Source organism: Nannocystis sp. RBIL2 (assembly GCF_026626745.1).
In the GTDB taxonomy this organism is placed as follows: Bacteria; Myxococcota_A; Polyangia; order Nannocystales; family Nannocystaceae; genus Nannocystis.
In genome coordinates this window covers 1,095,328-1,152,998 of sequence record NZ_JAPNJW010000001.1, presented here as the reverse complement: position 1 = coordinate 1,152,998, position 57,671 = coordinate 1,095,328, and the positions used below count along the sequence as shown (strand labels likewise).

General features: G+C 72.9%; 42 protein-coding genes (2 of these 42 only partly in view). 24 read left to right on the top strand and 18 right to left on the bottom strand.

Going from position 1 to position 57,671, the window contains the following annotated elements:
• From OV090_RS04595 to OV090_RS04580, 4 genes are all read right to left on the bottom strand, one after another.
• Positions 1 to 1,768 carry the 5' portion of a serine hydrolase domain-containing protein gene (locus tag OV090_RS04595; RefSeq protein WP_267702245.1) on the bottom strand. 254 nt of this gene lie to the left of the window's left edge, so only the first 1,768 of its 2,022 coding nucleotides appear in the window; the start codon lies at positions 1,766 to 1,768; the stop codon falls past the left edge of the window.
• Between the two features lie 584 nt (positions 1,769 to 2,352).
• Entirely contained in the window at positions 2,353 to 4,278 is a 1,926-nt protein-coding gene (locus tag OV090_RS04590) for a hypothetical protein (protein ID WP_267702244.1), read from the bottom strand.
• 490 nt (positions 4,279 to 4,768) lie between these two features.
• A complete protein-coding gene (locus tag OV090_RS04585) occupies positions 4,769 to 5,899 on the bottom strand; it encodes an epoxide hydrolase family protein (protein ID WP_267702243.1) in 1,131 nt (376 codons plus the stop codon).
• Positions 5,900 to 6,558: 659 nt separating this feature from the next.
• On the bottom strand, positions 6,559 to 7,332 hold the full coding sequence (locus tag OV090_RS04580) for an alpha/beta hydrolase-fold protein (RefSeq protein WP_267702242.1): 774 nt from the start codon (positions 7,330 to 7,332) through the stop codon (positions 6,559 to 6,561).
• A gap of 408 nt (positions 7,333 to 7,740) precedes the next feature.
• On the opposite strand from OV090_RS04580, the gene OV090_RS04575 reads away from it, so the two are divergent.
• A complete protein-coding gene (locus OV090_RS04575) occupies positions 7,741 to 8,457 on the top strand; it encodes a YafY family protein (RefSeq protein WP_267702241.1) in 717 nt (238 codons plus the stop codon).
• 161 nt (positions 8,458 to 8,618) lie between these two features.
• Here the strand turns inward: OV090_RS04575 and OV090_RS04570 are convergent, their stop codons facing one another.
• Positions 8,619 to 9,989, bottom strand: a complete 1,371-nt coding sequence (locus OV090_RS04570) for a hypothetical protein (RefSeq protein WP_267702240.1) — start codon at positions 9,987 to 9,989, stop codon at positions 8,619 to 8,621.
• 145 nt (positions 9,990 to 10,134) lie between these two features.
• Here OV090_RS04570 and mfd point away from each other — a divergent pair, with 145 nt between their 5' ends.
• The 9 genes from mfd (at position 10,135) to OV090_RS04525 (ending at position 23,776) form a co-directional block, all read left to right on the top strand.
• On the top strand, positions 10,135 to 13,848 hold the full coding sequence (mfd, locus tag OV090_RS04565) for a transcription-repair coupling factor (protein WP_267702239.1): 3,714 nt from the start codon (positions 10,135 to 10,137) through the stop codon (positions 13,846 to 13,848).
• Between the two features lie 467 nt (positions 13,849 to 14,315).
• Complete coding sequence (locus OV090_RS04560; RefSeq protein WP_267702238.1) at positions 14,316 to 17,384, top strand: serine/threonine-protein kinase; 3,069 nt, start codon at positions 14,316 to 14,318, stop codon at positions 17,382 to 17,384.
• Positions 17,385 to 17,400: 16 nt separating this feature from the next.
• Positions 17,401 to 17,781 (top strand): ribosomal protein L7/L12, encoded by a 381-nt coding sequence (locus tag OV090_RS04555; RefSeq protein ID WP_267702237.1) that lies wholly within the window; start codon positions 17,401 to 17,403, stop codon positions 17,779 to 17,781.
• 9 nt (positions 17,782 to 17,790) lie between these two features.
• Positions 17,791 to 18,147, top strand: a complete 357-nt coding sequence (locus tag OV090_RS04550; RefSeq protein WP_267702236.1) for a hypothetical protein — start codon at positions 17,791 to 17,793, stop codon at positions 18,145 to 18,147.
• A gap of 9 nt (positions 18,148 to 18,156) precedes the next feature.
• Positions 18,157 to 21,054, top strand: coding sequence for a serine/threonine-protein kinase (locus tag OV090_RS04545; RefSeq protein WP_267702235.1), 2,898 nt, complete (start codon positions 18,157 to 18,159; stop codon positions 21,052 to 21,054).
• A gap of 85 nt (positions 21,055 to 21,139) precedes the next feature.
• Positions 21,140 to 21,505 carry a hypothetical protein gene (locus OV090_RS04540; protein WP_267702234.1) on the top strand — a complete coding sequence of 122 codons (366 nt, stop codon included), beginning with the start codon at positions 21,140 to 21,142 and terminating at the stop codon, positions 21,503 to 21,505.
• 19 nt (positions 21,506 to 21,524) lie between these two features.
• The gene (locus tag OV090_RS04535; RefSeq protein ID WP_267702233.1) at positions 21,525 to 22,283 is read left to right on the top strand and encodes a pseudouridine synthase; all 759 of its coding nucleotides are present in this window, start codon (positions 21,525 to 21,527) and stop codon (positions 22,281 to 22,283) included.
• Between the two features lie 74 nt (positions 22,284 to 22,357).
• A complete protein-coding gene (locus tag OV090_RS04530; protein WP_267702232.1) occupies positions 22,358 to 22,705 on the top strand; it encodes a hypothetical protein in 348 nt (115 codons plus the stop codon).
• A gap of 66 nt (positions 22,706 to 22,771) precedes the next feature.
• A complete protein-coding gene (locus OV090_RS04525) occupies positions 22,772 to 23,776 on the top strand; it encodes an NADP-dependent oxidoreductase (RefSeq protein WP_346660382.1) in 1,005 nt (334 codons plus the stop codon).
• A gap of 83 nt (positions 23,777 to 23,859) precedes the next feature.
• Here OV090_RS04525 and OV090_RS04520 read toward each other — a convergent pair whose 3' ends face one another.
• Positions 23,860 to 24,669 carry a metallophosphoesterase gene (locus OV090_RS04520; RefSeq protein ID WP_267702230.1) on the bottom strand — a complete coding sequence of 270 codons (810 nt, stop codon included), beginning with the start codon at positions 24,667 to 24,669 and terminating at the stop codon, positions 23,860 to 23,862.
• A gap of 118 nt (positions 24,670 to 24,787) precedes the next feature.
• On the opposite strand from OV090_RS04520, the gene OV090_RS04515 reads away from it, so the two are divergent.
• The 3 genes from OV090_RS04515 to OV090_RS04505 all read left to right on the top strand — a co-directional run bounded on the left by OV090_RS04515 (position 24,788) and on the right by OV090_RS04505 (position 26,329).
• A complete protein-coding gene (locus OV090_RS04515; protein ID WP_267702229.1) occupies positions 24,788 to 24,910 on the top strand; it encodes a hypothetical protein in 123 nt (40 codons plus the stop codon).
• A 246-nt stretch (positions 24,911 to 25,156) separates the two neighbouring features.
• Entirely contained in the window at positions 25,157 to 25,807 is a 651-nt protein-coding gene (locus OV090_RS04510; protein WP_267702228.1) for a TetR/AcrR family transcriptional regulator, read from the top strand.
• A gap of 96 nt (positions 25,808 to 25,903) precedes the next feature.
• Positions 25,904 to 26,329: a VOC family protein gene (locus tag OV090_RS04505; protein WP_267702227.1), complete on the top strand. Its 426-nt coding sequence runs from the start codon at positions 25,904 to 25,906 to the stop codon at positions 26,327 to 26,329.
• Between the two features lie 87 nt (positions 26,330 to 26,416).
• Here OV090_RS04505 and OV090_RS04500 read toward each other — a convergent pair whose 3' ends face one another.
• The 7 genes from OV090_RS04500 to OV090_RS04470 all read right to left on the bottom strand — a co-directional run bounded on the left by OV090_RS04500 (position 26,417) and on the right by OV090_RS04470 (position 38,736).
• The gene (locus OV090_RS04500) at positions 26,417 to 29,845 is read right to left on the bottom strand and encodes a serine/threonine-protein kinase (protein ID WP_267702226.1); all 3,429 of its coding nucleotides are present in this window, start codon (positions 29,843 to 29,845) and stop codon (positions 26,417 to 26,419) included.
• Between the two features lie 43 nt (positions 29,846 to 29,888).
• On the bottom strand, positions 29,889 to 30,512 hold the full coding sequence (locus OV090_RS04495) for a sigma-70 family RNA polymerase sigma factor (RefSeq protein WP_267702225.1): 624 nt from the start codon (positions 30,510 to 30,512) through the stop codon (positions 29,889 to 29,891).
• A 114-nt stretch (positions 30,513 to 30,626) separates the two neighbouring features.
• The gene (locus OV090_RS04490; protein ID WP_267702224.1) at positions 30,627 to 31,172 is read right to left on the bottom strand and encodes a PadR family transcriptional regulator; all 546 of its coding nucleotides are present in this window, start codon (positions 31,170 to 31,172) and stop codon (positions 30,627 to 30,629) included.
• Positions 31,173 to 31,191: 19 nt separating this feature from the next.
• Positions 31,192 to 33,003 carry a CocE/NonD family hydrolase gene (locus OV090_RS04485; protein ID WP_267702223.1) on the bottom strand — a complete coding sequence of 604 codons (1,812 nt, stop codon included), beginning with the start codon at positions 33,001 to 33,003 and terminating at the stop codon, positions 31,192 to 31,194.
• A gap of 188 nt (positions 33,004 to 33,191) precedes the next feature.
• Positions 33,192 to 34,703: an ATP-binding protein gene (locus OV090_RS04480; protein ID WP_267702222.1), complete on the bottom strand. Its 1,512-nt coding sequence runs from the start codon at positions 34,701 to 34,703 to the stop codon at positions 33,192 to 33,194.
• 6 nt (positions 34,704 to 34,709) lie between these two features.
• Entirely contained in the window at positions 34,710 to 35,876 is a 1,167-nt protein-coding gene (locus tag OV090_RS04475; RefSeq protein ID WP_267702221.1) for an FIST N-terminal domain-containing protein, read from the bottom strand.
• Positions 35,877 to 35,970: 94 nt separating this feature from the next.
• Positions 35,971 to 38,736, bottom strand: coding sequence for a hypothetical protein (locus tag OV090_RS04470; RefSeq protein WP_267702220.1), 2,766 nt, complete (start codon positions 38,734 to 38,736; stop codon positions 35,971 to 35,973).
• Between the two features lie 58 nt (positions 38,737 to 38,794).
• On the opposite strand from OV090_RS04470, the gene OV090_RS04465 reads away from it, so the two are divergent.
• Positions 38,795 to 39,529, top strand: a complete 735-nt coding sequence (locus OV090_RS04465; RefSeq protein ID WP_267702219.1) for an SOS response-associated peptidase — start codon at positions 38,795 to 38,797, stop codon at positions 39,527 to 39,529.
• Positions 39,530 to 39,608: 79 nt separating this feature from the next.
• Here the strand turns inward: OV090_RS04465 and OV090_RS04460 are convergent, their stop codons facing one another.
• Positions 39,609 to 41,246 (bottom strand): hypothetical protein, encoded by a 1,638-nt coding sequence (locus tag OV090_RS04460; RefSeq protein ID WP_267702218.1) that lies wholly within the window; start codon positions 41,244 to 41,246, stop codon positions 39,609 to 39,611.
• 688 nt (positions 41,247 to 41,934) lie between these two features.
• Between OV090_RS04460 and OV090_RS04455 the strand changes: the two genes are divergently transcribed.
• The 3 genes from OV090_RS04455 to OV090_RS04445 all read left to right on the top strand — a co-directional run bounded on the left by OV090_RS04455 (position 41,935) and on the right by OV090_RS04445 (position 44,625).
• Positions 41,935 to 42,942 (top strand): hypothetical protein, encoded by a 1,008-nt coding sequence (locus OV090_RS04455; RefSeq protein WP_267702217.1) that lies wholly within the window; start codon positions 41,935 to 41,937, stop codon positions 42,940 to 42,942.
• A gap of 99 nt (positions 42,943 to 43,041) precedes the next feature.
• A complete protein-coding gene (locus OV090_RS04450) occupies positions 43,042 to 43,605 on the top strand; it encodes a hypothetical protein (RefSeq protein WP_267702216.1) in 564 nt (187 codons plus the stop codon).
• A gap of 45 nt (positions 43,606 to 43,650) precedes the next feature.
• Positions 43,651 to 44,625, top strand: coding sequence for a hypothetical protein (locus OV090_RS04445; RefSeq protein WP_267702215.1), 975 nt, complete (start codon positions 43,651 to 43,653; stop codon positions 44,623 to 44,625).
• A gap of 30 nt (positions 44,626 to 44,655) precedes the next feature.
• Here OV090_RS04445 and OV090_RS04440 read toward each other — a convergent pair whose 3' ends face one another.
• Positions 44,656 to 44,961 carry a hypothetical protein gene (locus OV090_RS04440; protein WP_267702214.1) on the bottom strand — a complete coding sequence of 102 codons (306 nt, stop codon included), beginning with the start codon at positions 44,959 to 44,961 and terminating at the stop codon, positions 44,656 to 44,658.
• Entirely contained in the window at positions 44,961 to 45,455 is a 495-nt protein-coding gene (locus OV090_RS04435; protein ID WP_267702213.1) for a helix-turn-helix domain-containing protein, read from the bottom strand. The genes OV090_RS04440 and OV090_RS04435 overlap by 1 nt, the downstream gene beginning before the upstream one ends.
• An 83-nt stretch (positions 45,456 to 45,538) precedes the next feature.
• On the opposite strand from OV090_RS04435, the gene OV090_RS04430 reads away from it, so the two are divergent.
• On the top strand, positions 45,539 to 46,513 hold the full coding sequence (locus tag OV090_RS04430) for a TerB family tellurite resistance protein (RefSeq protein ID WP_267702212.1): 975 nt from the start codon (positions 45,539 to 45,541) through the stop codon (positions 46,511 to 46,513).
• A 126-nt stretch (positions 46,514 to 46,639) separates the two neighbouring features.
• Here OV090_RS04430 and OV090_RS04425 read toward each other — a convergent pair whose 3' ends face one another.
• Both OV090_RS04425 and OV090_RS04420 read right to left on the bottom strand, forming a co-directional pair.
• A complete protein-coding gene (locus tag OV090_RS04425) occupies positions 46,640 to 47,731 on the bottom strand; it encodes an RNA ligase (ATP) (protein WP_267702211.1) in 1,092 nt (363 codons plus the stop codon).
• 514 nt (positions 47,732 to 48,245) lie between these two features.
• On the bottom strand, positions 48,246 to 49,526 hold the full coding sequence (locus OV090_RS04420; protein ID WP_267702210.1) for an erythromycin esterase family protein: 1,281 nt from the start codon (positions 49,524 to 49,526) through the stop codon (positions 48,246 to 48,248).
• A 288-nt stretch (positions 49,527 to 49,814) separates the two neighbouring features.
• On the opposite strand from OV090_RS04420, the gene OV090_RS04415 reads away from it, so the two are divergent.
• From OV090_RS04415 to OV090_RS04390, 6 genes are all read left to right on the top strand, one after another.
• Positions 49,815 to 50,801: a hypothetical protein gene (locus OV090_RS04415; RefSeq protein ID WP_267702209.1), complete on the top strand. Its 987-nt coding sequence runs from the start codon at positions 49,815 to 49,817 to the stop codon at positions 50,799 to 50,801.
• A gap of 390 nt (positions 50,802 to 51,191) precedes the next feature.
• The gene (locus OV090_RS04410; protein WP_267702208.1) at positions 51,192 to 51,935 is read left to right on the top strand and encodes a hypothetical protein; all 744 of its coding nucleotides are present in this window, start codon (positions 51,192 to 51,194) and stop codon (positions 51,933 to 51,935) included.
• Between the two features lie 14 nt (positions 51,936 to 51,949).
• On the top strand, positions 51,950 to 53,236 hold the full coding sequence (locus tag OV090_RS04405) for an endonuclease/exonuclease/phosphatase family protein (RefSeq protein ID WP_267702207.1): 1,287 nt from the start codon (positions 51,950 to 51,952) through the stop codon (positions 53,234 to 53,236).
• Positions 53,237 to 53,273: 37 nt separating this feature from the next.
• Positions 53,274 to 54,137 (top strand): rhomboid family intramembrane serine protease, encoded by an 864-nt coding sequence (locus OV090_RS04400; protein WP_267702206.1) that lies wholly within the window; start codon positions 53,274 to 53,276, stop codon positions 54,135 to 54,137.
• Between the two features lie 97 nt (positions 54,138 to 54,234).
• A complete protein-coding gene (locus OV090_RS04395; RefSeq protein WP_267702205.1) occupies positions 54,235 to 56,433 on the top strand; it encodes a bifunctional (p)ppGpp synthetase/guanosine-3',5'-bis(diphosphate) 3'-pyrophosphohydrolase in 2,199 nt (732 codons plus the stop codon).
• A gap of 273 nt (positions 56,434 to 56,706) precedes the next feature.
• Positions 56,707 to 57,671, top strand: the 5' portion of a protein-coding gene (locus OV090_RS04390) for an SMI1/KNR4 family protein (protein ID WP_267702204.1). The gene runs 841 nt beyond the window's last position; 965 of the gene's 1,806 nt are visible here — the first part of the coding sequence; the start codon lies at positions 56,707 to 56,709; its stop codon lies beyond the right edge, outside the window.

Sequence of the window (57,671 nt, the reverse complement as noted above, 5' to 3'; positions counted from 1 at the left end):
CGGCCGGATCTGCGGGCAGGGTGAGCGACTTGCGTTCGGCCGCCAGTTCTCCGAGGTACTGCTGCGTCTCCACCGCGAGCCCGGCCTCCGCCTCGGGGCGGCCGGCGAACAGCTGCTCGAGCAGCTTGCGCCGGAACGCGGACACGATCAGCCAGCCGGGTTCGCCGTTGGTCAGGATCACCGCGCCCACCTGGTGCTCGGGCAGCCACGTGACGTCGCTGTAGAAGCCGAACAGGCTGCCGCCGTGGTGCACGAGCTGGACGCCGTGGTCGTCGGCGGCGATCAGGCCCATGCCGTAGGACTGGTCGATGTCGACGCGGACCTGCGGCGCGCGGCGGGCCAGCAGCGCGCTCTTGTCGATGTACGTCGCGCCGCCCGGCAGCTTGCCCTCGGCGAGCTCCATCTTCACGAGCTTCAGCAGGTCGTTCACGGTGCTCCACGCGCCGCCGGTCGGGCGCAGCGGGATCACGGTGTGGTTGAGCTGGGGCAGCGCGAGCTGCTGCTCTCCGTCGAGGTCGCGCGCGTGCTCGCGGGCGAGCGGGCCGCGCTTCGCCTTCGCGGGGTCGAAGGTGGTCGCGCGCATGTCGAGTGGGTCGAACACCAGAGTCTGCATCGCGCGGTCGTAGGCGGCGCCGAGCTCCAGCTCGGGGAACTGGAAGTGGCCGCCGAGGAACCCGGCCGCGGCGGCCATCGGGTTCGAGTACTGGTACAGCTCGCCGAACTCGCTGGTCGGCTGCATCGTCGCCAGCGCTGCCACTGCGCGCTCCGGCGTCGCGGTCTCGAACAGCCACTCGAGGTCCTGGCGGGGCATCCCCGTGCAGGCGCAGATCAGGTGCTGGAGCTGCACCTTGCGCGTCGTCTCCGCGTCGCCGAGCGCGAACGTCGGCAGCAGCGCGGTCGCGGGCGTGTCCCAGCCGAGCTTGCCCGCGTCGACCAGCTTGGCCAGCATCAGCGTCGTCAGCTGCTTGGTGTTCGAGGCGATCATGAAGCGCGTGTCGGCGTCGACCGTCGCCGGCTTGCCGAGCTCGCGCACGCCGACGCCGCCGGCGAACACGACCTCGCCGCGCTCGATCAGGCCGAACGCGACGCCGGGCACGCCGGTGACCTCGCGGGCGCGCTCGACGAAGCCGCGCAGCTCGGCGATCGCCGCGGGATCGAGCGGGCGCGCCGGCTGGCCCGCGAACGACTCGCGCTCCTGGCCGCGCGGCAGCAGGCGGCCGACGAGCCGCCCGGTCTCCGACCGCCGCTTGTCGAGCACCTCCCACGCGAGGTCATGGACGATCACCGTCCAGCCCTGGCCGCCGCGGCGCGCCTCCGCGATCAGGTCGCGGCGGGTGTTCGGCGACGTCTGGTAGGTGAACACGTGGCGCTCGGTCCAGCCGTCGAGGTCGGGCGCGACGACGCGGGCCTTGAGCGGCAGGTGCAGCGCCGGGTCGTAGGCGGCCAGCGCGGCGGCGACTGCGATGTCGGCGTCGCCGGCCGCGACGTCGACCAGGGCGACGTGGCTGCCGTCCTCTGGGGCCGTGAGCACGGTCGCCGAGCCGCGCACGGACAGGGTCCAGCCTGCGGGCGCGATGAAGGTGTTGCCGGTGACCGTCGTGCGCGGCGCGTCAGCGGCCAGGCGTTCGGGCGCCGCCGCGGGGGTCGGCGCGGGTTCAGCGGCGGGCTTCGGCGTCGGGGTCCTCGCGGTGGCTGCCGGCGCCGGGGCCTCGGCGGTGGATGGGCCGCAGGCGGCGAGGAGGAGCGCGAGGGCGACGGTGGCACGCATGCCGCGAGGGTACCGCGCCCGCAGGCTCACCGGTACTGCCGCTCGAGCTCCGGCGGGTCGAGGTGGCGCCTGGAATGGGGATCGCGACACGATGGGGCGCACGACACCCCAAACGGCGAAGTGGGCGCGGGCTGTAGCGACCGGAGCGATGGTGCCGCGCTCGGGGAGCCATCCGTGTCGCCAGTGATTCGCATCGTCGGCCCGGCCCGTCGGGTTCGTACGGGCGAGGAAGGGCGAGTTCGGGGGTCGTGTCTCGATGATTCGCAAGAGCAGCCCGGCACGTCCCGGACCGTACGGGCCACGGACGGCGACTTCGGAGAGTCCGCCGCATCCCACGTCCGAGGCGCCCGACCGTCTGCAGCGCTTGTCTTCGTGGCATGTCCTGTCGAGCATGTCCGATGAGACATGTCTCGAACGACATGCCTGCGGGCCATGCCTATCCCTTGCGCGGCTGGATCATCTGGAAGTAGCGCTTGACGCGGCGGCGCTGCTCGGCCGGAGGTAGGGCGCAGAGGCGAAGCCTTCCTGGCTGTGGATGTCCGAGGCGACATGTCGCGCACGACATGTCCTCTGGGCCATGCCCATCACTTGCGCGGCTGGATCATCTGGAAGTAGCGCTTGACGCGGCGGCGCTGCTCGGCCGGCAGGGCCTCGCTGTCGAGCGTGCTCTGGGCGAACGACTTGTAGTCGCGGTACATGTCGCGGTAGGGCGCCGAGGCGAAGCCTTCCTGGCTGGCGGTCTTGATGATCTCCGCCTTGGTGGTGCCCTTGCCCTGCTTGGGGTCGACGCGGACGTCCTTCGGCTTGACCTTGAGGCCGGTGGGGTCGCCGAGCGCTTCCGCCGAGCCCTGGCCCATGCCGTCGCCCTGGGCCTGGCCGTCGCCGGCGGAGTCCTGGCCCTGGCTGTCCTGGCCGTCGCCGCCCGAGTCGCCGCTGTCTTGCGGGTCGCCGCCGTCGCCGCTGTCTTGCGGGTCGCCGCCCGAGTCACCCTCCATCTGCATCGACGGCTCGCCGTCGCCGAGGTCGCCCTCGACCAGCATGGTCGGGCCTTCCTTCTTGTCGCCGCGCTTGCCCTTGGCCGCCTTGGCGAACTTCTGCATCTGCTGCTTGCGCTTGTCGTCCTGCTCGCCGCCCTGGCCGGCGCGGCGCATGAAGCTCTTGGCCTCCTCGAGGTCGTCGCGGGCCTGGCCGAGGCGGCGCGACTGTGAGGCCTTGCGGGCGGCGTCGCCGGCCCCGCGGCGCAGCTGCTCGAGCGCGCGCTTCTTCTGCTGCGAGCCCTGCTGGCCCTTCTGAGCGTCGTTGGCCTGGCGGCGCAGCTCGTCGAGCTTGCGCTGGGCCGCCTTCTCGCGCTCGTGCTGGCGGCGCAGCTCCTCGACCTTCTGCTGCTGCTTCTTCAGCCGGCGCTCCTGCTCCTCGGGGTCGGCGGCGGGCTGCTCCTGCTGGCGCTTGAGCCGGCGCTCGGCCTCGGCCAGCTGCGACGCGGTGTCGGTGTTCTCGCCGGCCGCCTTGCCGAGCGCCTTCTCGGCCTGCTGCATCGCGCGCTGCAGCGAGCGCTCGGCCTCGTCGCTCGCCTCGGCCTCGGCCTCCGCGTCGGCCAGCGACTTCTCGGCCTGGTCGCCGTCGCCGCGCGCCAGCGCCTCGGCCGCGTCCTGCGTGATCTCTTCCTGCTTCAGCGCCTCCGACAGCTGGCGCACGCCCTCGGCCAGCACCGCCGGATCTTCTTCCATGCGCGCCTCGAGGTCGGCCTCGGCCTCGGCCAGCGACTTGTCGAGCTCCTCGAGCTGGGCGTACGCGGCCTCGCGGTCGAGCTCGCCGCGCCCGTAGGCGTCGAGGATCTGCAGCATCCGCTCGGCCAGCGCGGCGGCCCGGTCCTCGCCCTCCTTGAGCGCGCGCAGGTCCTCGCGCAGCGGCTCGGCCAGGACCCGATCGGCGGGCGGCTTCTTGGCCGCGGCCTGGGCTGTCTCGGGGGGCATGTCCGGAGGGACATCGTCCTCGAGCTCCGGCGGCGGCGGGCGCGGGACCAGGGTCGCCAGCGCGAGCAGGGCCACCGCGGCGAAGTCGTGCGCGCGCAGCCCGGGCGGGCGCAGCGGGACGACCGGGCGCGGGTCGATCGCGGGCGCGGCCGCCTCGGCGTCGGCGACGTGCAGGGCCATCAGGTCGGCGGCCTCGGGGTCGCGGGTCGCGGGGCTGCCCGCGAACTCGAGCGCGTTGCCGATCAGGTCGTGGAGGCCGTAGTGGGCGTCGATCCGTCGCGCGACCCGCCGCGGCCGGGTCCGGCGAACGGCCGCGTAGACGAGCACGACGACGGCCGGGGCGAGGCCGAGCCAGGCCAGCCAGGCGGGGGCGTCGAGGCGGCGGTTAGCGACGATGGCGACCGCCGCGATCGCGCAGCCGAGCGGCAAGGCGACGCGGGTGAGCAGGGCCGCGGCGTCGGCGATGCGCTCGCGGCGAGCGGCGGCCCGCACCAGGCGGGTGACCCTCGGCGCGGCAGTGGCTGCGCGTTCGGACATGTCGCGGGGGACCTGGCTCATCGGACACCTCGCGTCGGGGGCGCGCAGGGGGCGGGACGAGCCGCGGAGCGCGGGGTTCGTCGGGATGTCCGTACGGACATGTCGCAAGAGACCTGGCGCATCGGCCATTTCACGAAGGACGGGCGGCCCGTGAGCGGCCCGGTCGACGCTGATAGCGAGGCCAGCCACGAGCCCGGCGGGCGCCCCCCGCCGCGATCACGCGCGGGCGCGAGCGAGCGGAGCAGGGCGGTCCCGGGGGCGCGGCGAGCGGGCGACACGTCCGGCCGATTCTAGCCGCGGCCGCCGGGCCCGGCGAGGACGGAGGCGGAAAACGCCGCCGGGGCGCCCGCGGCGGCGCCTGCCGGGCGCGCTTGGGTCCGCGCCCGTGGCGAGTGTCGGCGCAGCGCGGCGAAGAAGGCGCGCGGGTCGGCGAGCCGCTCGGGGGTCGCGAGCGAGGCGGCACTTCGGTCCGCGGCCGCCGTGGCGAGCGTCAGCGCAGCGCGGCGAAGAAGGCGCGCAGGTCGGCGAGGAGCAGCTCGGGGACCTCGAGCGAGGCGAAGTGCCCGCCGCGGTCGTGCTCGGCCCAGAAGACGATGCGCTCGTGGTAGCGCTCGGCGAACCGGCGGACCGAGCGAAAGTCGTGGCGAAACACGGAGACGCCCATCGGCGCGGTGGTCCGGTCGGGCTTCTCCCACGCGCCGGACCGCCCGGCCTCGAAGTAGAGCGCGGCGGCGGAGCCGGCGGTCTGGGTCAGCCAGAAGATCGTGACGCCGGCGAGGATCTGGTCGGGCGTGAGCTGGTGCGGGCGATCGCCGAAGGTGAGCAGGAGGTCGAGGTTCCACGCCAAGAGGCCCGCGGGCGAGTCGTTCAGCGCGTAGGCCAGGGCCTGCGGGCGCTTGCCCATGATCTGGTTGTAACCGTCGCGCTCGCCGAACAGCGCGAGCTCGGCGAGCCGCTCGTGATCGTCGGGGGTGAGCGCGGCGAACTCCTCGGGGTCGCCGGAGGGGAAGGCGAAGAACTGGGTGACGTGGGCGCCGATGAGCCGCTCGGGCGCGAACAGGGCGATCTCGCGGCCGGCGATCGAGCCGAAGTCGTTGCCGTGGACGCCGAAACGCTCGTAGCCGAGCTCGACCATGAGCTGGACGAAGGCCCGGGCGACGCGCTCGGGGCTCCAGCCCTTGTCGCGGGTCGGGCCGGCGAAGCCGAAGCCGGGCACGGAGGGCAGGACGAGGTGGAAGGCGTCCTCGGGCCGCCCGCCGTGGGCGACCGGATCGGTGAGGGCGTCGATCAGGTGGACGTACTCGAGGACGGTGCCAGGCCAGCCGTGGATCAGGAGGAGCGGCCGGGCCTCGGGGTGCGGCGAGCGGACGTGGAGGAGGTGGATCGGCTGGCCGTCGATGTCGGCGATGTACTGCGGGTGACGGTTGAGGGCGGCCTCGACTGCGCGCCAGTCGAAGCCGTGCTGCCAGTAGCGGCACAGGTCGCGCACGACGGCAAGGGAGGGGCCGCGCTCCCAGCCGACTTCGGGGAGCTCGCTCGGGAAACGGGTCATGGCCAGGCGCTCGCGCAGGTCGACGAGCTGGGCCTCGGGCACGGAGAGGGTGAAGGGCGTGAGGGTCATGGTGGGCTCCTTGGCGGCGGGTTGCTCTTGCCTGCCTGCGAAGGTGCTCCACCCCTCCTGACAACCCGTGTCAGCAGTGACGCTGCGGGTCGCCTGGCTTGCTAGCGCGGGGGCACGACCGGGCGGGACGTGGGTGACGCGACGGCGATCGCACGCCGCGAGCGGGCCCCGGATCGATGCGCGGCGAGGGTCGCGGGGCCGGTGTCCGGGGCGCCCTGTCCCCTCGGACAGTCCTCGACCTTCGTGCGGGCCGGCGTCCTCCTCGACGAGAATTGCCTCGGTCTGCGGAACTCGGTGCCAGGGCGCCCCGGCCCCCGTCCTCCGGGAGCTCTCCTGAAGGCGGGGACGGGCGGCGGAGCCGAGATCCGGGGCCCGCTCGCGGCGGAACTCACGAACCTCCACGCGCGCGGCCAAACGGCGGCCTGTTCACGCGCGAAACGGGTCGCTACCGCGCGGAGAGGCGAGAATACAGGGCCCGCGGTCGAGAGCCGACGCTGCCGCTCGCAGATGCACGGCGAGGTCACGAGCGGGAGCGGAGGTCCGTTCGCTGAATGTCATGAGAGGACATGTCGAATCGGACATGTCCCTTCAAAAATGTTCGATGGGACATGCCGTGAAGGACATGTCCCGAGAGGTTGCGCGACCCAAGGTCGGTCGGCTCAGGCGGCGTCGCGGGCCTCGGCGTCGGCGCGCGCGGTGAACAGCCACTCGAGGGCCTCGGGGGCGCGCTTGCGCCAGTGGTGCTCGGAGTGGGCGCCGTAGGGATCGGGGCGCCACATGAGCTCGTCGTCGCCGTAGCCGGCGGAGCGGAGCTGGGCGACCAGGCGTTCGGCGTCGGACAGCATGTCGCCCTCGTGGGCGCCGGCGTCGACGTAGATCCGCGAGGGCGCGGGGCGCGAGAACTCGGACAGCTTGTCGTAGATCTGGCGCTCGGCGACCCACAGCGAGGGCGACATACACAGGGCGGCGCCGAACACGTCGGGGCGGCGGAAGTGGGCGTAAAGCGCGGCTAGCCCGCCCATCGACGAGCCGCCGATCGCGGTCCCGGGCGCGTCGCTGCGGACCGTGAATTCGCGCTGGATCCGCGGCGCCAGCTCGTCCGTCACCCAGTCGATCAGGTGGTCGGCCTCGCCGCGGCTGTCCTCCCACGCGAACGGCGACAATTCGTGGATCCGATCGGCCCCGCCGTGATCGATGCCGACGATCACGGGGGCTGGCTTGCCGATGGCGTGCAGGTCGTGGGCGGCGTGGTGCAGGTACCAACCTCCGCACATCGAAGGGTCGTCGTGGAAGATGTTCTGCCCGTCGAAGATGTAGAGCACCGGCAGCGGCGCGTCCGACCGCTCCGTGGGGAGATAGACGCGGACGTGACGCTCGCCGGCGAACTTGGGCAGGCTGAACGGGCCGAGTTTGTAGATGACGTGCGTGGCCATGACGCTCTCCTGAAGAGTGCATAGTCGGATGCCGCGGGTCGGCACGCGTCCGTCCGGCGTTTCTCCTCACATCGCGGAAAAGCGGCCGCAGACGCCCGTGGACGGGCATGTCGGCGATCGCGCGGCCCCGCGGCGCGGACGCGCCGACCGATCGCGCCATACCCCGCGAAAACCCTGGCTCATGGGCGAAGCTGCGGTCGCCATGCGACGGCGTCGGCACGGCGAAGCTGCGGTCGCTGACGCGACGGCGTCGCCGAGGACGAACCTGCGGCTCGCCAGTAGGCCGGCGCGGGCGAATCTCCGGCTCGCCGGCTGAGCCGTGTCGGCTCCGGGAGGCTGCGTTGGCCGTCAGTCCGCGGGCTGCGGCGCTCTCGACAGACTGGCGGCCTTTTTGCGATGGTCGCGGCGATGGACAGGACGCAGCGGCTCTTCGCGGTGATGGACGCGCTTCGCCGGCATCGCCACCCGGTCACTGCGGCGCAGCTGGCGGAGGAGCAGGGAGTCTCGGTGCGGACGCTCTACCGCGACGTGCAGACGCTGATCGGCCTCGGCGCGCCGATCGACGGCGAGGCCGGGGTCGGCTACGTGTTGCGCGCCGGCTTCTTCTTGCCGCCGCTGATGTTCACTGCCGAGGAGCTCGAGGCGCTGGTACTGGGCGCACGGTGGGTCGGGGGGCAGGCCGACGAAGGGCTCGCCGGGGCCGCCAGGAACGCCCTCGCCAAGATCGCCACTGCGTCGCCCGACGACCTGCGCGGGCGCATCGACGACCTCGGCCTGTGGCCCGTGGTCCTGCGCGGCGAGGCCGCGCCGGTGCCGGTGCTCGGGCTCGTGCGCCAGGCCATGCGGCAGGAGCGGGCGCTGGCGCTGCGCTACGCGGACGAGGGCGGCCGCACCAGCGAGCGCGACATCTGGCCGGTGCAGATCGCCTACTACGAGGGCAAGCAGATCGTCGCCGCCTGGTGCTGCCTCCGCGCCGCGTTCCGCCACTTCCGCACCGACCGGATCGCCGGCCTCGCCCTCACCGACCGGCCCTACGGGAGGCCGCGGCGGACGCTCGGCAAGGAGTGGTACTTGGCCTGGGAGCGCGAGCGGAAGCTGCGCCACGGCGACGAGGCCGAGGCCTGACTGCGGGCGGGTCCGTGCCCGGGGCAGCGGGTCGTGGACGATGCGGCGCGCCGAGAGCAGCACGCACGGTCTCGGCGCCGGCGCGATCGTCGGCCGAGCGCTGCTCTTTGAGACATGCCCTGAAGCACATGTCCCAAAGAGCATGGCCTCGGGGACCTGTCCTAGGAGGCCTGTCCCTTCGCGCGGGGTGCCGGCGGGAAGGCGTTCCAGGCGGCGGGATCGAGCGCGCCGCCGAGGCCCTGGGGGACGCCGGTGGCGAACAGCACGCGGTCGGCGCGGCGGCGGACCAGCGACGTCGTCGGCATCTTCTCCATCAGGTACTTATTAAAAGCCGCCTCGAACTCGCGGGCGTCGGCCTCGGAGTCCCAGGCGACCATCCCGATCACCAGCGGCGTCACGTCGGGGCCGGTCTTGCGGTCGAACACCAGCAGGCGGTCACCGCCCCAGCCGGCCGCGGCGGCGCGGGCGTCGCTGGTCGGCACCGAGTCGGCCAGCATGCACAGGAGCGTCGACTCGCCGAGGGTGTCCTGCCACACCAGCGCGTGCTCGGGCAGGGCGGCGGCCAGCGCCTTCGGGTCGGCCTTCACGGGCACGGCCGGCTCGCGGGCGATCAGCTTGTCGACGTGCAGCATCTGCTCGCTGGTGGTCGGAAGGTCGCGGTAGAGCGCGTCGACGGCGGCCCAGCCCTTCTCGCGCACCAGCGCCGCGACCGTGGCCGCGCCGTCGGCGTAGGGCAGCTGCAGCGAGCGGTTGAGGATCGGGTGGTCGAGCATCGACGACAGGCTCAGGGCCTGGTCGCCGACGGTGGCCAGGACCTCGGGAGGGATCGCCGACAGGCCGCTCGGGCCGGACACCCAGGCGAGGTAGGCCGCCTGCGCGTCGCCCTCGACCAGGAAGGTGCGGGCGGTCTCGGCGTCGCTGTCGCCGGGGATCGGCTTCTGCAGCCGCAGCAGGTCGAAGTGCATGTCCTGGAGGCCGTGGGCGATCTCGTGACCGACCACCATGTCGAGCTGCGCCTCGCTGACGTGGGTGCCGATCAGCATCGCCTTCTTCTTGGGCTCGTAGATGCCCATCACGCCGAGCTCGAGCATGTCGAGCAAGATCTGCTCGCCGTCAGCGCCGGGCGGCAGCACCCCGAGGCTGGCCTCGATGCGGGTGAACAGCCGGATCTCGTCGCGGCTGTGGTGCTCGTACATCGACTTCTCGGCGAACAGGCGCACGTCGCCGCGGCTCAGCACCTCGACCGCCACGCCCCCGGTGATCGGCAGGCCGCGGGCGGCGGCCACCGCCTCCATGATCTTCTTGGTGAGCGCCTCGGCCCGCGGCTGCGACATGCCGCCGGTAGTCGCGGAGGAGCTGGCCGGAGGGGCATGTCCCGAAGGACTGGTGGTCTCCGGGCTGGCGGCCACCGCCGGGCCGGTGGGCGCGCCGTGACCGCAGGCGAGGGCGGCGATCAGCGCGAGCGGGACGGCCGCGATCGTGCGTCGGACGCCGCGAGTCCGGCGATCGCCGCTGAGGTCGCTCGCGGCCATGGTGATCGGCCGCGGACGGGGACTCGCACCTTCGGCGCGGGACGGCGGCGCAGACTCACGGCGGGTTCGCAGGGCAGTGCGACGCAACACGACGAGCAGGGTAGCGGGGGCGGGGCGGCGCCGCTACCCTCCCGCGGGCTCCGTCGTGCCCGCTCGTCCCGCGTCCACCACCCCGCCGCGTGCAAGCACCATCGTCCCCGGCGATCCGCTGGAGCGCGTGCTCACGGCGGTGCGCGAGGGCAGCGACGTGCGGCTCGTCGGCGCCGTCGGCGGGTTCCGCGGCTACGCGCTGGCGATGGCGGCCAGTCGGGCCGAGGCGCCGGTGTTCGCGGTCGCCCCGGACGAGGCGAGCGCGCGGGCGCTGGCGGGCGACGCGGCGTTCTTCCTCGGCGCCCCGCTGCGCGACGCGTGCGACGGCCCGGTGCTGGTGGTGCCCGAGATCGACACCTCGCCGTACGCCGACGCCGCGGCCGACCCGCGGACGATGGCGCTGCGGCTGGCGGCGCTGTTCCGCCTGGTCGACAGCCAGAGCGAGCCGCCGAAGTTGATCGTCGCCAGCGTCCGTTCGCTGCGAAGGCGGGTGATCCCGCCGCCGCAATTCCAGGAGCTGTGCACGCGCTGGGACGAGGGCGACGAGCTGCCGCGCGAGGACGCGATCGCGGCGCTGCAGCGGGCCGGCTACGCCCGCGTCGACGTGGTCGAGGACCCCGGCACCTACGCGGTCCGCGGCGGCGTGATCGACCTGTTCGTCGGCTGCGCCCGCTTCCCCACGCGGGTCGAGTTCGACGACGACATCATCGAGCGCCTGCGCCTGTTCGACCCCGAGTCGCAGCGCAGCCTGCGGCAGGTCCACTCGGTGGCGATCCACCCGGTGCGCGAGACGGTGGCGACCACCGCGGCCTCGCTGCGCACGCGGGTGCTGGCGCTGGCCGACGCCGCTCTGGCGCCGTCGAGCAAGAGCCGGCAGATCGTCGACAACCTCGAGCAGGGCCTCGAGTTCTTCGGCGTCGAGGCGCTGACGCCGATCTTCCACGACGCGATGGCGCCGCTGTGGGACTACCTGCCGCGCGGCACCCGGTGGGTGATCGAGGAGCCCGACGCGCTGCTCGGGGTCGCGGAGGAGCAGGCGCAGGAGACCGCCGAGCAGCACGGCCGCGCCCTCGCCGAGCGCGGCGTGGTCGCCCCGCCCGAGCAGTTCTTCGTCCCCGAGGCCGACCTCGGCCGCCGCCTGCGCGCCGCCCCGGTGGTGCTGACCCGGCTGCTGGTCGAGGGCGAGGCGGCGGAATCATCTGATTCTGGGGACAGGTCCGAAGGGGCAGGTGCGAAGGAGCATGCCCCGAAGGGCAGGTCCAAACAGACAGGCGAGGAGCGGCCGGCCGTGTGGCTGCAGGTCGGCTCGAACAAGCCGCTGCGGACCGCGCTCGAGGCGTCGCGGGCCGACCGCAGCGGCGAGGCGATGCGCCCGCTGGTCGACCAGCTCCGCGCGCTGCAGGCCGAGACGCCCAGCGCCGCCGGCGACCTCGGCGAGCTGCTGCCGTGGACGGTGCTGCTGGTGGTGCCGGGGCGGGCCCAGGTCGACCGCCTGATCGGGGCCCTGCGCGGCCACGGCCTCGCCCCCGAGGCGCTGCCGCCCGAGCGGGCGCCGATCGAGCTGCGGGCGCCGACCGCCAGCACGCGGCTGTTCGTGGCCACGGGCGAGCTCAGCGAGGGCTTCGACTACGCGGCCGCGCGCCTCCTGGTGCTGTCGGAGCTCGACCTGTTCGGCAAGTCGACCCGGCGGGCCCAGTCGCGCCGGCGCACCGGCCTGTCGAGCCTGTCGCAGCTCGGGGTCGGCGACTACGTGGTGCACCTGCAGCACGGCGTCGGCCGCTACGCGGGCCTCGTGCAGCTGCAGCTCGGCGGGGCGCCCGGCGACTACGTGCAGCTCGAGTACGCGGGCGGCGACAAGCTGTACCTGCCGGTCTACCGCCTGTCGGAGATCGAGCGCTACGTCGCCGCCGAGGGCAAGCCGCCGAAGCTCGACAAGATGGGCGGCAGCACCTTCCTGGTCAAGGCCAACAAGGTCAAGACCGAGGTGCGGCAGATGGCCGAGGAGCTGCTGCAGATCTACGCCCAGCGCGAGTCGACGCCCGGCACCGCGTACCCGGGCCCCGACGAGTACGACCAGTCGTTCGCCGACAGCTTCCCGTTCCAGGAGACGGTCGACCAGGAGACCGCGATCGACTCGGTCCAGGGCGACCTCGGCCGCGCCCGCCCGATGGACCGCCTGATCTGCGGCGACGTCGGCTTCGGCAAGACCGAGGTCGCGCTGCGGGCGGCCTTCCGCGTGGCCCAGAACGGCCGCCAGGTCGCAGTGCTGGCGCCGACGACGGTGCTCGTGCAGCAGCACGGCATCACCTTCCGCGAGCGGCTCACGCCGTTCGACCTGCGCGTCGAGGTGCTGAACCGCTTCAGCAGCGACCGCCAGCAGAAGCGCGTGATCGAGGGCATCGCCGCCGGCGAGGTCGACGTCGTCATCGGCACCCACCGCCTGCTCGGCAAGGACGTCCGCTTCAAGGACCTCGGCCTGCTCGTCATCGACGAGGAGCAGCGCTTCGGGGTGGCTCAGAAGGAGCGGTTCAAGAAGTTCAAGGCCCAGGTCGACGTGCTGACGATGTCGGCCACGCCGATCCCGCGGACGCTGCACATGTCGCTGCTCGGCCTGCGCGAGATCAGCATGATCCGCACGCCGCCGGTCGACCGCCTGGCCGTTCGCACGGCCATCGTCCGGATCGGCGACGCGGTGATCGAGGAGGGCATCACCCGCGAGCTGGCCCGCGGCGGGCAGGTGTTCTACGTGGTGCCGAAGATCCTCGGCATCGAGGAGCACGCGGTCCGGATCCGCGAGCTCGTGCCGCACGCCCGCGTCCTGGTGGCCCACGGGCAGATGCCGGAGGAGATGCTCGAGCGGACGATGCTCGAGTTCGTCGAGCACCGCGCCGACGTGCTGGTGTCGACGACGATCATCGAGAGCGGGCTCGACATCCCGCGCGCCAACACGATGTTCATCGCCCACGCCGACCAGTTCGGCCTGGCCCAGCTGTACCAGCTGCGCGGCCGCGTCGGCCGCAGCAAGCAGCGGGCCCACTGCTACCTGATGGTGCAGGCGCTCGAGCGGCTGGCGCCCGAGGCGCGGCGGCGGCTCGAGGCGATCCAGCGCCACGCGGAGCTCGGCTCGGGCTTCGGGGTGGCGGTCCACGACCTCGAGATCCGCGGCGCGGGCGAGCTGCTGGGGGCGCGCCAGAGCGGGCAGATCCAGGCGATCGGCTTCGACGCGTACGCCCGGATCCTGCAGGAGGCGGTGGCCGAGCTGCGCGGCGAGCCGATCATCAAGGAGACCGACCCGGAGATCGCGTTCGACGCCCCGGCCTACCTGCCGGAGGCGTACGTGCGCGACGTCGGCCAACGCCTCGACCTGTACCGCCGGCTGTCGGCGGCCCGCGACCGCGACGCGGTCGAGGACGTGATGGCCGAGATCATCGACCGCTACGGCGAGGCGCCGCTCGAGGCGGAGCACCTCGGGCTGGTGATGATCTGCAAGACCTACGGCCGCCGCCTCGGGGCGCTCGCGGTCGAGCTGAAGGGCACGCGCCTGGCGGTCCGCCTCGGGCCCGACACGCCCCTGTCCGGAGAGACAGCCGGCCGCCTCGGCGCCACGACCCACGGCAAGTTCAAGCTGCAGGGCGACCGCGTGGTCGCGACGGTGCCGGAGGCGCGCGGGCCCGACCGCCGCACCCAGCTCAAGGTCGCGGTGGCGGCGCTGGCCGAGCTGGCGCAGATCGCCGAGAGCAAACCGACTGCGCCGGCCAAGAAGCGCTAGCTCTCGCGCGCTCCGCGGCGCGGTCATGCGATTTCGCGGAGTGCACATTGGCGGCGACAATGTGCAATGAGGGTCGCCGCATTGGCCGCAGTCGGGGCCTGGCGCCGGGGCCTCCGGTCCACGCGGTGAGGCCGCTACGACCCTATTGGGGGCCTTCCCGGGTGGGATCGTGTGCGCGCATGGGTGCTCGGAGCCGCGCCCGCGGAGAAATGCGGCGAACAGGGCGGAGTTTGCCTGGTCTGCGATCGGCAGGATCTCGCTGCGTCGGGCATCGCCGGGGCGGTCGTCCGTATCGCGCTCGCGGCGCCTGACGCTGCGCCCGGGGCCGCACGCCTTGGTATACAATCCGCGGCGATGCTGCCGAGCTCACCCGGGCGTCCGCTGCGTGTGGGGGCCACCCGCCCCGGCAACGCAGTGCAGGCGTTCGGCGCCGCTCGAACTCGCGAGGGCTCGACGTCGTGACGCTCATGTTCCAGCAAGCGCGCGACTCGCTGCAGTGCCCGTACTGCGCCGAGCTGCACGCCGAGGACGTCGAGGTCTGCCCGGTCTCGGGCGAGGCGGTGCTGCTCGACCAGAAGTACCGGCTCAAGCGCCTGCTCGGCGAGGGCAGCTTCGGCCTGGTGTGGGACGCCCGCAACATCGATACGCAGAAGGAAGTCGCGATCAAGTCGCTGCGCGCCGAGGTCGTCAGCGACCCGGCCGTGCTCGCGCGCTTCTTCTGGGAGGCGACCGCGGCCGGGCGGGTCCACAACCCGCACGTATGCGACGTCCTCGACCTCGTCAAGAGCAGCGCGCACGGGCCGTACATCGTGCTCGAGCGGCTGTCGGGGCGCTCGCTCGAGTCGCTGATCCTCGAGGAGGGCAAGCTGCAGCCCGACCTGGCGGTGCACTTGATGCGCCAGGCGCTGGTCGGGCTCGAGGCGGTCCACCGCGCCGGGATCGTCCACCGCGACATCAAGCCCGAGAACATCTACCTGCACGAGGCCGGCGACGACCGCGTGATGGTCAAGCTGCTCGACTTCGGCATCTCCAAGTTCTCGGCCGCCTCCGGCGGCAGCAAGTCGCGCACCGCCGCCGACCTGTTCATGGGCACGCCCGAGTACATGTCGCCCGAGCAGGCCCGCGGCGCCGCGTTCGTCGACCCGCGCACCGACATCTGGGCGATCGGGGCCATCTTGTACCGGGCGCTGGCCGGCGCGCCGGTGTTCACGGGGCCCGACGTGCCGTCGGTGCTGACCGCGATCCTGCACTTCCCGCACGTGCCGATCGCCGAGCGCGCGCCGGGCCTGCCGGCCGAGCTGGCGGCGGTCATCGAACGGTGCCTGAGCAAGGACCGCGAGCAGCGGTTCACCTCGTGCCTCGAGCTGCGCGCCGCGCTCGAGCCGTTCGAGGGCGCGTACGCCTCGGTGTCGCCCGACAACTCGTTCGGCCGGACCGAGCGCTCCGGCCTGCTGACTGTGTTCGAGGTGGCGGCGCAGGCTTCACCCGACCCCGAGGCGCCGGGGGGCCGCCGCGCCGACGTCAGCGCGCCGCGGCCGGTGGCGCCGCCGGGCGACCACGTGATCATCGCCCACGGCCGCGGCGACCGGCGGTGGTTCGACCACCTGCGCGAGCACCTGCGGTCGCACCGCGACACCACGCAGCTCGAGATCTGGAACGCCGGCGACTCGTCGTCGCGGGCGTCTCGCATCGACGTGCTGGCCGAGGCGTTCGCGCGGGCGCGGGCGGTGATCCTGCTGATCTCGCCGCGCTTCCTCGCCGAGGAGCTGGCGCCCGGCGGCGAGCTGTACTCGCTGGTGGTGATGGCCCAGGAGCGCGGCCTGCCGGTGCTGTGGCTGATGGTCAGCGAGACGCCCTACGAGGGCACCGACCTGCTCGACTTCCGCACGCTCGGCGACCCGTCGCAGCCGCTCGATCGCCTGACGGCGACCGACGCCGACCGCGTGCTCGAGCAGATCTGCGAGCAGCTGGTGGTCAGCCTCGGCCTGCCGCAGACGGCCCCGCCGCGCGGCGGCACCAAGATCGGCCTGCCCGTCGGCGACACCCGCCTCGACAACATCCGCGACCTCGAGCAGCGCATCGAGGCCGCGCGCGCTCGCAAGGTCCGGCTCGAGGCGCTCGGCGAGGACACGCAGGAGATCCACGAGGAGATCAAGACGCTGCGCCGCTCGCTGCGGATGGGCCGGCCGCTGCACCGCGGCGACGTGCTCGACGAGCGCTTCGTGGTGCTCGAGCAGCTCGGAGCCGGCGGCTTCGCCACGGTGTGGCGCGCGCTCGATCAGTCGAGCGACACCGAGGTGGCGCTCAAGGTGCTGCACGCGCAGCACGTCCACAACGCCGAGCGGCGCGAGCGCTTCTTCCGCGGCGCGCGCATCATGGCGCAGCTCGAGCACCCCAACATCGTCCGCATCATCGAGCCCTCGGCCAGCGACGGCGAGTACGAGTACTTCGCCATGCAGTTCGTGCCGGGCGGCAACCTGCGCGACGCGGTGATGAGCGGGCGGCTGTCGGTCAGCAAGCGGCTGCAGATCCTGCTGGCGGTGGCCGACGCGCTGGCGTTCGCCCACGAGCGCGGGATCTTCCACCGCGACGTCAAGCCGAGCAACATCCTCGTCTCCGACGACTTCTCGCCGTACCTCACCGACTTCGACCTGGTGCGCGCCGAGGACACCACCGGCGGCACCGCGGGCGGGCTCGGGACGGTCATCTACGCCGCGCCCGAGATGATGGAGCGGGCCAGCGAGGCCGACGCCCGCGCCGACGTGTACGGCCTCGGGATGACGCTGGCGTTCCTGTTCTACGAGCGCGACCTGACGATGGACGTCATCCGCAACACCGATCGGCTGATCGGCGAGCTGAGCGTGCCCGAGTCGATCCGCATGGTCATCCGCACCGCGATCACGTGGAACCGCGAGCACCGGTTCCGCACCGCGGCGGAGTTCCGCGCCGCCCTGTCCGCGGCCGTCGCCCGGCGCGAGCCGCAGCCGGGCACCGGGATCGACGGCCGCACGGCCACCTTGCTGGCCACCAGCGCGTCGGTGATGGAGGAGACGCTGCGCCCCATCAACACGCCGCGCGAGGTGGTGCCGCCGCGGCCGGTCGACTCGTCGCTCGAGATCGCCGAGATCGAGGAGGTCGACGAGGTCGACACGATCGAGGAGCTGGCGGCCGACGCGGTCGAGCTCGAGGAGTCGCCGCGGGTCAAGCGCGAGCGGCCCGTGACGCAGCCGCCCAAGCGGGGCGGCGTGTCGCTGGTCAAGGCGTTCGCGGCGATCGCCGAGGAGTCGGACGCGCTCGGCGAGACGGCGGTGTCCGAGGTGTTCTCGGCGCTCGAGGTGCACGAGGTGCACGCGTCGCACAGCGAACCTCCGGCGCCCGAGGTCATGTCGTCGCGCTCGTTGCCGGCCCAGCCGCTGCCGCTCGACGACGAGACGCTGCCCGACTGGCCCCCGCGGATGTCGGCGGGCGCGATCGCGGCGGTGACTCTCGGCGGAGTGACGCTGGCCGTGATCGCCTACATGATGTTCGGCGGCTAGCGCGGAGAGGGTCGTCGTGGCGGTCGCGCGCGAGGATGTGATCGCCTGGCTCAGCCGGCTGAGCCCCGCCGAGCTGCAGGACCTGATCCTCGAGCTCGAGGACCGCTGGGGGATGGAGCCGGCGTACACCGAGCCGGAGTACGTGATCATGGGCGCGCCGCTGTGCGACCCGATCGAGAGGCGCGAGCCCGAGTACGAGGTCGTGCTGCTGTGGGCCGGGCCGCACCGGGTACACACGATGAAGGCGCTGCGCGAGGCGGTGCCGGAGCTCAGCCTGGCCGAGGTGATGGTGCTGGCCGACCAGACCCCGAGCGTGGTCATGCGCGGCGTCCACCGCGAGGTGCACGAGCTGCGGCGCGCGCTGGAGGAGCTGGGCGCGAAGGTCGAGATCCGCTAGGAGCGCGTGATGGCGCCGGTCCGCAGCCTCCGCCTCAAGTTCGCCTGCGACGAGGACTGGCACGCGTTCGCGGGCGACGCGAAGGTGCGCCGGTGCGAGACGTGTAGGACGCAGGTCCACGACCTGTCGACGCTGACACGCAGCGAGGCGACCGCGCTGTTCCGCAGCCCGCCCGCGAGCGGCCTGTGCGTGCGCTACCAGCACGACAAGATGGGGCGGATCCTGTTCCGCTCGAGACGCGACCCGGAATGCTGGTGTGGCAGCGCTTCGTGCCGCCGGCGGTCGAGGCCGCTGCGCCCGCGGACGCAGGCGAGGACGAGCGTCCGGCCGATTGAGGCGCACGGCGGCCGCGGCGGCGGGTTATAGTGCGGGGCCGTGAGCGGCTCGCGCGACGAGCGGTCCGACGAGGTCCTGGGCGCATCGGCGCCGACCTTGCGTCTCGGGCCGCAGCAGGACGAATCGACCCAGCCGCCGCCGCGATCCAGTCGCAAGGGACATGTTCGCAAGGACATGCCCAAAGAGCCAGCCATGCCGGCGCGGATCGGCCGCTTCGCCATCGAGGCCAGGCTCGGCGCCGGCGGGATGGGGGTGGTCTACAAGGCCGAGGACCGCCACCTCGGGCGCAAGATCGCCATCAAGCTGCTGCGCGCGTCCGGCGACGACGGCGGCGACGGGGCCACCCGGCTGCTGCGCGAGGCGCAGGCGCTGGCCCGCCTCGACCACCCGAACGTGGTCGCGGTCCACGAGGTCGGGATCCTCGCCGACGAAGTGTTCGTGGCGATGGAGTTCATCGAGGGCGAGACGCTGCGCAAGTGGATGGCGCGCGGCGGGCCGCGCCCGTGGCAAGAGGTGACCGCGGCGTTCGTGCAGGCGGGGCGCGGGCTGGCGGCGGCCCACCGCGCCGAGCTGGTCCACCGCGACTTCAAGCCGGAGAACGCGATGATCGACGTGCACGGGCGCGTGCGCGTGCTCGACTTCGGTCTGGCGCGCACTGCGGGGATCGGGCCGCCGTCGTCGCTGATCGCCCGGATCTTGCACACGGGCGCCCCGGGGCCGCAGACGTCGATGATCGCCGGGACGCCGCCCTACATGGCGCCGGAGCAGCACCTCGGGCTGCCGTGCGACGCCCGCTCGGACCAGTTCAGCTTCTGCGTGGCGTACTACGAGGCGCTGTTCGGGGTGCGGCCGTTCCCCGACGGCGACCCGGCGCAGCGGTTCCAGGCGGTCATGGCCTGCGAGCTGCGAAGGCCGCCGCGGCCGGCCAAGGTGCCGAAGTTCCTGCGCGCGGCGCTGGCCCGCGGCCTGGCGGCGGTGCCGAGCCACCGCCACGAGTCGATGGACGCGCTGCTGCACGCGATCACCGAGGCGCCGCGGCTGCGGCGGCGCCGATGGGTGGCCGCGGCGCTGGTGCTGCTGCTGGCGATCGTGGGCGGCCTGGGGTTCTCGCTGTGGCGCGAGACCCACGACGAGTGCGAGAGCCACGCGGACCGGGTCGCGCGCCTGTGGGCCGAGCGTCAGGGTCCGCTGCGCGCGGCGATCACCGGCGTCGGGGCGCCGTACGCCGACGAGGCCTGGCAGACCCTGGCGACGGCGATGACGGCCCGCGCCGATCGCTGGGGCGAGCTGTACCTGGCCGCCTGCGAGGCCTACGAGTCGGCGGCGCCGGAGCAGCAGCCGGCGCTGGTCGGGCGCATGACCTGTCTCAGCGGACAGGCGCGCGAGATCTCGGCGATGCTGACGGCCCTGGCCGAAGAGCCAGACACTGCCGCGCGCCACGCGGTGAAGGCCGAAGGACAGCTCGAGCCGGTCGCGGCCTGCGTCGACGTCGCCGGCCTGCCGGCGTGGCTGCGCGACACCGACGTCCACCGGACGATGCGCGGCGAGGAGGTCCGCCGCTGGCTGGCCGAGATCAAGACCGCCAACGAGGTCGGCCGCTACAAGCCGGCGCTGGCCCGCGCCGAGGTGGTGCTGGCGGCCGCGCGCGAGCTCGGCGACGCGGCGCTGGTGGCCGAGGCGCTGCTGCGGATCGGCAACCTCCAGCGCTCTCTGGCCGACTACGAGCGGGCCGCGGCGACCCTGAGCGACGCTTATTTTATGGCCCTCGGGACAGGTGCGACCGAGGTCGCCGCCGAGGCCGCCAGCGCCCTGCTGGTGGTCGACGGCTACCACCGCCACGACCCGGGCCGGGCGGCGCTGTGGGAGCGCAGCGCCGCGGCGCTGCTGCTGCGCGCGCCCGATCGGCCGCGGATCGCGGCGGCCTTCTACAACAACCGCGCGGTGGTCCGCGCCGCCGAGGGCCGCCACGACGAGGCGGCCGCGGACTACCGGCGCGCGCTGGCGATCTACGAGGCCGAGGAGGTGAGCGACAACCCGAAGGTCGCGCTGGTGCTCGGCAACATGAGCCGGGTCGAGTTCCTGCGCGGCGACCTGGCGGCGGCGGCGGAGCACCTCGAGGGCTCGCTGGCGATCCGCGAGGCGCGGTTCGGCAAGGATCACCCGGAGGTGGCGATCGGCCGCAGCAACCTGGCGATCGTGCTGACCGAGGTCGGCGAGCTGGAGCGGGCAGCGGGGCTGCTGCGGCGGGCCCTGGCGACCGAGGAGACGCTGTACGGGCCGCGCCACGTCAAGCTGGCGCCGACGCTCGACAACCTGGCCAAGACGCTGGCGCGTCAGGCTCAGTGGGCGGACGCGGGCCAGCTGTCGCAGCGCGCGCTGGCGCTGCTGACGGGGGGCGAGCGCGCCGACGCGGTAGCGATCGCCGACGTGCGCGCGGGCATCGGCGCGGCGCTGGCCTGGCAGGGCCGCTTCGAGGAGGCGCTGGTCGAGCTGCGGCAGGCGCTGGCGCTGCGCGAGCAGGACCGCGGGGCCGACCACCCGGACACCGATCTGGCGCGCGCCGAGCTGGCCGAGGTGCTGTTGCTGGCCGGCGACGCCGAGGCGGCCGAGGCCGCGCTGCCGCGCCCGCGCCTGGGGGCCACGCCGGCGCAGGCCGCCGCAGTGCAGGCGCTGCGCGGGCGGGTGCTGCTGGCCCGCGGCTACGCCGAGCTGGCCGAACCACTGCTGACGCAGGCGCTGCCGCTGCTGCCGGCCCCGCTGGCGCGCGGGCGGGCCCGCCTGGCGCTGGCGAAGATCCACGCGGCCCGCGGCGAGGCGGACGCGGCGATGCTGGCCGGCCAGGCTCAGGCCGATTTGCAGGCGGCGGGCGCCGCGTTCGAGCGCGAGCGCACCGCCGCGGCCGAGCTGCGCGGGGGCGGGGCGTCGACAGGCGGATGACGCTTCGGACATGCTCTGAGAGACAGGTGTGGCGACGGTCGGCGCCGCTGGACAGGCGGCCGGGGCGTGATAGGTTGCCGGTCGCATGTCTCGCGGCGCGTCGCCCGTCCTGTTCGTGTTGTCGCTGTTGTTCGGCCTCGCCTGCGCCGGGCGCAGCGGTCCGGCCCGTTGCCCCGGGGATGGCTGGTGCGGGCCGGCGGAGGTCGCCGAGCGCATGGCCGAGGTCGCCGCGGGCGCGACGTTGACGTGCCCGATCCACGTCGAGTCGGCCTACGCCAAGGACCCGCAAGGCAGCACCGAGGGCGAAGCAGCGGCGGACGCCGGGGCGCTGCCGCCGGGGGTGCCGGAGGGGGCCCACGGCACGCTCGACGAGAAGCGCACCCGCCAGCTGCGGCAGGACGGCGACGCGACCTCGTGCTGCTACACGTGGGTCGCCCCTTGCCCCGGCTGATTCGCCTGGTACTTCGGACATGTCGCAAGAGACATTTCCTTCGGGGCAGCAGGGATTCATCCTCCACCGCGACGAGGACCTGCTGATCGTCGCCAAGCCGGCCGGGCTGGTGGTCCACCGCGGCTGGGCCGACGACGAGGTGGTGCTCCTCGACCTCGCGCGCGAGGCCGTGGGGGCCTACGTGTATCCGGTCCACCGCCTCGATCGCGGGGCCAGCGGCGCGCTGGCGTTCGCCCTCCATTCGGAGGGGGCGCGGGCGCTGCAGGAGGTCTGGACCTCGGGACAGGTCGAGAAGCGCTACCTGGCGCTGGTGCGCGGCAACCCGCCCGCGGCGGTGACGATCGATCACCCGATCCCCCGCGCCGAGGACGGGCCGCGCGTGCCCTCGGTGACGGAGGTGACGACTCTGGCCCGCGCGGGCCGCTACGCGCTGGTGGAGGCGCGGCCGCTGACGGGCCGGCTGCACCAGATCCGCCGCCACCTCAAGCACATCAGCTGCCCCTTGATCGGCGACGTGCGCTACGGCAAGGGCGAGCACAACCGGCTGTTCCGCGAGCGCCACGATCTGCACCGGCTGGCGCTTCACGCGTGGTCGCTGGCGCTGCCGCACCCGCGCACCGGCGCGCCGATCCGCGTGGTCGCCCCGCTGCCGCCCGATCTGGCGGGCGCGCTCGCGGGCCTGGGCATCACGCTCGAGCTGGACGCCGACGCGGGCCCGCGAGCGCGAGTGGCGAGTGACGAGGCCGACATCCAGCGCGCTCCCGACCGCGAGGGTTGATCCACCGCGCATGGCGGGGGGCTTCCCCGGGGGGAGGCGCTGGCGGCGACCGGGGCCCATGCCATGAAGTCGTCGTGGCGAAGTCGATTCGAGTCTTCTACGGCAGGGAGCACGGCCTCATCGGGCGCAAGCGCCTGGACTTCAAGTGGGGCATCTACCCGCCGATCACGCCGCTGTCGATCGTCCACGTGTCGGCCGCGGAGGCGACCGAACACGGGGCGGGCTTCGTGGTCGGCCCCAACGGCGACGCGCTGCAGGAGTTCATCTTCTCGCTCGGCGACGCGGACGTGTGGGTGTCGAACGTGTCGCCGCACTCGGGCGGGGTGGCGTTCATCCTCCACGTGGCCGCGGCGGGGCCCGTCGACGTGGTGGTGACGATCACGGTCGAGGACGGCATACCCCAACAATTCCGGGCGACCTGAGGCCTGCGGGCATGGCTCGCGGCTCGGCCTGCGGGTGCGTACACTCGCCCGACCATGACCACGACCATGCGAGCCTACGTGATGACGCGCTACGGCGGCCCCGCGGCGGCCGAGCTGCGCGAGGTGCCGGTGCCGGAGCCGAAGGCGGGCGAGCTGAAGATCCGCGTCCACGCGGCGGGCCTCAACCCGGTCGACTTCAAGATCCGCGAGGGCCAGCTGCGGGTCATCCGGCGCTATCCGCTGCCGATCGTGATGGGCAACGAACTGGCCGGGGTGGTCGAAACGTGCGGGCCGGAGGTGAAGCAGTTCGCGCCCGGCGATCGCGTGTTCGCGCGGGTCGACAAGGACGCGCTGGGGGCGTTCGCCGAGTACGCGTGCGTGCCCGAGTCGCTGGTGGCGAAGATGCCGGAGCGGCTCGACTTCACGGCCGCGGCCGCGGTGCCGCTCGCGGGCCTGACGGCCCTGCAGGCGCTGCGCGACGAGCTGCACGCGGGGCCCGGGCAGCGGCTGTTCATCCCCGGCGGGGCCGGCGGGGTCGGGACGTTCGCGCTGCAGCTGGCCAAGCGCTTCGGCGCGACCGTGGCGACTACCGCCTCTCCGCGCGGCGAGGCGCTGGTCCGCCGCCTCGGCGCCGACGTGATCGTCGATTACACCAAGGAGGCGTTCGAGACGGTGCTGAAGGACTACGACGGGGCCTTCGACCTGGTCGGCGGCGACACTCTGACGCGCTCGTTCGCGGTGGTGAGGCCCGGCGGGCTGGTGGTGTCGGTCGCCGGAGCGCCGGAGCCGGCGACCGCGCACAAGGACCTCGGCCGCCCCGGGCTGGCGCCGCTGTTCTGGCTGGCGAGCCTCGGGACGCGCCTGCGCGGGCTCGTCCGCAAGGTCCGCTACCGCTTCCTGTTCATGCACCCGAGCGGCTCGGACCTGGCCGACCTGGCGCGCCGCGTCGACGACGGCACGCTCGAGGTGGTGATCGACCGCATCGTCCCGTTCGCGCAGATCGGCGAGGCGTTCGCGCACCTCGAGTCCGGCCACGCGAAGGGCAAGGTCGTGGTCCGCATGGTCGATTGACGAGGGTGCTCTTTCGAGCATGCTCGATGGGGCATGTTCAGTAAGACATGACTGAAGGGGCATGGCCGCGGGGCCATGTCCGGTCAGAGGTCGGCGCGCTCGAGCAGGACGGCGCGGGCGTCGACGTTCAGCACCTGGGTGCCGCCGGGGAGCTCGACGAGCGGGTCGTGCCAGTGGGAGTGGCCGCAGACGACGAGGGTGTCGCGGCCGGCGACCGCGTCGCGCACGTCGGGGTTGCCGAACCGGCGCGGGCCGCCGTCGGGGCCCTCGTGGAGGACGAGCAGGTGCGGGCGCGCGGGCAGGAGGCGGCGGACGGCGGCCACGAACTCGTCAGGCGGGCGGCGGTTGGGCTTGCCGGGGCGCCCGCAGATCCCGCCGAGGCCGGCGATCCGCAGATCGTCGAGCTCGACCTGGCGGCCGTCGAGGAGGTGGACGCCGGGCTCGCGGGCGAAGCGGGCCTGCTCGGTCGGCTTGCCGAACAGGTCGTGGTTGCCGGCGACGCCGCTGACCCAGCGGAAGCGCGCGGCGAAGGCCCGCCAGACGTCGCGGACGTCGCCGGTGGCGCCCAGGCGATCGGCGGCGGGGGCGGCGTAGAGGTCGCCCGCGAGGACGACGCCGGTGAAGGCGGGGTCGGGCACGGAGTCGAGCTCGGCCAGGGTGGCGTACTCCTCGGCCAGCGCCTCGCCGAGCAGCCGCAGGGCGCCGCCGGCCTCGCTCAGGGCGGCCCGCCCCTGCAGGTCGGAGGTGACGAGCAGGGCGTCGAGCTGCGCCGGCAACTCGTCCACGCGCGCGCGCAGCAGCGGGAGCTCGCGCGTCTGGCTGCCGCCCCGCGGGGCGGCGTCGAGATACGCGAGCACGTGCAGCGGCTCGCTGTCGATCTGCACGATCCGCACCCGGGCAGAGTAGCCGCGTTGGCCTCGCGCCACCAGGGAGGACGGTGAGGTCGCTGGAGCGCTGGCGCGCGCGGTTGCGGTCATCTTGAAGTGACTATTGAGACATGTCGGATGCGACATGTTCTTCGTCGCATGTCGATTCGGTCATGCCGAGGCTGTGCGTCGAGTTCGCTCAGGCTCCGAGGCCGTCACGCTGCGCGGGGCGGAGGCGCAGATTGCGGATCATCCGCTCGATTGCTGAATTCGCCGGGAGGCTCGAGCCGCGGACGACCTGAGGGCGTGTCGCACTGCGCGTGAATGTCTGCTCCGGATCTCGGCGCCTCGGCATCTCCAGAGCGCAAGACACGCGGCCACGGCCTGCCGCGCGTCATGCGCGAAAGGCCCGCTGGGGCCGCCCAAACGTCGCGTTTCTGAAAACGAGACTGTGCAGTATCGGAACTTGACGGTTTCGGAACTCTGAAGTATCACCCCGGAACGCGGCGCCTGCATGACCCCGAAGGACGACGAGACCGGCGAGCCTGCCCAGCCCGGGCGCAAGCGAGACCCTTCGCGCGACGCTTCGATCCTCGAGGCCACGCTCGAGGTCCTCGCCGAGGTCGGCGCCGCCGGGTTGACGATGGATTTGGTGGCCACGAGAGCCGGAGCCGGGAAGGCGACCATCTATCGCCGCTGGACCTCGAAGACGCAGCTCGTCATCGACGCCGTCGCGCACATGAAGCGCAATCAGGTCGACCTCGAGCATTTGCCCGACACGGGCACGCTCCGCGGGGACCTGCTCGGCTTGTTCAAGCCGCAGTCGATCGAAGAGGGCGAGCGCAGGCTCAGGATCATGACCGGGCTCGCTTCGCTCCTCTCGCAAGAGCAGGCGCTCGCCGAGGCGGCCAACGCCGCCGTCGTGCAGCCGTGGGCGGAAGCCCACCTCGCGCTGATGCGGCGAGCGGTCGAGCGCGGCGAGATATCGGCGTCTGCCGACATCGGCACGCTCTCCCTGGTCATCCCGTCGATGGCAGCCTACCGCACGCTGGTCCAGCGCAAGCCGTTCGACCTGCCGTTCCTCGTGTCGATGGTCGACGGAGTCATCGTGCCGGCGCTTCGGCATCCGCCTTCCGACGGGCCACGAGACTCGACAGCGACCTGATCGCAGCGCATCCGCGGCTGAAGATCCCGTTCGTCACGACGAACCGGGAGGACGCGGCCGTGCCCTGAAGACCACCCCACAACCCAGGAGAACGTCATGACCGTCAGCGTTACCAACCATCTCAACTTTCGTGGCGATGCTCGCGCAGCGCTGGAGTTCTATCATTCGGTGTTCGGCGGCGAGATCGCCGTCGTCACGTACCAGGACGCGCAGAGCGTCCAGGATCCCGCAGAGGCGGGCCAGGTGATGTGGGGCCAGGTCGCGGCCAAGAACGGATTCAGGGTGATGGCATACGACGTACCCTCCCGCATGCCGTGGAACCCGGGGACGAACCCGTTCTTCGTCTCGGTCCGCGGCGACTCGGCCGCGGAGATCGCCGCGCTCTGGGAGAAGCTCGCCGAAGGCGCGACCGTGGCGCAGCCGCTGGCGCCGTCGGGGTGGGCGCCGCTCTATGGCATGCTCAAGGATCGCTTCGGCGTCACCTGGGTGATGGACGTCGCCACCGAGTACAAGCCGTCCTGAGCCGCCGGGCCGAGCGTCGGCGCCTCGTCGTCGTCGCTCTCGGAGGCCACGAGTCGGCACGACAGCGACGGAGCGAGGGAGCTCGTGTCACTCCGCGAGCCGGGCGGCGCGCGTTCGCAGCCAGGCGTGCAGCGCCTCCGGCTCGCGTGGGACCTGGGCGACGGCGAAGCGGTGGATCTCGCCCTCCTCGCGCGTCACCAGCGCTCCGTCGGCTGTGATGTGGGCGAGGCGCGCGAAGCCTCGCGTCCGCCACAGCGGGGTCGCGGTCAGGCTGTCGAGGTCCCACGCCTGCATGTAGTCGCCGACCGCGCCGAACAGCAGGTCGCCGTCGGGCGCGAATTGCATCGACCAGATGTTGGCGCCGGCGTCGACCTTGCGCACCGCGCCGCTGGCGACGTCGAGGATGAACAGCCGCTCCTCCTCGCTGACGGCGATCCGGGCGCCGTCGTCGGCGATGTGCATCCGATGATAACCCTGGGCGCGCAGGTTCACGCCGAGGTCGAGCGGGTGCGCGGCGCCGGTGGTGAGGTCGTGGCGGACGAGCGCGCCGGTGTCGAAGCGGAGCGTGAGCAGCCAGCGGCCGTTGCCCGACAGCTCCATCACGACAGTCTGCTCCGCATCCCCGGGCGCGGCCAAGGTGGTGAGCGCGCCGGCGCGGAACACCTGCACGCCGAGGTCGCTGGACATCGAGGCCAGGTGGTTGCTGCCGCGCGCGTACATCAGGCCGCGGGCCCCCTTCGCGCCGGCGTCGAAGCGGCCCGGAGCGGCGTCGGGGTCGCTCCACACGTGCACCGTGCCCCCGACGGTGAGCGCGGCGAAGCCCCGGCCGTCGGGCGCGAGGAGGACCTGGCGGATCGGCTCGGCGAGGTCGGCGATGGCCCGCGGCTCGGTCGAACCGGCGGGGTAAAGGTGGAGGGCGGCGCCGTGCGGCACGAGGACGCGGCCGTCCTCGTCGATCGCCATCCACGCGGTCTTCTCCCCGGCGGCGAGGCACGGCGCGAGCGGCTGCTCCGCGCCGGTGCGGCTGTCGATCCGCACCAGCGCGCCGCTCGGCTTGTGGTGGCGGACGAGGAAGGTGCCGTCCGGCGAGTTGTGATGGGCGACGTCGGCCAGGCCGCGGTGCAGGTCGACGATCGCGTGGGCGGGGTCGCGTCGCTCCCACACGTCGATCGCAGGGCCTCGCGCGGCGAGGTAGCGCCCGGCGTGATCGAGCTGGCCGCCGTCGCGGGCGGACCCGGCGGAGAAGCGGCGCACGACGGCCCCGGTGGCCAGATCGCCGAGCTCGAGCGAGCGGCGCGGCTGCTGCTCCCGCTGGGTCTCGAGCGCGTAATGGCGTGAGTCGGCGAGCGGCCGATCGAACTGCTCGAGCGGGTGCTGCCATTGGCACTCGGCGGCCAGCGGCGGCGCGACGCACAGGGCCCGGCCATCCTCGGTGGCGCGCGTGAGGCCGACGAGGCCGCCGAGCTTGGTCACGCCGAGCACGTCGCTGCGCCACTCCTGGGCGGTCGCGCGAGCCAGGTCCCAGGCGATCAGGCGCGCCGCGCCGTCGCGCTCGCTCCTGCCGAGCAGGAGCTGGCCGTCGCCCACGACGCCGACGAGTTCGCCCAGGGCCCCGAGGACCGGAGCGCTGCGGGTCTCGCCGGTGCTGCGATCCCAGATCGTGAGGGTGTCGGCGCCGACGCGGCCGCGCGCGAGGAAGCGGGCGTCGGGCGAGACGAGGCCGCGGACTTCGCCGTCGCCGCCGTGGGGCTCGGGCAAGGCGCCTTCGACCGGCTGTCCGGTGCGCAGATCGAGGACGACGAGCGGCTGCCCGCGCGTGGGGATGAGCCACCGCTCGTCGGCGGTGATCACGAGGTGGCCGAGCAGCGACCAGGACTCCGGCAGGGCGGCGCGCCAGGTCTGCCACGCGCCGTCCTGCACGGACCCGCCGACGAGCGAGTCACCGAGCGCGGCGGCCCAGGCCTGTCCGCTCGGAGCGACGGCCATGGTGTTGGCGCGCTGGCCGAGGCGGGCGATCCGCTCGCCCGGGCGATCGTCGGCGGTCCAGCGCCACAGGTCGCCGGCCGCGTCCTGGGCGAAGACGACGTCGCTGTTCGCGGCCGCGGCGACGCTCAGGAGCTCGGCCTCGGGGCCGACGAGCGCGGCGTCCGGGAGGCCGCGGGCCAGCGCGGCGAGGGCCAGGGTGCGCACTTCGACGGCGTCGGCGGGCGCGATCGCGTCGAGCTGCGCGAGGGTATGGATGACGCCCGCGGGGTCGCGCTCGAGCTGGCCGCGCGCCTGCGCGAGGGTGCTGGCGATGGTCTGGCGGTCGGCCTCGGCGCGGGCGCTCACCACTTGTCGATCGAGCTCCGCGCGCTGCTCGGCGTCGACGCTGCGGAGGTGCGCGCCGGTCCACCACGCGCCGCCGGTGAGGACGCCGGCGAGGCCCATGGTGACGGCGGTCCAGCGCTGGCGCCGGCGTCGGCGGGCCGCGGGGTCGCCGGACAGCGCGGCCAGCAGCTCGGTCATCGACGGCCAGCGCCGCTCGGGATCGGCTCGCAGGCCGCGGAGCAGCGCGGCGCGGACCCACGCCGGCACGTCGGTCGATCGCGGCGGCGGGGTCACACGCTCTGAGCGGACCGAGTCGGCGAGCTCGCCGAGAGTCTCGCCGGCGAACGGTCGGCTGCCGTAGAGCGCCTCGTGGAGGGCGACGCAGAAGCTGAACTGATCGCTGCGCGCGTCGCCCTTGTGGCCCTCGAGCTGCTCCGGGGCCATGTACGCCGGCGTGCCCAGCAGCGCGCCGGTGCTGGTGAGGGTGCGCGGGAAGTCGTCGGGATCGGCGGGGGCGACGGGCTCGCGGGCCTCGGCGGCGCCGTCGACCTGGGCCAGGCCGAAGTCGAGGACGCGGACGCGGCCGTCGGCCCCGAACATGGCGTTGTGCGGCTTGAAGTCGCGGTGGACGATGCCGTGCGCGTGCGCGGCGGCCAGGCCCTCGCCGGCCTGGCGGAACACCGCGAGGACCTCGGGCCACGGGCGCGGCTCGGCGTCGAGCCAGGCGCGCAGGGTCGGTCCGGCGAGGTGCTCCATGGCCACGAAGATCTCGCGGCCGTCGAGCTCGCCGACCTCGTAGACGTGGACGACGTGGGGATGCGACAGCCGGGCCAGCGCCCGCGCCTCCCGGAGGGTCCGCGCGACGGCTTCGGCGCTGCCGAGCCGGGTCGGCCGCAACAACTTGAGCGCGAGCTTGCGTTCGAGGCGGCTGTCGTAGGCGGCGTAGACGATGCCCATGCCGCCGGCGCCGAGGCGCTCCAGCAGGCGGTAGCGGCCGAGGTGCAGCGGCTCGGGGTCGGTGCCGAACAAGGCGGCGGCGACGGTGCGCTTGGCGCGGACGTGGTCGGGCGTGACCATCACGTCGGGGCGCAGGTCGGGCGCGAGCAGGGTGTCCTGTGACGGCGAGCTCGCGCCAGCGGACAGGCTGGGGTGCGTCGCGTCGCCTTCTTCGATCTTCATCACGAGCTGAGCGAGGTGGTGGAGCATGTCGGCGTGGTTCGAGCCGCGCCGATCCGGATCACGGAAATTTTCACGGGCGTTCGCGCGCGCGGGCGCGGACCGCGGCGGCCCAGCTCTCGAGCCCGCGGAAGGTGCTGAGCGCGAGCTCGCGGGTGGCCGCGAGCCGCTCGATCGCCTCGCGCAGTTGCTCGCGTCCGCGGCGCAGCCGTGACTTCACCGTGCCTTGCGGGATCTCGAGCGCCGCCGCGATCTCGACCACCGAGCACTGCTCCCAGTAGTGCAGCTCGAGCACGACCTGCAGCTCGAGCGCGATCGACCGCAGCGCGGCGAGCAGCAGCCGCTGCTCCTCGCGCTCGACGAGGACGCCGGCGACCGAGGGATCGAGGCCCGCGACCGATTGGCTGGCGAGGTCGACCGGCTCGCTGGCGCGGCGCTTGTAGTGGAGGCACAGCTGGCGGTAGGCGATCGCGAACAGGTAGCTGCGGAAGCTGCCGTCGCCGCGGAACCGCGGCATGCCCTCGACGCAGGCGAGGAAGGTCTTCTGGATCAGCTCGGTCCCGGCGTCGCCGACCTTGTTGACGAAGAAGCGGGCGACGGCCTCGTAGTAGCGCTCGAACAGCCGCTGCCCCGCCGCGCGCTCGCCCTGCCGCCACGCGGCCAGCAGCGTCTCGTCGTCGTCGCTCTCGGGGGCCACGAGTCGGCACTATAGCGCGGGCACGGGGCCGACTCCATCCGCTGTCGGCGCGAGTGGACAGCGACGGGCGAATCACATGTCCTGAAGGACAGGGTCGTCCGGAGCCGACCGGGCTCACGCGCCGGGTTCGTCGGGCAGGCGGGACAGGGTGGCGAGGGTCTCGTCGGCCCAGGCGAGGACGGCGCGGGCGAGGTGTTCGCCGAACGAGAGCGTCACGCCGATGTAGGGATCGACGCCGCCCTCGGCCGCCGTGGTCGCGCGGATCTTCGCGTACGCCGCGAGGCGCTCCGTCGCTTCTTCGCGGGCCGACGCCACCAGCTTGCGGCAGGCCGCGGCGCCGAGGACCCGGCCGAAGAACAGGCGCAGGAGCAGCCCGTTGCGCGGCGGGGCGGTCTGGATCGGGGCCGAGAGCAGCGCGTGCAGCCGCGCCCGCCCGGACGCCGTCAGCGTGAACAGCGAGCTCCCGGAGCGGGCCCCGGGCTGGCGGGCGATGAAGCCCTGCTCCTCGAGGCTCGTGAGGGCGGGGTAGATCTGTCCGAAGCTCTCGCTCCAGAAGTGGCCCAGGACGTCGCGGATCGCCTCGCGCAGCGCGTAGCCCGACATCGGCTCGACGCTCAGCGCCCCGAGCACCGCCATGTGGGTCTGCTCCTGCCGGCTCACCGAGGCACTTCTAGACCAGTCACGGAGCGGCGTCGACGGGCAGCTCGAGGGTCGACCCCGTCGGGCCGCGCAGCACCGTGAGGGTCGCGCCGTCCGGGGTGATCGGCGCGAACGTGCCTTCGTCCGCGCCGGCGAGCGACAGGCGGATCCGGTGCCCCGCCGCGATGCGCGCAGAGGTCGGCAGCAGCGGGACGACGAGGTCCACGAGCTCTCCCGGCGCGTAGTCGCGGGCGTCGGCGCGACGGTAGGAGCGACCGCTGACGCGCTCGCGGCCGGGCCCCGCGTCGCCCGTGGCGCGGTGCAGCAGGCGCAGCTGCCCCTCGGTCACGTACCGCGTCACGCCCCCGTCGTCGACGTCCTCGAGGTAGACGAACACGGCGGCGTCGGCGACCGAGGCGCGGAGCTGCAGACGGACGACGGGCGTCCCCGTCACGCGGGTGTCGGCGTCGAGCGGCGCGGTCGTCCACGACAACAAGCCCGCAGCGGCGGCCCGGTCGGGGTAGCGGACCGGGGTGCCCTGAAGGGCCGCCAGCCAGCGGTTGTCGCGGCCGGTGGTCGCCGCGGCGTCGACGACGAGCGTGTCCTCGCCGGGCTCGGCTTCGCCGTCGTGCAGCGCGCCGCCGGCATCGAGGGCGAGGAGCCGGGGGGTGACCGAGGCCGGCGGCCAGGTGGTCGTCGTGCGCCAGGTGCCCTCGCCCAGAGTGACGTAGCGGAGCTCGCGCGCCGGCGCCGGCGCGCCTGCCAGCTGCTCGGCGAGGAACTGCAGCGCCTGCACGTACTGGGTCTCGATCGCCGGATCGGCCGCCGGCAGCGGGTCGCGCAGCGGGTCGGAGTCGAAGATGCCGCCGTGGGAGTAGGCGCCGATCTCGACGCGCATCGGGCCGTCCTCGCTGGCCCACGCGTCGAGGGCCCCGGCCGCGGTGCCTCCGTCCATCCAGCTCGCGGTGAGCAGGGTGGGGACGGCCGCGCGCGCGGTCTCCCCGCGGTACGGAGCGATGTCGTCGAAGCTCTCGCCGCCCGCCGCCAGCAGGTCGTCCTTGAAGGTGACTCCGGCGAGTGCGGCGGCGAGGTCGAGGTTGTCCGCGTGCTCGGCCAGGGCCGCGTCGAGGTCGTCGGGATCCACCGGTCGCGGCCCCGCGATCTCCGCCTGTCTCTCGGCACAGGTGCGGCCCTCGAACAGCGCGAGGGCGCAGGCGTCGTTGCGGTCGAGCGCCGCGGTGAAGGCGCTCCAGCCCGCCATGAAGCCGATGTTCGCGATCCCGCCCGGGAAGGCGAGCTGCGCGAACGGATCGTGGTCGTAGAACCGGGTGACGACCGCCTTCACGGCCGGGTGCCCGCTCGCCGCCAGCAAGGCGGTCGTGTTGCCCTCGTAGCTGACCCCGAGGCCGACGACCTGTCCGTTCGACCAGGGCTGATCGACGATCCAGTCGAGCACCGCCGCCCCGTCGGCGCGCTCGTCCGCGTTCCACGGACCGGTGGAGGCGCCGAAGGAGGCCCCGGTGCCGCGCGCGTCGACGGCGACGACCGCGAGCCCCTGCGAGACGTAGAGGTCCGCGAGCTGCTCCTCTCGATCCGCCGCGGCGCCGTCGCCGAGGTACTCGGTGGCTCGCCAGTAGCGAGTGAGGCGCAGCAGGGTCGGCACCGGTGCGTCGACGTGCGCGGGCAGCCAGACGTCCGCCGCCAGGCGCGTGCCGTCGGCGGCGGTCATGTAGACGGAGTGCCGGCCCGGCCCCAGCGGTGAAGGGGGGGAGCCGTCCCCGCAGGCGGCGAGGCAGGCGAGGGCCAGGAGGGTCGACGAGACGAAGGCGTGCTTGGGCATCGGTTCCTTCACGTTTCAGTGTGTATCTTCCAGATAGATTGCCGCTTAGATATCTGCAAGATATATCGTCGAGGCGCAAAACCGCGCTCGCATGGGCGCGCATTCGCGCCGACGACGACGTGATCGACGGCTCGCGCGGCCGGTTCAGCGCGAATGACGAACACATGTCCCAAGGGACATGTGCGTGCAATCGCGGCGAATCAGCGCAGCGGCAGGCGGACGGTGAAGCAGGAGCCGCGGCCTGGCGCGCTGTAGACGGCGATCGTGCCGCCGAGGAGGGTGCACAGGCCGCGGCACAGGGTCAGGCCGAGGCCGGTGCCGCCGGCGCGGCGGGCCAGGCGGACGTCGACCTGGCGGTAGGGCTCGAACAGCTGCGCGCATTGCTCCTCGGTCATGCCGACGCCGGTGTCGGCGACCGAGAGCTGGAACCACGACGCCCCGCTCGGATCGGTCTGCCGCGCCGCCGCGATCGTGATCGTCCCGGCGTGGGTGAACTTGGAGGCGTTGCTGATCAGGTTGAACAGGATCTGGCGCACCAGGGTCGGGTCGGTCTCGACGTCGGCGAGGTCGCCGGCGAGGTCGAGGCAGGCGACGTTGTTGCGCCGGTCCATCAGCGGCTTCAGCAGATCGGCGGTGTCGCGGATCAGCGCTCCGAGGTCGAAGCGCTCGTTGAGCACCGGCATGCGGCCGGCCTCGACCTTCGACAGATCGAGGATGTTGTTGATGAGGCCGAGCAGGTGCTCGCCGGCCTGGCGGATCCGGACGATGTCGCCGCGCACGTCGTCCGCGCCCTCTTCCTCGAGGATCTCGTCGACCAGGTCGGCGTAGCCGAGGATCGCGTTGAGCGGGGTCCGCAGCTCGTGGCTCATGCTGGCCAGGAAGGCGCTCTTGGCCTGGCTGGCGCCCTCGGCGGCGTCGCGGGCGTGGGCCACCGCCTCGTCGGCGCGCAGGCGGGCGAGCACCCGGCCGATCTCGGCGCCGATGGTCGCCATCGCCAGCATCAACGCGGTCGCGGTGCCCTCGCCGGCGGTGCCGAAGAACTCGACGACGGCGATCACCTGGCCGCCGACGACCACCGGCAGGGCCGCGCCGCCGCGCAGGCCGAGCGCCGCGGCGCGCTCGATCCACGGCGCGTCGAGGCGGGCCCGCAGATCGGGCGCCCACACCGGCTTGCCGTGGCGCAGGGCGTCGAGGCCGAGTGAGGTCGGCTCGCCGTCGACGAGCAGGCCGATGAAGTCGACTGCGAGGCGGTCGGCGACGTGCCAGCGGCTGCTCCCGCCGATCGCGGGGGTCAGGCGCGCGAGCGACCACCCCGAGGCCGAGCAGACCTTGTGCATGCAGATCCGGTAGACGTCGGTCTCGGTGTGGGCCTCGTTGGCCGCGATGGTGATGCTCGAGATCATCGCCAGCAGCGCGTTCTTCTGCAGGACCTCGCGCGTGCTGACCTTGTGGACCCGCTCGAGGTTGGCTATCCGCTGCTCGGAGCGGTCGACGTCGACCCGCAGCTCGGTCAGCTCGCGCTCGACCTGGCGGGCCCGGTTGGCGGTCCGTCGCAGGTTGCGGGTGCTGTCCCGCAGGCGCGCCAGCAGGACCCGGCCGGGGCCGGTATGTACTTTGGGACATGTCCCGCAGCGCTCGACGTGCTCGAGCAGCTCGTCGTCGCCGAGGACGGGCAGGTCGGCCCGTTCGAACACGCAGTCGCAGTCGATCATGGCCTCTCAACCCTCGATGACGACCGCGGTGAAGGTGGCGTCGTGCTGCTCGGTCTGCCCGGCCACCGGCGCCAGCTCGCCGTAGGTGTAGAAGCCGACGCGGACGAGGTCGGGCGGCAGGCGCGAGTAGGCGGCGGCGACCTCTTCCTTGTAGCGGGCGCCGAGGACCATCTTGCGCGAGAAGCAGTCGAACACCAGCGCGATCCGGCCGCCCGGCAAGGCGCGGCCGAGCTCGGCCGCGGCCTCGGAGGCGCTGCGGATCAGGTCGTCCTTGGTGGCGCGGAGCATGCGGATCTCGGCGCCCTCGGGGATCTCGCGGGTGCATCGCAAGCCGCCGCGGACCTCGTCGACGCCGCACACCGCCCGCACCACTTGCACCGCCGCGTCGTCGCCGACCCCTGGCCGGTCCGGCAGGCCGACGATGCCGAGCGGGAACTCGATGCCGGCGGTCTTGAGGTCGCGATCCTGGGCCCCGAGGTACTCGCGATAGAGGTTGAGCGCGGGCTGGCCGTCGAGCTCGAGCACGAGGCGGTCGCGCTCGACGCGGGTGCAGCGGCGCGTGGCACCGATCGCCTCCCAGCCGCCGCGCGCGACGGTGGCGTGGCGCATCGGACCCGAGAGCGCGAGGCCGACGACGGCGCCCGCGAACACGTCGCGGCCGCAAAACTCGCGCGTGTGCGCGAAGCGAGCGTCGTCGGCCGCGAGGCCGCCGATGATCGGGAAGTCGGGGCCGAGCACCGATTGTGCGCCCCGCAACACCGCGGCGCTGTCGAGGCGCACGCCGTCGGCGAGCAGCAAGAGCAGCGCGGCCTCCCGCTCGCGCGCCTGCTCGCCGAGCGCCCGCCCGACGGCGAGGCTGTCGCCGCTCGCACGCGTGGCGTAGAGGGCGTGCGCGTCGAGGTCGCGCGTGCGTACGCCGAGCGCGGTCACGGAGCCGCTGACGGCGCCCTCGTGGCCGATCTCGGCGAAGCTGGTACAGCCGACGAGCTGCACGCGCGGGGTGAGGCGACGGTGCAGGCCGGCGAGCAGGCGGTGCGGGTCGTAGGTGGGGGCGGCGAATAGGAGCACGATGTCGGGCGAGGCCCCGAGCGCGTCATTCAATTCGGCCGCGAGGTCGCGGCCGGCCTGATACGGATCGTCGTGCGTGATCGATGCGGTCGTCGCGGAGAGCATAAGAGCGGGACCGTCGGCGATGTTAACGCAGGCCGGCCGGGGCGCACGCACAACGGCCGCCGGACGGCTCAAATGGCCCACACGCGAAGGATCGTCAATCGCCCGCGCGGCGGTCCGCGGGGTGCACCGCGGGATCGAGTGTCACGACCCACAGACCACGCACCCGTGCGAGGTCGACCACGCCGTCTTCGCTGGACGCACCGGCGCCGAGGTGCAGCTCACTGCCCCCGCCCTCGCGGTCGAGCTCGACGCCGATCAGAACGCCGTGACCAGCCTCGGCGATATGGACCGAGAGCGCCTGAAACGGGCAGCGCCCGCGCCCGCGGTCGGACGGCACGAGGCGCGCGAAGCTGTGACCCCACGGCGCGAGCAGCTGGCCGTAGACGCGCGCGAACCCGGGAATGAGGACGCTCTGGAACAGGAAGTAGGCGCGCAGGTTCTCGGTGCTATAGACCTGGACCCGCGCCACACCGAGCGCGGCGTAGCGCTGGCGCAGGCGATGCGCGAGCTCGGCGTCGACGAATTCGGCGACGATTCGCAGGTGCGGCACGGCCGGCTCGCTGCGCGTCAGCAGGGCGTCGAGCGTCATGAGGGTCTGAGCCCCGCGGGCGTCGCTGTCCTGCCCGGCGCTCGAGAGGATGTAGACGAGGTCGAATTGCGAGACGTGGCCGAAGCCGCCGGGTAGCTCGACGAATTGCAGCGGCGAGGTGGTGTCGCCGACGACGATCTGCACGCGGCCGATCGGCGGGCCGCCGTCGCGCGGCTCGTAATGGTGGGAGAAGTCCCCGTCCGGCCGCGGGGCCAGGGCGCCGTGGTAGCCGCGGAGCAGGTGCCTCTGGACCATGTCCCGATGGACATTGATGCGATCGAGCGCGGCCCGCCGCTCGGCCTCGGTCGGCACGAGCACGAGGATCTCGGCGGCCGGCTCGGCCAGGATCAGCGCCTCGCACAGGGCGATGGTCACCGGGCGGAAGCCGCAGACGAGCACTCGCCGCAGCGGCAGGTGCGGCTCGCGGCCGAACCCCGGGGCGCCGGCGGCGGCCTGCCGCGCGGCGACATCCTGGTCTTCAAACCAGGCGGTCACCTCGGGCTCGCGCCGCAGCGCCTCGGAGAACTCGCGCACGTGGGCGAAGCTGGGGGCCAGGGCGATGAAGCCGTTGCAGGTGGGGGCGATGGCCCCGGGCGGCCGGGCGTCGCCGCCGATCACGACCCCGAGGTCGGGCATGCCGAGCTCGTCGACCTCCTCGTACAGGAGGCCGATCGGGACCAGGCGCTGCCGCGGCGGCAACACCCGCGCGCGCCGCGTGAGCCGCTGCATCGCCGCCTGCGGCTCGGCGGGCAGCTGCGGCGGGGTCTCGCAGTTGTAGCTGAGCTCGGGCAGGTCGAAGAAGCAGGTGTAGATCTCGTGGCCGGTGCAGGTCAGGAGCTCGGCCAGCAGCGGACCGATGCCGGCGGTGCGGCCGACGCAGGCGAGGAACAGGGCGATCATGCGGTCGACGACGACGATGAAGGCCCGCAGCTCGCCGCCGCCGGAGGCCAGGGCGGCCCAGGCGGCCGGGACGTTGCGCTCGTCGAGGATCTCGGCGATGAGCAGCTTGCCGCGCCCGCGCTGGTGGGTGAGGTGACCGTCGGTGATCCGGCCTGTCCTTCGGGACCTGGTCTTTTGGACCTGTATGTTCGACCCGGTGACGGCCCCCTCCTCGGGGTCGGCGGGGCTCGGGTCGCGCAGGCCCTCGACGATCGCCAGCGAGGCGCGGATCGTCTCGGCGTCGGGCTCGGCGGCGGCGGTGTCGGCCAACAGCACGACCCGCTGGGCCAGGGCGATGTCGGCGCGGTGCATGAACGCCTCGTCGTTGGCGCTGCCATGGCGGTAGACGATCCGCGCCAGCTCGCTGCGGCGGAGGAAGTCGGGCCGCTCGGGGCTGGTGCCGACGACGACGTAGCGCGGGCCCATCAGCGCGCGCCGCAGGTTGTCGAGCAGCAGGGCGAACCACCAGCGCGACAGCGGCCGGACGTCCTGCGGCAGGAGCTTTTGATAGTACCGCATCAGCTCCTCGAGCAGCTGCCGCGTGGCGGCGGTGATGTTGACGATCACCGTGTGCCCGTGCAGCCCCGGCGGCCTCAGCTGGCTCAGCTCCATCATCTCGCGCACGACGTCGCTGCCGAGACCGATAAGGAAGCTGACGAGGAACAGGCCGGCGACGGTCAGCCACAGGCTGACGATGACGACGCCGGTGGCCGTCGGCGCGGTCATCATGTTGCCGGGGTCCTGGATCTGCCGGAACGCCCACCAGAGCTTGGTGAAGAAGTCGTGGTCGTCGCGGTCGACCCGGCCGTCCTCGTCGTAGTCGACGCCGCGGTCGTCGACCTCGCTCTGCTGCAGGAACAGCGCGCCGGCGAACGACAACAGGCCGACGACCATCGCCATGACGACGACCTGCCGCGCCCGCTCGCGCCGCAGCATGACGGTCCGCAGGTCCCGCATCAGCGGGGCCCAGTAGCCGAGCAAGACGACGAATCGCAGCAGGCGGAGGCTCCGCATCCACGGCGAAGCCCGCGGGTCGATCGGCAAGAAGCTGACGAGGGCGACGAGGTCGAGGGCCAGCAGCGCGAGCGCCCCGAGCCGCGGCAAGCGCCAGCCTCGCTGCCGCGGGTCGTCGTCGGTCTCGCGCCGCAAGGCCAGCAGCAGCCGCAGCGAGAACTCGAGCGCGAACAGGCCCAGCAACAGCGGCTCGTACTGCTTGACCCACGGCTCGGGGATCAGGCTGAAGATGATCGCCGCGCTGAGCAGCAGCCTCACGCCGGCGCTGCTGAGGATCCGGCCGAGCCGCGTGAGCGCGGCGGAGGTCCTGTCCGGCACGCGGAGAAAGATAACCGAGGGACTGGCCGAAGGGGCGGTCCCGCGCGACACTGACGACATGTGCGGCCGCTACACGCTGACGACCCCCGACCTCGAGGCGCTCGCGCGCGTGGTGCAGGCGGAGATCTCGCCGCAGCTGCGCGACGAGTACCGCCCGCGCTACAACATCGCGCCGACGCAGCCGACGACGATCGTGTGCGAGGAGCCCGAGGAGGGTCGCCGCCTCGAGCTCGGCGTGTGGGGCCTCCACCTCGCCGGGGGCCGCCCGGGCGCGCAGATCAACGTGCGCGCAGAGTCGGCCGCGACGGCGCCGAGCTCGCGCGAGGTGTTCGCGCGCGGCCGCTGCGGGGTGCTGGCCGACGGGTTCTACGAGTGGTCGGGGCCGAAAGAGCACCGCCGGCCGCACTGGTTCCACACGTCGAACGGCCGCCTGATCGTGTTCGCCGGCATCTACACGGACGTGCGCGACGAGCAGACCGGCGAGGTGAAGCGCCACTTCGCGATCCTCACCACGGGGGCCAATCACACGGTCGGACGCCACCACGACCGCATGCCGGCGATCGTGCCGCGCGGACAGCTCGGCCGCTGGCTGGCCCCGCTGCCGCGCACGGCGAACATGGCCGAAAAGACAGCCCTGGCGCACCTGCTGGGCCCGGCGCCCGACGACATGCTGGTCGACACTCCCGTGTCGACCCGCGTCAATAGCCCGCGCTTCGACGACCCGACGTGCCTCGAGCCGGAGCCGACGCTGATCGAGGAGGTCAGCGAGGCGCCGCGCCGGCGCACGAAGTGAGGGCGCGTGATTCGTCAGCGCGCCGGCAGCGGCGGTGAGGGCGAAGCGGGCCGACGGGGCGATCGACTGCAGTGATGCGTCAGCGCGGCGCGACGCCGAACGGGCCGAGGTCGGCGCCGCCGGGGTACTGCGCAGCATCGATCCGCGGACCGCCGCTGCGCAGGCCGGGTTCACGCCGGCTGCGAGGCGCGGTGGAGGCCTCGGGGAGCGGCGCGACCCACAGGCCGAGGCCGGGGCCCTGGGCGTCGAGGTAGTAGACGCCGTGCTCGGGCTCGTGGACGAACCCGTAGACGACGTCCTCGGCGATGGTGGTGTAGACGCGGGTGTCGAGGTCGACGACGGCGAGGCGGACGTACGCGTCGCCGGTATTATCGAGCGAGGTGACGATCCGGCCGTCCTCGAGCTCGTGGAACGGCACGCCGAGCGTGGGCAGCAGCTCGGTCCAGGCGCCGGTGGTGCGATCGATGCGCCACCAGCTGCCGCGATTGTGGTTGTTCTGATCGTTGCGGAGGTAGTACCAATCGTCGCCGACGATCATCGGCAGGCGGATGAACGGGTAGGTCGACGACTGGCGGTACCACTCGAACAGCTCGCCGTCGCGCGGGTTCCACAGCGCGGCGACGGTCTCGTCGTCGGCGGAGGGCAGCAGCAGCCAGAAGCCGTGGGTCGAGCCCGCGAGCACGCGGGCATGCGCGGGCACCTCGATCGCCTCGCCGGTGGCGGCGTCGTGGACGGCCACCAGGGTGTCGGCAGGGCCGACGAGGCCGAGCCAGTCGTCGTCGACCCAGTGCCAGGTGCCGGTGAGGCGCTGCTCGAAGTCGAGGCGACCCCACGAGATCGCGGTGTGGGCATTGGGGGTCAGCTCGAGGTCGACGCCGGTGGCCAGGTCGCGCACGAAGGTGGCCTCGACCTCGTCGTCGCCGATCTGCTGCCACACGACGCGGCTTCCTCCGGGCGCGCGCTGGGCGCGACGCACCTGGTCGATGGCGGCGACCTCGTCGCCCTGCAGGTCGTAGACCCGCAGCTCGCCGGCGTCGGTGAGGGTGAGCGCCGGGCCGGCGCCGGCCGGCTCGCCCGCGAACGTGTCCGGGAACGCGACGTCGATGAACTCGCCGGGCAGGCGCTCGAGCACGTCGCCCGGGTCGCCGCCGAGGCGCCAGAGCGTCAACGGCCGCGCGCCCAGGCCGGCGGCGACGGGGACCCATTCGCCGTCGACTTCGGGCGTGCTGGTGAAGTACATCGCGTCGACGCCCGCGCTCCAGCCCGCGGGCTCGGCGTTGCCGAATCGACCGACCTCGACCGGCTCGTCGATGCCCTCGACCTCGAGGCGATCGAGCCGGACCACGGCACCGTCGGCGTAGCGAAAGCCGAAGGCGATGCGGCCCACAGCGTCGGTGCCGCTCAGCATGAAGCGATCGACGAGGTCATCGGTGGGATCGAGCAGGACGACCTCGTCGCCGCACAGATCGGCGGCGTACATCCGCCAGGTCGGAATGTCGGTACCCCAGCGGAAATACAGGGTGTCGCCGATCATCGCCAGGTCCTGCAAATGACCGTTGAGCGCGGGGGTCTGGTCGGCGGGCGCGGCCCAGAGGCGCGTGGGAGCGTCGGCCGGGCAAACGGCCGACTCGGGCGCGCCGGCCGTATCGTCGCCGCATGCGGCGGTGAAAAACAGCAGAGCGCAGGCGGACGACGAGACCCGAGCGACGAACGACACGGCGAAAGCGTGCGCGAGCGAATGGGAGCGGTCAAGGTCACTGCGTCGATGATCGACCGCACAGGCCCGGTACGCGGCGAAGCGGGAATAAAGGCCCGCTGCCGCAGGTGTGCGAGCGGCCTGAGGATGCCAGGGAGAATCGCAGGTCGGGGCGAGAGCGGTCTGCGGTGCGCGAGTCGAGAATCGCGGATCTGGGGGGCGCGGGCGATCGGCTGGCGATACCGAGGACAACGACGAGGCCGAGGAGCACCAGCTGCGGTCAGCTTCCACGCGCCCCGGGGCGCGGGTAAAAAATCGGAGTCTAGGTGAAGGTATGGAGCGCGGGCGCGCGCGAGAGGCGGCTTGCAGTTCGGGTACGGGGAATCATATGTCCCGGAGGACATGTCCGGGGCGGGGAGCCTCGGGCCGGGCCAGCGAGCTCGGCGGAGCTTTGCGGGCCGGCGCGCGGGCGCGGCCTGCAGCCGGGCGCGGGGAATCATATGTCCCGGAGGACATGTCCCATGTAGGTGCGCCGGGCCCGGCCAGCGAGCTCGGCAAAGCTCGGCGGGCCCTCGCGCGGGCGTGAGCGACGGCCTGCGGTCCGGGTCCGCGCGGGGAATCACATGTCCCGGAGGACATGTCCCGAGGTAGCGTGAGTCGGACCACAACTGCGAGATCGGCGGGCGCCTCGCCGCGTTGGCGGCCGGACATGCCGCGCACCAGCCTGCTCCTTCGCGCCTTCGCGCTCGCGCTGCCCTTCTGTGGGGCGGCCCTCACCCCGCCGGCCATCACCCTGAGCACCTGCGGCGAGCAGGTCGAGCGGATGCGCCGGAGCTTCGCCGACCTGGAGGGGCGGCTCGGCAGCCCGCACGTGCAGCGCGAGGACTGGCCGCTGCCGGTGTCGCCCGCGGGCTCGCCGATGTACGGGGCGAAGCCGGGCCCGATCCTCTACGGACCTACCTCCGACCACGAGTGGCCCGAGCTGGCGCGCGCTGTGGCGGCGCTCGCGGACGAGCGCCGGCTGTGGCGGGGCTGGGGTGAGGCGCACGCGCCGGAGCCGATCTATCTGGCGCTGCGCAACGACGTCCGGCTCGACAAGCACTGGCCGGCGCTGCAGCGATTGGCGGGGGAGTGGGAGCTGCGCCTGGTGGTCGCGTCGCCCGAGCCGGCGCTGCCGCGGCCGGTCGCGCCGGCGTGGGTGCGCGAGGCGATGGCGGGACGCACGTTGACGGCGCAGGCGGGCTTCGAGCGCTTCGAGGAATTGCGCGACGTGTGGGCGACGGCGGATACCTGCCCGGCGACGGTCCACGTGGACACTCAATTCGGATTCGGGCCGCGGCAGATGATGCGACTGTGGGCCGAGCGGGCCGAGGTGTGTCACTGCTTCTCGATCGACGAGGAGGCGCTGGTGGCCGTGGCCTGGCGGGCGTTCGCACCGCAAGGAGCGCCGCAGCGGTGGTTGCCGCTGAAGATCGCGGTGACCGAGGAGGTCCGCCACCGCGCCGAGCGCGAGTTCGGGCCCGACTCTGTGCATTCGCCGGACCCGACGGCCATGCTGCTGCCGGGCGCGGCCACCGTCGAACGCCTGATCGCCCTGATCACCGCCGACCGCACGCCGACGATTCACTTCGGCACGCCGAACCGCGGGCCGTTGTTCGACCCGCTGTTCGATTACACCGCCTGGGCGAGCGGCCAGTCGGGGCGGCGCGGGCGGTGAGGCGCGGACGGCCCGGGCGCGCGGCAGGCCGGGCGGAGATTCGGAAGGCAGGGCTCGACTTGGTTGTCAGTCACGGCGTTGCGCGCGAAGATGGCGGCGATGGCATGGCATCCGGGCGCCCTCGTGATCGTGGCTCCACTGCTCCTGGGCGCTTGCGTGACGCGGGCGCCCGGCGAGACGACCGCGGGTGACGCGACCGAGACGACGGGCGGCACGACGAGCCCCGGATCGACCACGACCGGTTCACCGGACCCGACGTCGACGTCCGCGACCGCGACCGCGAGCGGGACGACGACGACGGGGGCCGAGGCGTGTGTCCTGGTCGTGGGGCCGTCGGGCGAGCCGCCCGAGGCCGATCCCGACGGTTGCTTCGCCGTCGCCGACGAGGCCGGGTGCAAGGCCATGGGCGACGCGTGTACGGCTCTCTTCGGCGTCCCGGCCGAGTGCGCCGATTCGCAGTGGTGCGTGCGCGACAGGGAGGCGTCGGTCTTCCTCGGCTGCCGGCCGTTCACGATCTGCAAGCTGTGGGGGAAGGTCGTGTGCGTCGCCGACGAGCTCGGGACGCACGCGTTCTACACCATGAGCTGCACACCGATGGGCTTCGGCCTGTGCGAGCCGGGGTTGGATTCTGATGGCTCGGAGCCGCCGCCCGCGTGTGACTGACATCGGACGCTCGCCGCCGGCCGCGGGGCTGCTAAGGTGCTGCCCATGCCGATGCGAGCGAAGTGGGTCCGAACGGTGCCAGAGCTCGACGGGAAGCTGCCCCTGACCCGGACCTCGCGCGGACCTCGTCTCACTCTCAAGGACGGGACTCTCACCGCGTGGGACCAGGACCTGCGGCCCCTCCGTCAATTATCCATCGGCTTGCCCTCCGCAGCGAAGCTGCTCGATGCGCGCGCCGATCTCAGCGCCCTCGTCGCTGCGGTCGACGGCGGGTTGTGCATCGTGGCGGACACCGTCCATCCGAGCGCCGTCGTCGTCGCGGTGGCGGCGGACTCCGCCACGTTCATCGCGCCGGACCGCCTCGTCGTCACCGCGCCGGGCGCCCACGCAGAGGGGCGCTCCTTCTCGGAGTTCCACCGGGTGCTGCTGATGGACCTGGAGGGGGTCGTGTTCGACGAGCAACGAGTCGAGGCCGACGCCGCGTGGGCGCACGCCCTCGTCCACCCCACCGATGCGGCGGTCCTCTGCGACTTCATCATGGGTCAAGACGGCAGCGTGCTCGCCGTGATCCGTGCCGATGGTGACGCGCTGACGGTCCGCGAGGTGTTTCCTGCCGAGGCGTTCGTGAACCGGGGATTCAGCCCAGACGGCACACGCGTGCTGCTGCCGCCTTATCCCAGCGACCCGAATTGCGCGGTGGTGGCGACGTGGCCGGAGCTCGACATCGCGGCGCGTCTCGAGGTGGCCGAGGACCTGCCGGAGGTGCAGATGGGGATCGATGTATGGGGCGGCTTCCTCGACGACGAGCATGTGCTGCTCCTGGCGACGGAGCAGGGGCCGATGGTGGCCACCGCCGATCTCCGCGAAGCTGAAGTGGTCCCATTGGTGGGTTTCGACGCGGTGAGTGACGGCGAGGGGTTCATCGAGATCGCCGCCCCGTTGGCCCCGGACCGGTTTGCCGCCGTCGTGTGGCGCGACGGGACCCGGCAGACGACTGTGTGGCGCCTGGAGCAGGTCTGACCTGCAAGTCGTCGCGTAGCGAATCGTCGATCAGGTCGCGCGCCGGCCTGTCGCGGCGACCGGGACTCGGCGAGCGATCGCCCGGGTGAACCGACAGGCGACCCGGCGGGCCGCGGCGTCGGGATCGTCGACGGTGGCCGGCGTGAGCGCGACCGCGGCGATGCAGAGGCCGACGAGCGCGGCCGCGAGCTCCCGTGGGTCTTCGTCGGCGACGATCTCGCCGGCACGGAGGCGCTCGGCGAACGCGGCTGTGAGGGCCGGCGTGAGGCGCAGCGCGCTGGTCTCACGCGCGCTGGCCACGATCTCGCGCGTCGCGTCGCTCGGATCGACCACCATCACCAGCGCGAACCGATTGTCGAGGAAGAACGCGATGATCCCCCGGGCCGCGAGCCGCAGGAACGCCTCGAGGGGGCTGACGACGCGGCTTCGAGCTGCCCGGCCAGCGCGTCGATCTCGAAATCGGCGAGCAGCGCCCGCAGGAGCCCGGCCTTGTCCTCGAAGTGGCGATAGACGCTGGCGACGCCGACCCCGGCCCGGGATGCGACGTCGTCCATGGTCGCCCCACCGAGCCCGCTGGCGTTGAAGGCCTCGCGCGCGCCGGCGAGGATGGTCCGCCGGAGGTCGAGCCCCGGCTCGCCGGCCGCGACGCCACGCTCCGCCTGGAGGGCGTCGAGCAGCGCCTGGCGGTCGGCGAACCGCCGGTAGAGCGACGCGCGCGAGAGCCCGGCCCGGACCGCGACGTCGGCGAGCCGGAGCGGGCCTGCGCGCAGGTCGAGCAGCTCCTGGGCCGCGTCGAGGATCCGCGCGCGGGCGGGGTCGTCCGGGGGCATGGGGAGAGGATACCAGGCCTTGAAACAAGTTGAAGTGTAATCTATCATTTTGTTTCAACGCCCATTCGAGCCAGGAGCGCGCCATGGAATTCTTCATCCCCGATCCAGAGCACCTCACCCTCGGCCTGCGGACCCTCGCTACCGTCGCCCGCGTCGACGGGCCGCTCCGCGACGGTGAGGCGGCGGTGCTGCGGGCGGCCGACGCCCTCCTCGGCGACGGCAGCGAGCGCGACCTCGACCTGCTCGAGCCGATCGCCCCGGCCGAGCTCGCCGCAGGGTTCACGCCGCCGCCGCTGCGCTTCCAGCTGGTCGCCGCGATGCTGGTGATGGCGATGGCCGACGGCGAGGTCGGACAGGCCGAGGCCGATCTGGTCGCCGCGTTCGCGGCGGCGCTCGGCGTCGAGAGCTCGGCCGTGCACAACCTCGATCGCCTGGCTCGCGGCCACTATCGCCGCGCCCGGCTCGACATCGTCCGCCGCCAGTGGGCGCCGAAGAAGATCGCCGAGATGGCGGCGGTCCAGGGCCGGGCGATCATCCCCAAGGCGATCCTGGGGATGCTGGGCCTTCACCAGGATCCGGTGCTCACGGCCCGTTACCTCGCGCTCGGCCGGCTACCGGCAGGCAGCCTCGGCCGCAGCTACTTCGAGTACATGGTCGCCAACGAGTTCGCGTTCCCGGGCGAGGCGTACGCGCCGCCCGAGGCGATGGTGTTCCACGACATGACCCACATCCTGTCCGGCTACGGCACGAGGCCGGATCAGGAGATCTTGGCAGCGGCGTTCAGCGCCGGCTACTCGTCCTACGAGGTGCACAACTGGTTCGCGTTTGTGCTGTCGCAATTCCAGCTCGGGCTGCAGACGGCGCCCAACATCCCGCCCGCGCGCCTGCAGATGGACCCGGCGCGGCTGCTCGTGGCCGTCCGCCGCGGGGCGGCGATGACCATCGACATCAATGACGGGTGGGACTACTGGGAGGTGATCGAGGAGCCTGTCGAGGCGCTCCGCGAGCGCTATCACATCCTCCCGGAGTCGGCGTTCATGCGGACGGCGACTCCGTGAGCCTCGCACGGCGAGTCGAGCGAGCCGTCAGTCGAAGCGCCCGCCGCGAATCAGCGCCGCTCTCTCGTGAGCGCGCGTGAATGTCGACAGTCGCGGCGCGCGGAAGCCCGCGCGCCGCGACTCGTTTCAGTTGTACTCGGTGCCGCCGCTGCGGAGCAGGTACTTCTCGGACACGCTCTTGAGCTGGACGCGGCCGAGCTCGGGGTGACGGCGCTCGAGCTGCGGGCGGATGACGATGCCCTCGCGGACGTGGAGGGCCTGGCCGGACACGGTCTCGCGGCCGTCGGTGTATTCGGCCATCACGGCGCGGCCGAACGGACCGCGGTAGAGCACGGGCACGCGCGGCAGCTCGAGCGCGTCGCAGGCGGCCTGCAGGTCGGCGTCCGACAGGAACCGGCCCTGGCCGTACCAGCCGGTGTAGATGTCGAACACGCGGAACCCGAGGTTGCGGTCCTGGTCGGTCTTGGAGCCGTAGGACAGGTCCTGCACGCCGGCGCCGAACACCTCGCCGAGCACGAACACCGGGCGACCGGCGGCCAGATCGTCGGCGAACACCTTCGCGGCGCGGGCCTCGAAATCGAGGTGACGCGCGACGCGGAGGTAGAGGTTGTGGGCGTTCTCGGTCGCCGACGGGGTGAAGGCCAGGCCCTTGGCGGCGAGGCCCTTGCTGCTGACGATCAGCGGGCCGTGCTCGCCTGCCGCGTCGTTCGGCACGAGGCCGAGCTGGCACCACGTGCCGTGGATCTTCTCGGTGAAGACGACGGGCTCGTCCTCGAGCAGGACGTCGGGGAAGGCCTTGACGTTCTCGATGTCGTACTTGACGCAGCGATCGGGGCCGGCGCCGTAGACGTGGCCGTTCATGTGCGACGGCACGACCGGCTCGTATTTGACGATGCCGAGCTCGGCGGTGACGTCCTGGCCTTCGGACCAGGTGGGCCGGGCGGGATAGACGATGCCCTGCGACAGGACCCCGCGCAGCTTGATCGCCTTGACCCGGTTCATGTCCTTGCCGGACAGGCGCCCCCGCAGGCCGAGCTCGTCGAGCAGCGGCTCGGGGACGATGGCCTGCTCCGGGATGTATGCGACGAGGTCTCCGCTGACGAATTGACCCTTGCGGACGATCGAGCGGTAATCGCCGACGCGGGCGATCTCGAGGGCGTCGGCGTTCTCGTGCGGCTCGATGGCCACACGCACGACGTGGACGGCGAAGCTGGACATGATGTACCTGCGCTTTCTTGGACGAGGTCCCTGGCAAATGCGCGGACACGGCGATACCCGACGTGCCCGCCGACGCGGCCGCCTCGCAGGACGGTCGCACCGGAGATTGTTACGAGCCGCAGCGGCCCGGAGACAAAATCAGCGTACTGTCGCCGATGCCGCCGGATACGCTCCTGGCACGCCCGCAGCGGCCGAAAAGGCCGGGGCGTACGAGGAGGCGCAAAACAGAGTGCGGGCGTCGAGCGACATAGAGACCCAGGGAGGACGAGAGTACGCGAGAGCCGGCGCGGATGTCAATACGCCATGATCGCGCGAGCCGTCGATTGCGGCCGCGAGCGCGAACTCGAACCCCGACGGCCTGCGGACGTCGGCGGCCAATGGCAGGACCCGAGAGGGCGGGATGTCCTTTGCGACAGGTCTTCCGACGCCGGCGCCGGGCTGGCGGTTCGCCGGACCGGAGGGACATGTCCTTCACGACATGCTCGCTCGGCGCGGTGGTATCATTGACGGCGAATCATAGCAGTTCGACGCAGCCGTCGGGTCCGGGGCGGCCGAGGCCGGGGGCGAGGGCGGCGGCCGTGACCACGGGGACCACCAGCAATGCGTCGAAGGCGGTGGCCAGCGACTTGTAGACGTCGTTGTAGCGGGCGGCGTCGGCGGGGTCGTAGGCGCCCTCGATCGCGCGGATGGCCGGCTTGCCGCCGAGGCTGCGCTGCAGGCTCGAGCCGCGCAGGAGGTCGGGGACGGCCAGCAGCGCCGGGCCGGCGAGGCCGGCGAACACGGCGTCGAAGCTGCCCGAAGGGGCGGGCGGGAGGTCGAGGGGACACAGGCGGCCGTCGGTCCGCTCGAGCACGGCGCGGCCGCGGACGAACAGGCCGCCGACGGCGACGTAGCCGCGGCCGTGCCACTGCCGCAGATACTCGCCGACCGAGGGCGCAGCGCCCGGGACGTCGGCGGCGGCCCGCCGGTTCTCGCCCCAGAAGAACAGCTTGTTGCGGGCGCCGCCGAGCTGCAGCGCGAGGTCGAGGTTGCGCGCGCGGTGGAACTCGGGGGCGTCGAAGGCCCAGCTCTCGGCCTGGTCGAGCAGCTGCACTGCGGCCTCGGCCTGCATGCGCGCGCGCGCGTAGGCGGAGGCGGAGCTGCGCTCGACGTAGGCCGGCCGCTGCTCGTCGAGGCGCTTGAGCAGGGCGGCCAGCCCGGGGCCGTCGCCGCCGCGGAGGATCGCGGTGGCCCGCGCGGCGTGCTCCGGATCGACGGCCTGGAGGTACGCGAGGTAGCCGCGGGCGACCGCGTCGAGCTCGCCCGGGTCGGTGCCGTGGACGTGCAACATGGTCTTCGGGCCAGCTGCGTTGTAGGCTCGCAGGGCGGCGAGGAAGTCGCGCAATTCGGCGGTGCGCAGGGCGGGCTCGTCGAGGTCGAGGAGGATGGCGTCGAGGGCGTCGAGGTCGGGCTCGCCGGCGGCGCTGACCCAGGCGTCGAGGGCGAAGCCGGCGTGGATGCTGACGTCGAGCGCGAGGCCGGTGACGCCGTGGTCGCGGACGAGGGCGAGGAAGAGGTCGCGGGCGAGGACGACGAACTCGTGCCCGCCGGCGAGGGGGCGTCCGACCCCGATGATGCGCGCCTCGGTGAAACGTGCGGCCAGGGGCGCGAGCGCGGCGGGGGCGATCGATTCGCCAGGCTTGAGCGCGCCGCGAGCGGCGAGGGCGTCGAGCTCGACGCGGGCCTCGCTGCGCAGATTTCGGTTGCCGGCGCAGGCCGAGGCGAGGAGGAGGAGGGCGAGGGAGATCCGGCGCACGCCCGGGCGAAGCTAACACGGCCCGGCGATCGCGGCCCGCATCTTGCGCGCTGCGCCGGCGCATCGCCGTCCTCGCGGCGAGGTTCCGCTTTGCTGCGATGTCACGTCCGGCGCGCGAGCCTCGGTCGGTCGGGTGACAGGTTCGCGAGAAACAGGGGGTCCCCGGCAGGACGAGGAGGATTCGCCGATCGCTACGACAGTCACGGGGAGATCCAGCAGTCCGCGGACGAGCGGACAGTGGAACGGCCGCGGTTGACGATCGGGCCCGTCCGTGTACCATCCCCCGCGATGCGACTCTTACGAATGGTTGTCCTGGTGAGCCTGGCCCTGGCGAGCATGGGCGAGGGTGAGGCGAAGGCGTGCTCCTGCCTGCGGCAGGACTTCGGCGGCGGCAAGCTCTACGTCGGTGCGGGCGGCGCGGTGCCGGCCGATGCGGAGGGCTTCGCCTGGACCGGCGGCGAGAAGCTGAGCAGCGCGAAGGGCCGCGTGACGCTGGTGCGCGTCGACGGCAAGAAGAAGGTGCCGGTCAAGTACACGATCGTCGAGAAGGGGCCGATCGAGGTCATCGTCCCGGCGGCGAAGTTCAAGCCCGGCCAGGTGTACGAGGTGACGGTGCGCGAGGGGCCGGAGGCGGCCGAGACCCGCAAGAACCTCGACCCGGCCGCGACCAACGTGCCGCCCCCGGAGACGACGACGACGGTGACGATCGCGGCCGGGCCGCTGGTGCTGCCGGAGGCGAAGCTGACCGCGTCTGCGCCGGCGCAAGAGAAGATCAAGGTGGCCCACCCCGCGAGCTGCAGCGCGGAGGTCGACGCGGCCACTGCGACCCTGAAGGTCGAGCTGCCCGCCGAGGCCGAGGCGCTGCGCGACTACCTGGTCTACGAGACCCGCGTCGACGGTGCCGTGTGGACCGCCAGCAGCGGCCTGTGCAACCAGGTCGATCCGGGCCGCACGTGGACCGGCGAGGCCGGCACCGACAAGCTGTTCGTCGCCTGCGACCAGCCCGAGGCGCTGAAGCCCGGGCGCCACAAGGTCGAGGTCGAGGTCGCCTCGCCGGACCGCGCCAAGGTGATCACGACGCCGGCGGTCGAGCTCGAGCTGGCCTGCGCCGCGCCGGCCCCCGCCGAGCCGCCCGCCCCGGCGCCCACGGGCGCGGAGCCGCAAGAGCCGCCGCCGGTCGCCAAGAAGGGCTGCAGCGTCGGCGCCGACCCCGGCTTCGCGTGGGTGCTCGGCGTCGGCCTGCTGTTCGCCCGCCGCCGCCGCCGCGCGGCCTGACCGAAGGGGCATGTGCTCGGGGACATGTCGGATACGACATGTCCCGGAGCACGGTCGCTGGACGGTGCGCCGAGGGTCGCTACCGGAGCGAGGACCGCTTCGGTCGCGTAACCCGTCCTCGGGTGACATGAGGCCGGTCGCACGCTGTGGGCCGAGCGAGCTGAGCGGTGACGTTCGCCGCGAACGCGACGGGCAGGTCGCGTGGGAGTCCGGTTGCCTCGCGTCTGCGCAATCATCGATTGGTGACGCGTGGCGTAACCTGTCCTCGCGGTCATGCTACGTGGGGCCGGTCGCCCGTCTTCGCGGCGAGCGAGCAGGTGCGCGCGTGCGGGTTCGCGCGCGGGACGGTCATGACAGCGGCCGTCGGAGCCGCTATGGTGGGGCGGCGTCATGATCGTGTCGTCGCTCCTCCTCGCCGTCGCGCTCGCTTCGCCGGGGGAGGTGCGCGCGGACGAGGGGACCGAGCCCGCGTCGCCGACGGCGGTGGACGGGACGGAGGCCACGGCCGCGCCGGCGACGACGCCGGCCGATCCGGCGGCGACCGGCGCCGTGGTGCCCGCCCCGACGATCGCGCCCGCGCGGCCGACCCGGGCGAAGACGGGGCGCGGGCTTTTGATCGCCGGCGGGGTGTTGACGGGGCTCGGGGTGGTCGGGCGAATCGGGCTCGAGGTGTTCTGGTCGACCGCGGCGCAGATCGTGCCCACCGATCCGTTCGCGCGCTGGAGCACCGCGAACCTGGTGTTCGTGACCAACTGGAACAACCTGATGTTCTTCGGGCCAGGTCTCGGGTTGCTGACCGCGGGGGCCTACCGCCGCGGCGGCCACGAGGCGGGCCTCGGCAAGGTCCGCGACGCCAAGCGCATGCGCCTGGTCGGGATCGGGCTGCTGTCCGGCGGCCTGGGCCTGTGGGCGCTGTCGCGGGCGCTGTTCCTGCCGATCGCCGATGCGTGTCCGAGCAACCGCTGCGCCTACACGACGCTCGAGACGACGTTTTGGATCGGGGCGGGGGCGATCTTCGCCGGCGCGGCGCACCTGGCTTATGGGACAGGTTATTCGCGGTCCGCGGCGAAGGTCCAGGTGGCGCCGAGCCTGGGGCCGGGCTACGCGGGCCTGGGGCTGGCCGGTCGGTTCTGACGGAGGATCGCAGGATGAACGCGCACCGCCTCACGCTCGCCGCCCTGCTGGTCCTCGCGCCGGCCTGCGCCGACGACGAGATCCCGGAGGACCTCGGCTCGCGGCCCGAGGACGAGGTGATGCTGGTCGACAGCCCGATCTTGCAGCACCTGGCGGCGGCGCTGGACGACGGGGCCACGCTGCGCACGAGCGACCTGTTCTACGCCGAGCGGCTGCGCTTCACCGCGGCGCCGGATCCGTCGGCGCTGCTGGCGGCGCAGGCGAGCGAGCACGCAGCGTTGCCGCCGCTGGCCGCGCCCGCGACGCTGAAGGTGCTGACGTACAACGTCGGGCTGCTCAATCGCTGGTATCCGTTCACGCACGTCGGCGTGCCGTACTACGTCGAGCGGCGGGCCGAGGCGCCGGCGCGGCTGCTCGGCGACGGCTGGGACGTGCTGTTCTTGCAAGAGGCGTGGGAGCTGGCCGACGTCGAGCGCTTCGCGGCCGAGGCGAAGCGGCAGGGCTATGCGATCTACGCCGGCAGCGAGGACAGGCACGCGCAGCACGGCCTGGTGATCCTGGTCCGCGAGGCGCTGATCGGCGATCCGAAGCAGGAGTTCGGCGAGGCGCAGTACGCGGCGCAGCGGGAGATCGAGCTGTTCCCGGGCCCCGGGATCAAGCGCGGGCTCATCCGCTGGAGCTTCACGCACGCGCCGACCGGGCGGCGGATCCACCTTTATGCGACTCACCTGACCGCATTCCCCGAATTGTGGCAGGAGCGCGACGTGCAGGCGCGGGTGCTCGGCGGACAGGCGAAGGGCCACGACGACGGCGACGTGGTGCTGGTCGGCGGCGACTTCAACGCCGGGCCGTATTACCCGGAGGATCGATTCGGCAGCACCGGCGAGGAGGTGCTGTCGGGCTGGTGGCACAACGCGATGATGTACCCGCTGATGCTGCACTACGGCGGGCTCTACGACAGCCGCAGCGCGCTGCAGCCGGCCGACGACGTGACGCGCATGCGACAGTTGCTGCTGCCGTTCGAGTTCGGGCCGTACATCGAGGAGCCGCTGGCCGGCCGCTGCGCGACGATCCCGGCCGACACGTTCACCGGCACCGATTGCAACTCGCTGTACTTCCAGCAGTACGGGGCGACCGAGTACCCGGCGCGGCTCGACTACGTCTTCATCCGCGACGTCGAGCGCCACGTCCGCGTGGTCGCCACTGCGCTCGAGTACACCGAGCCGCTCGACTTCGGCGCGGCCGGCAGCCACGAATTGTCCGACCATTACGGACAGTCGGCGACGCTGCAGATCGAGTGAAATAGCGCCGCGAAGCTGGTAGTTGTCTCGCGGCCGCATGCGACCCGCCGGCGTCATCCCGGAGCAGCGCCAGGCCCGGCGCTTCGCCGACTACCTGCTGACCCTGGGCATCGCCGCCCGGCTGCGGCCGGCGCCGGAGGGCTGGACGGTGTGGGTGGTCGAGGAGGAGGCGCTGCCGCGGGTGCGCGACGAGCTGGCGTCGTTTCGCCGCGAGCCGGGCGCCGCGCGCTTCGCAGTGGCCCGCGAGGCCGAGCGGATCCGCGCCGAGAGCCGGGTGGCGCCGCCGGGGCCGGATGCGACCGCGCAGGCGCAGCCGGCCGCGTGGGCGCCGTGGGCCTCGCCGACACCGCTGACGTGGGCGCTGCTGGCGTTCGTCGCGATCGCGGCGGTGATGACCCGGCTCGGCGATCCGGACTCGCCGCTGGTCGCCCGGCTGCTGCCCGACGCCGCCGGCCTGTCGGCGAGCGCGCCGTGGCAGTGGCTGACGCCGGTGATCGTCCACTCGGGGCCGCTGCACCTGCTGTTCGTGGCGGCGGTGTGGCCCGAGCTGGCGCGCCGCGTCGAGGCCCGCTCGGGCACCGCCGCGCTGGCGGCGATGGTGATCGGCTTCGGTCTTCTCGGCAATGTCGTTCAGACCATGTCCTTCGGGCCAGCTTGCATCGGCCTGTCGACGCCGGTGTTCGGGCTCGTCGGCGTCGTCGCGGCCGAGCGGCGCGCAGGGGCGGCGGGCGAGCTCGAGGTGGTGCTGGCGGCGGGCTGGCTCGGCGCCTGTCTCTTGGGACTGGTCGGTCCGGTCGGCGGCGCGGCCCACGTGGCGGCGCTGGCGGGCGGGCTGGTGGTCGGCGCGATCGCGGGGCGACTGCGGGCCCTGCGGGGCCGAGGCGCGCGACCCTCACGGTGAACCTCGCCCGGCGGGAGGGCGCGGGGCGCCGACGTGCAGCGGACGTGGCGAGAATTTCGCTGGCGAGGGGCCGGGCCAGGACCTATTGTGCGAGTCGATGGTCAAGGCGGCGGAGAGCAACCTCGACAGCCTGCGCGAGAAGATCGCCGGTCGGTACAGCGACGGCGCCGTGCTGGTCGGCAAGGCCCACGCATTGGCGGAGGCGGGCGACGCGGCCGCGGCCCAGCGCGGGGTGGTCGCGTCCGACATGCTGACCGAGCTGCGCCTCGACCCACCGGCGCTGGCGGCCGCGATGGTGGCCGACGCGGCCATCTCCGGCACGATCAAGCTCGAGGCGATCGGCGAGGCGCTGGGCGCCGACACGCAGGCGATCGTCGACGGCGTACGCCGGGTGGCGATGATGCGCTGGGACCGTCCGGCCGGCGACGACGGCGAGAGCCTGCGCAAGATGTTCATGGCGATCGCCGCCGACGTGCGCGTGGTGATCGTGGCGCTGGCGCTGCGCCTCCGCGACATGCGAGCGCTGCGGAGCCTGACCGACGAGGCCGAGCGGCGGCGGATCGCCCGCGAGACGCTCGAGATCTACGCGCCGCTGGCCAACCGCCTCGGCATCTTCCACCTCAAGTGGGAGCTCGAGGACCTGTGCCTGCGCGAGCTCGAGCCGGACATCTATCGCCAGATCGGCGCGGCCCTGGCGGCCAAGCGAGACGAGCGCGACGGGATGATCCGCGACGCGATCCTGACGCTGCAGTCGCGCGTCGAGGAGGCCGGCATCCACGGCAAGATCAGCGGCCGGCCCAAGCACATCTACAGCATCTACAAGAAGATGCAGCGCAAGCGGGTGTCGTTCGCCGAGATCTACGACGTCAGCGCGGTGCGGGTGCTGGTCGACTCGGTGCCCGACTGCTACGCGGTGCTGGGCATCGTCCACGGCCTGTGGACGCCGATCGCCGGCGAGTTCGACGACTACATCGCCCGCCCGAAGCCGAACGGCTACCAGTCGCTGCACACCGCGATCGTCGGCCCCGGCGGGCGCTCGCTCGAGGTCCAGATCCGCACCGCGGAGATGCATCAATTCGGCGAGTACGGCGTGGCCGCCCACTGGGCCTACAAGGAGAGCCGCAAGGCCGGGCGCCTGGCCGACGCGAAGTTCAACTGGCTGCGGCAGCTGATCGACTGGCAGAAGGAGGTCACCGATCCGCACGACATGGTCGAGTCGCTGAAGACCGACATCTTCCAGGACCAGGTCTACGTGTTCACGCCGGGCGGCGACGTCATCGACCTGCCGGTCGGGGCGACCGCGGTCGACTTCGCCTACCGCGTCCACACCGACGTCGGCCACCGCTGCCGCGGGGCGCTGGTGAACGGCCAGATCGTGCCGCTCGACCACAAGCTGCAGACCGGCGACCGCGTCGAGATCCTGACCCAAAAGACACCCCAGCCGAGCCGCGATTGGCTGAGCCCCCAGCTCGGCTATGTGATCACCTCGAGCGCGCGTCACAAGATCCGGCAGTGGTTCCGCCAGCAGGGCCGCGAGGCGGCGATCGTGCAGGGCCGCGAGTCGCTCGAGCGCGAGCTGAAGCGCGTCGGCATCGAGCGCCCGCGCCACGACGAGTACGTCAAGCTGTTCGCCAATCACAACACGCCGGAGGAGCTGTTCTCGGCGATCGGGTTCGGCGACATCGCCACCCAGGCGGTGGCGGCCAAGATCCTCGACGCCGAGCGCGCGCAGCAGGAGGCGGCCAAGCTGGCGGCCGAGGCGGCGCGCCTGGCCGCGGCGGCGACGTCCTCGCATTCGGCGGCTGTCCCCGAGGCCAGCCCCAAGCGACCGACGAGCAAGCCGGCGGCGGCCGGCGGGGTCAGCGTCGAGGGCCAGGCCGGGGTGCTGAGCCACCCGGCTCGCTGCTGCACGCCGGTGCCGGGCGACGCGGTGATCGGCTATATCACCCGCGGCCGCGGCATCGCCATCCACCGCCGTGATTGCCCCAACATCCTCAGCAGCCCCGAGCCCGAGCGCCTGATCGAGATCGCGTGGGGCAACGAGAACCGCCGCCGCTATCCGGTGACGATCCTGATCCAGGGCAGCGACCGGATCGGCCTCCTGCGCGACATCGTGGAGGTGTTCGCCGACCTGGGGATCAACGTCAGCGGCACGACGGTGACGACGAACAAGAAGGAGCAGTCGGCGTCGATCTCGGCGACCCTCGAGGTGTCGAGCAACGAGCAATTGGTGCGCGTGCTGGCGAAGATCGAGCGGGTCCCGGGGGTCGAACGGGCGCGCCGGCAGGCGGGCTGAGCCGAGTTCGCCGGGGTGCCCCCAGTGGGGCGAGGAGATCCCCGGCGTTTCCGTCGATTGGTGGCACGATGGGCGGCGTGGCCGTGGCCGAAAGGCCAGGCCGCCGGTTGCATGACTGGCTCGCTCCTACGTCGATTCGCCGTTCGTTCGTCGCTGCCGCGGCGAGCCGACGGCCGTCGCGGGTATTGTCGATCGATTCACACCCCGCCCCGGAGGGCGCTTGCGAAGCGGCCGATCCGGCGTGTATCACACAAGCGAAGGCGAGGTACCCGGATGGCGAAGAAGACGGCGGGGGCGAAGAAGACGGCGGCGAAGAAGCAAAAAGCGGCCGCGAGCAAGAAGCAGACGACCCAGGCGACGACCGGCACGGCGTCGAAGGCCGCCAAGGGGACCTCGGCGAAGCCGGCGACCGCGAGCGCGGCGAAGGGCGGCAAGGCTGCCCCCGGGAAGACCGCGAGCAAGGCGACGAAGAAGCCGGCCGCGGGCAAGGCGAAGAAGGCGAGCAAGAAGCCGGCCGCGAGCGAGGCGGCGAAGCCGGCCGTGGGCAAGGCGAAGAAGGCGGCGAAGAAGGCGACCAGCGCCGCACCGCCGGCCGCGAAGAAGTCGGCGAAGAAGGCCGCGAAGACGGCGAGCAAGGCGAAGGGTGCCAAGCCCGAGGCGGTGACCGAGACGGCCGCGGCGCCGTGGATCGCCGGCTCCAAGGGCGCGGGGAAGAAGCGCGGCAAGCTGGCCCCGCCGCGCGCGACCGAGGCGAGCAAGGGCGCGGCCCAGGTGATCGACGCCGGCGCGTACGCGCCGAAGGGCAAGAAGGCCGCCAAGGGCAAGAAGGCGGCCAAGGCCGGCGTGGGGGCCGAGTACGGCACGAAGTCGACCCCGGCGGCCGAGTACGCGGCCAAGGGCAAGAAGGCCGCGAAGAAGGCGCCGGCGAAGGCGAACCTGCTGGCCGAGTACGCGAAGGCGGTCGAGTCGGCGACGGGCAAGAAGGCCGCGAAGAAGGGCGCGAAGGCCGAGGCTGCCGAGGCGCCGAAGAAGGGGCTGTCGGCCAAGAAGCGGGCCCACCACCGGGCGCTGCAGAAGTCGGCCGCGGCCAAGGCCGGCAAGGGCGCCCCGGCGGCCCTGGCGAATGCGGTGCAGACGGTCGCCAGCGTGACGAAGGCCGCGGTCGAGGCCGCGACCTCCACGGTCAAGGCGGTGCTGGCGAAGGCCACGACCCGCGGCGGTCGCAAGGCGGCCAAGAA

What these genes read in the sequence shown, in the direction of transcription:
- OV090_RS04590 (WP_267702244.1), bottom strand. Translation starts at nt 4,278, where the DNA reads ATGTCCGAACGCGCAGCCACTGCCGCGCCGAGGGTCACCCGCCTGGTG.
- OV090_RS04585 (WP_267702243.1), bottom strand. Translation starts at nt 5,899, where the DNA reads ATGACCCTCACGCCCTTCACCCTCTCCGTGCCCGAGGCCCAGCTCGTC.
- OV090_RS04580 (WP_267702242.1), bottom strand. Translation starts at nt 7,332, where the DNA reads ATGGCCACGCACGTCATCTACAAACTCGGCCCGTTCAGCCTGCCCAAG.
- OV090_RS04575 (WP_267702241.1), top strand. Translation starts at nt 7,741, where the DNA reads ATGGACAGGACGCAGCGGCTCTTCGCGGTGATGGACGCGCTTCGCCGG.
- OV090_RS04570 (WP_267702240.1), bottom strand. Translation starts at nt 9,989, where the DNA reads ATGGCCGCGAGCGACCTCAGCGGCGATCGCCGGACTCGCGGCGTCCGA.
- OV090_RS04560 (WP_267702238.1), top strand. Translation starts at nt 14,316, where the DNA reads ATGTTCCAGCAAGCGCGCGACTCGCTGCAGTGCCCGTACTGCGCCGAG.
- OV090_RS04550 (WP_267702236.1), top strand. Translation starts at nt 17,791, where the DNA reads ATGGCGCCGGTCCGCAGCCTCCGCCTCAAGTTCGCCTGCGACGAGGAC.
- OV090_RS04540 (WP_267702234.1), top strand. Translation starts at nt 21,140, where the DNA reads ATGTCTCGCGGCGCGTCGCCCGTCCTGTTCGTGTTGTCGCTGTTGTTC.
- OV090_RS04535 (WP_267702233.1), top strand. Translation starts at nt 21,525, where the DNA reads ATGTCGCAAGAGACATTTCCTTCGGGGCAGCAGGGATTCATCCTCCAC.
- OV090_RS04525 (WP_346660382.1), top strand. Translation starts at nt 22,772, where the DNA reads ATGCGAGCCTACGTGATGACGCGCTACGGCGGCCCCGCGGCGGCCGAG.
- OV090_RS04515 (WP_267702229.1), top strand. Translation starts at nt 24,788, where the DNA reads ATGTTCTTCGTCGCATGTCGATTCGGTCATGCCGAGGCTGTGCGTCGA.
- OV090_RS04510 (WP_267702228.1), top strand. Translation starts at nt 25,157, where the DNA reads ATGACCCCGAAGGACGACGAGACCGGCGAGCCTGCCCAGCCCGGGCGC.
- OV090_RS04505 (WP_267702227.1), top strand. Translation starts at nt 25,904, where the DNA reads ATGACCGTCAGCGTTACCAACCATCTCAACTTTCGTGGCGATGCTCGC.
- OV090_RS04500 (WP_267702226.1), bottom strand. Translation starts at nt 29,845, where the DNA reads ATGCTCCACCACCTCGCTCAGCTCGTGATGAAGATCGAAGAAGGCGAC.
- OV090_RS04480 (WP_267702222.1), bottom strand. Translation starts at nt 34,703, where the DNA reads ATGATCGACTGCGACTGCGTGTTCGAACGGGCCGACCTGCCCGTCCTC.
- OV090_RS04475 (WP_267702221.1), bottom strand. Translation starts at nt 35,876, where the DNA reads ATGCTCTCCGCGACGACCGCATCGATCACGCACGACGATCCGTATCAG.
- OV090_RS04465 (WP_267702219.1), top strand. Translation starts at nt 38,795, where the DNA reads ATGTGCGGCCGCTACACGCTGACGACCCCCGACCTCGAGGCGCTCGCG.
- OV090_RS04455 (WP_267702217.1), top strand. Translation starts at nt 41,935, where the DNA reads ATGCCGCGCACCAGCCTGCTCCTTCGCGCCTTCGCGCTCGCGCTGCCC.
- OV090_RS04450 (WP_267702216.1), top strand. Translation starts at nt 43,042, where the DNA reads ATGGCATGGCATCCGGGCGCCCTCGTGATCGTGGCTCCACTGCTCCTG.
- OV090_RS04445 (WP_267702215.1), top strand. Translation starts at nt 43,651, where the DNA reads ATGCCGATGCGAGCGAAGTGGGTCCGAACGGTGCCAGAGCTCGACGGG.
- OV090_RS04440 (WP_267702214.1), bottom strand. Translation starts at nt 44,961, where the DNA reads ATGGTGGTCGATCCGAGCGACGCGACGCGCGAGATCGTGGCCAGCGCG.
- OV090_RS04435 (WP_267702213.1), bottom strand. Translation starts at nt 45,455, where the DNA reads ATGCCCCCGGACGACCCCGCCCGCGCGCGGATCCTCGACGCGGCCCAG.
- OV090_RS04430 (WP_267702212.1), top strand. Translation starts at nt 45,539, where the DNA reads ATGGAATTCTTCATCCCCGATCCAGAGCACCTCACCCTCGGCCTGCGG.
- OV090_RS04425 (WP_267702211.1), bottom strand. Translation starts at nt 47,731, where the DNA reads ATGTCCAGCTTCGCCGTCCACGTCGTGCGTGTGGCCATCGAGCCGCAC.
- OV090_RS04415 (WP_267702209.1), top strand. Translation starts at nt 49,815, where the DNA reads ATGCGACTCTTACGAATGGTTGTCCTGGTGAGCCTGGCCCTGGCGAGC.
- OV090_RS04410 (WP_267702208.1), top strand. Translation starts at nt 51,192, where the DNA reads ATGATCGTGTCGTCGCTCCTCCTCGCCGTCGCGCTCGCTTCGCCGGGG.
- OV090_RS04405 (WP_267702207.1), top strand. Translation starts at nt 51,950, where the DNA reads ATGAACGCGCACCGCCTCACGCTCGCCGCCCTGCTGGTCCTCGCGCCG.
- OV090_RS04400 (WP_267702206.1), top strand. Translation starts at nt 53,274, where the DNA reads ATGCGACCCGCCGGCGTCATCCCGGAGCAGCGCCAGGCCCGGCGCTTC.
- OV090_RS04395 (WP_267702205.1), top strand. Translation starts at nt 54,235, where the DNA reads ATGGTCAAGGCGGCGGAGAGCAACCTCGACAGCCTGCGCGAGAAGATC.